This is a genomic window from Streptomyces sp. NPDC023723, from assembly GCF_040639815.1.
Taxonomy (GTDB): Bacteria; Actinomycetota; Actinomycetes; order Streptomycetales; family Streptomycetaceae; genus Streptomyces.
On record NZ_JBFAAP010000018.1, the window covers coordinates 1 to 56,262 of the forward strand.

Sequence of the window (56,262 nt, forward strand, 5' to 3'; positions counted from 1 at the left end):
ACCCCACCGCTCACCCCCCGGCCGCCGGCGGGACGGGTACCGCCCCGCCCGCGGGCGTCGGCGGCGGACGACCCGGGCGAGCCGCGGACCGGCCACCCGCCGGACCCCGCCGGCCGGCGCGCCGGCGGCCCACCCGACGCCGCCTCCCACCCCTCCGGCGCGGCCCCTCGCCGGTCCGGCGCCGTCCAGGACGCGCGGCCCCCCGCCGACCCCGGCACGCCGCCCCCGCCGCAGCCCTCCGCCCGCTTCCCGGACACCCCGCCGACAGTGGGCCGCGACCCGCGTGACACCGGCTTCCCGGCGCGGCGTCCGTACGACAGCGCGGCCGGCACGACGCGCCGCCCGCACGACAACGGCGCCGGCGCCACGCGGCCCCCGCAGGACCGCCCGGCGCAGGACCGCCCGGCCCCTCGCGCACCGGAGCCGCACGTCTCCGTGCCCGGTGGGACCCCGCCGCCACCGCGGCCCCCCGCCGCCGCCCCCGGCGGGACCCCGCCGGGCACCGCCCAGCCGCTGCCCGCCGAGGTGCCGCCGGGAACACCGCCGCGCCCGGCCGTACCGCCGGCCCGGCCCGCCGCCCCCGCCGAGGGAGAGGCGGAGACGACCCGGCGGCTGCGGCCGATCCCGGACGGTCCGCAACCCGCGGCGCGCCCGCCGCGTCCGGCACCGCGTCCCGTACCTCAGCCCGAGGACGCCGCCGAGACCACCCGGCGCCTGCGCCCCGTCCCGCCCGTTCCGCCCGCCCCGGGACCGGCCTGGCACCCCGCCGCCCCCGGCGGCACCGCCCGGCCCTTCGTGACGCTCGGCGAGCCCGAGGGGTACGACGACGAGCGGGCCCGGCCCCGTCCGCTCGGGCGGCGGCCGCGGTCCCAGCTGGTCGCCGCGGCCGTCTCCCTGGTGCTCGGCGCGGGCCTGCTGACCGGCGCCGTCACCGGCAGCTGGCTCGCGGACGACGCCGCGGACGGCGGTCGCCAGGACGCCTACACCACCGCCGGCGACCTGTGGCACAGCGTGCCGGTCGACGACCTGTTCCCGCCCACCGTGCAGGGCCAGGGCGCCGGCCCCGGCGGCGCCGACCGCACCTGGACCCGGGTCGCCGTCGCCCCCGACAGCGGCTGCGGGCACGCCTTCGACCCGCTGCTGCGCAAGGCCCTCGCCCCCGTCGGCTGCACCCGCCTGCTGCGCGCCACCTACACCGACGCCACCCGCAGCCACGTCACCACCGTCGGCCTGCTGTTCACCAAGGCCGACGCCGTCGCGATGACCTCGCTGGCCGCCCGGTTCGACCAGGAGGGCCTGGACCGGCGTACCGACCTGATGCCGCTGCCGTACGCCGCGAAGGACACCGTCGCGGCCGGCTTCGGCGCGGCCCAGCGGGCCTCCTGGACGGTCTCCGTCCTCACCGACGCCCCGGTCGTGGTCTACGCCGTGGCCGGCTGGGCCGACGGCCGCGAGGTCGACGACCCGCAGCCCGCCGCGGCGGCCATGCAGACCGGCGCCACCACGGCCCCCGCGCAGGCGGGCCTCGGCCACGAGGCGAAGGGCCTCGCCGACCGCGTCGAACGCCGCCTGCGCAAGAACGCCGAACCGGCCCCGGAGCAGCCCTCGTGACCCACCCGTCCCCGCGCCGCCGCACCGCGGCCCTCGGCGTGCTCCTCGCCGCCGCCCTCACCCTCGTGCCCGCCACCGCCGCGCACGCCGACGGCATACGGGCCAAGCAGTGGGCCCTGGACGCCCTCCACCTCGACCAGGTCTGGCAGAGCACCAAGGGCGCCGGCATCACCGTCGCGGTCCTCGACACCGGCGTGGAGGCCGACCACCCCGACCTGGCCGGCAACGTCCTGGCCGGCACCGACCTCGTCGGCTTCGGCGCCGGGGACGGCGACCGCGCCTGGGCCCGGCACGGCACCGCCATGGCCGGCATCATCGCCGGCCACGGACACGGCAGCGGCGGCGCGGACGGCGTCATGGGCGTCGCCCCCGCGGCGAAGATCCTGCCCGTCCGGGTCATCCTGGAGGACGGCGACCCGGCCCGCGCCAAGGCCCGCAAAACCCGTGGCGGCGCCCTCGCCGAGGGCATCCGCTGGGCCGCCGACCACGGCGCCGACGTCATCAACCTTTCGCTCGGCGACGACTCCTCCTCCGCCCATCCCGAGCCCGCCGAGGACGAGGCCATCCAGTACGCCCTGAAGAAGAACGTGGTCGTCGTCGCCTCGGCCGGCAACGGCGGCGAGAAGGGCGACCACATCTCCTACCCGGCCGCCTACCCGGGCGTGATCGCCGCGACCGCCGTCGACCGCTACGGCACCCGCGCCTCCTTCTCCACCCGCCGCTGGTACGCCACGGTCAGCGCCCCCGGCGTCGACGTGATCATCGCCGACCCGGACCACCAGTACTACGAGGGCTGGGGCACCAGCGCCGCCGCCGCCTTCGTCTCCGGCTCCGTCGCCCTGCTCCGGGCCGCCCGCCCCGGCCTCACCCCGGCGCAGATCAAGAGCCTGCTGGAGGACACCGCCGACAACGCCCCCGCCGACGGACGCGACGACTCGCGCGGCTACGGCTTCATCGACCCGGCCGCCGCGATCGAGGCGGCCGGCCGGCTGAAGGCGCAGAGCCTGAAGCCGGCGGCGTACGGCGAGAAGTACTTCGGTGCCGGACCCGACGACGAGGACCCGGCCGGCTCCGCCTCAGCCTGGGTGGCCCCGCTCGCGGGCGGCGCCGGCGGTGTGCTGCTGGTCGCGGCGGTGGTGCTGTGGCGCGGCCGCCGCACCCGCTACGACGACTTCTGAGCCGGGGTCGGCTCGGCGGAGGACGTGGCGCCGCCGTCGTAGAACACCGACACCGCCGCCTGCGCCGCCCCTTCGACCAGCGAGATCCCCGCCGCCTGCGAGGCATTGCCCTGCGACAGCGCGGCCACCAGCAGTTCGTGGCCGTCGACCGTCACCCGCCCGACGCTGTTGATCACCCACAGCCCGGTCGCACTGCGCGGCAGCCAGCCGTTCTTCAGCTCGGCCGACGAACCCGCCGCCGACACCCCCCAGTCCTGGCCGTCCGCTATCTGCCCCATCAGCCCCTGGAGATACGTCCGGGACGCCGACGTCAGCTCCCCATCACTCCCGAACACCTGCTGGAGCAGGACCAGTTGGTCGGCCGCCGTGGTGGTGGTCAGCCCCCACAGCTCGCCGTCGCCGCCCGCGGTGTCCGTGAGTCCGAACCGCTCGTTCGCGGCGTCCAGCCCGTCGGCCCCGCCGATCGTCCGCCACAGCGCCGTCGCGGAGGCGTTGTCACTGTTCTCGATCATGGCGGTGGCGTACGCGCGCTCCGCCGAGGTGAGCGACCGCCCCGCGTCCTGGGCCTGGAGCAGCAGCGTCGCCAGGATGTCGACCTTGACGATGCTCGCGGTGGGGAAGGCGTCGTCGCCGTACACGGCGCGCTCACCGGTCTCCGGGTCCAGCACCGCCACCGACATCTGTGTGCCGTCCGCCACCGAAACCGCCGCCACGGCCTTCGCCAGCAGCGCGTCCCGGTCCACCGCGGGCTCCGCCGAAGGTGCCACCGATGCCTCCCCGTCCGTCGGCTCCGGAGCCGCCGTCGACTCCGCGGCGAGCGACGATACGGCGGCCGTGTCCGCGTGCGCGTTCAGGTACACCGCCCCCGCCGCCGTACCGCCGCCGGCGACGGCGCAGGCGAGGACCGCGTACAGCAGCCGGGATCTGAAGGAGGCCATGCCCGCGATGCTCGCCGCGGCGGCTGAGGGGTCCGTATGACGGACGTTAAATGTGCGTCATAGATTCCTGAGAAGTCCATGAGGGGTGTGCCGGGGGCGTTTCCCGGCCCCCGATAGGGTCGGGGACCGTGGCGAACAAGAACATTCCCGACCCCGGCTTCTCCGACGACGACGGCTCCGCCGACCCCGGGCTGACCGCGGCGCTGGCCGGCTGGGCCGCGGACCGCACCGCTGTGGCGCCGGTCCTCCGGGCGCTCAAGGGCGCCCGGCTGCTGGTCCCGGTGGTGGCCGTGCTCGGCGAGGTCGAGGAGGACAGCCAAGAGGGGGGCGAAGCTCCTTGGAAGGGTGGTGGCGGGCGACGGGCGGGCGGGCTGCGCCGCGAGAAGACCAGCGACATGGCCGTCCCCACGCTCAAGGCCGGCGGCCGGACCGCGCTGCCCGCCTTCACCTGCACCGACTCGCTCGCCCGCTGGGACCCGGCGGCCCGCCCGGTCGCCGTCCCGCTGCACCAGGCGCTCCAGGCCGCCGCGCACGAGAAGGCGGACACCGTCGTGCTCGACCTGGCCGGACCCGTGCCGTTCGAACTGACCGGGCCCGCGCTGCTGGCCCTCGCGGAGGGCCGCACCAGCACCGATCCGCTCGCCGACCCCGCCGTCGTCGCGGCGGTCCGGGGTGCGGTGGCCGCCGAGTCCGCCGTGCTCAGCGCCCACCTGGGGCCGGGGGCGGCCGACGGCACCCTCGCCCTGGTCCTCGACCCGGCCGCCGCCCCCGCCGAGGCGGCCAGGGCCGTCGCCGGACGCCTGGCGGCCGACGAGACACTGCGGGCCCGCCTGGTGCGCGGCCTCGACCTGGCACTGCTGCCGGCCGGGGCGACGCCGCCGGGCGAGCCCTTGTACGTCCGTACGGCGCCGGGTCAGCCGTAGACCGCGCCGGTGTACTTCTCGCCCGGGCCCTGGCCCGGGTCGTCGGGCACCAGGGACGCCTCGCGGAACGCCAGCTGGAGCGACTTCAGGCCGTCGCGCAGCGGCGCGGCGTGGAACGAGCTGATCTCCGTCGCGCTCGCGTCCAGCAGCCCGGCCAGCGCGTGCACCAGCTTGCGGGCCTCGTCCAGGTCCTTGTGCGCGTCGCCGTCCTCCGTCAGGCCGAGCTTCACGGCCGCGGCGCTCATCAGGTTCACGGCGACCGTCACGATCACCTCGACCGCCGGGACCTCGGCGATGTCGCGGGTCATGGCGTCGAAGTCGGGTGCCGTCGGAGTTCCAGCAGGCGTCTCACTCATGCCGCACACGATAGGCGCAGCGCGGCGGCGGCCTGCCACGCGGTCTCGGTTGGCACGTCCCGCGCCGAAGCTGCTAACCTTGTGTAACGACCGGTCGGAGACGTGTGCCTCAGGGCGCCGCGACCGACTGCAAGTGGAGGCCATCGAACTCCCACCTGACCGTCCCCCGGGACGGCGGGTCACCGGTCAGGCGGTCCCGTCCCACGACGGAAGACCAGCCCGAAAGCGCGCCCCGCGATCATCGCGACGGTGCTCCGGTAGCAGTTCGAGGAGCCCCGCCTGTGATCGTCCGGGGCATTTTTCATGTCTTGGCGCGGTTAGGTCTATCGAACACAGACGTAACGCGGCTGTCCGCCAGACGGTCGCGTGGTGCTACCGAGGAGGATCCATCAGCGCCGAGCCCCGCATCAACGACCGGATTCGCGTTCCCGAGGTGCGACTTGTCGGTCCCAGCGGCGAGCAGGTCGGGATTGTCCCGCTTGCCAAGGCCCTGGAGCTTGCGCAGGAGTACGACCTCGACCTCGTCGAGGTCGCGGCGAACGCCCGTCCGCCCGTGTGCAAGCTCATGGACTACGGGAAGTTCAAGTACGAGTCGGCCATGAAGGCCCGTGAGGCGCGCAAGAACCAGGCGCACACGGTCATCAAGGAGATGAAGCTCCGGCCGAAGATCGACCCGCACGACTATGACACCAAGAAGGGTCACGTCGTCCGGTTCCTCAAGCAGGGCGACAAGGTCAAGATCACGATCATGTTCCGCGGTCGCGAGCAGTCCCGGCCGGAGCTCGGCTACCGACTGCTCCAGCGGCTCGCGGAGGACGTGGCCGACCTCGGGTTCATCGAGTCGAACCCGAAGCAGGACGGCCGCAACATGATCATGGTCCTCGGTCCGCACAAGAAGAAGACCGAGGCGATGGCCGAGGCCCGCCAGGCACAGGAAGCCCGCAAGGCGGAAGCGAAGGCCAACCCCGGCCGTTCGATGAACGCCGCGGACCCCGACGCCGCCAACGCGGAGGCCCAGGCCGAGGCATCCGCCGAGGCGTGACCTCCCGGGACGCGAGTCCCAGGACGTAACCGACATACGAGCGACGCTCCACCGTGCCCGGTTTCCACGACCGGGCATCGGAGCGCCACCCACGAGGAGATAACGGCGCTATGCCGAAGAACAAGTCGCACAGCGGTGCCAGCAAGCGCTTCAAGGTCACCGGCTCCGGCAAGGTGCTCCGCGAGCGCGCCGGCAAGCGCCACCTGCTCGAGCACAAGTCGTCGCGCCTGACGCGCCGCCTCACCGGCAACGCCGAGATGGCCCCGGGCGACGCCAAGAAGATCAAGAAGCTTCTCGGCAAGTGACGTACGGGCGCCACTGAGCGTCGTACGTCTGGACCGGGACCCCATCGATACCGGGCCGTGTGCCGACCACCACGGCCCCGCTACAAGGAGTAAAAAGTGGCACGCGTCAAGCGGGCAGTCAACGCCCACAAGAAGCGCCGGGCGATCCTCGAGCAGGCCTCCGGCTACCGCGGTCAGCGTTCGCGCCTGTACCGCAAGGCCAAGGAGCAGGTCACCCACTCGCTGGTCTACAACTACAACGACCGCAAGAAGCGCAAGGGTGACTTCCGCCAGCTGTGGATCCAGCGCATCAACGCCGCTGCCCGCGCCAACGGCATCACGTACAACCGCTTCATCCAGGGCCTGAAGGCCGCCAACGTCGAGGTGGACCGCAAGATCCTCGCCGAGCTGGCGGTCAACGACGCGGGTGCCTTCGCGGCGCTCGTCGAGGTGGCGCAGAAGGCGCTGCCGGCGGACGTCAACGCGCCCAAGGCCGCGTGACGCTGCGCTGGCTTTGAGCCGGCGTGAGTGCAGGGGCCCGCAGGCTTCGGCTTGCGGGCCCTGTCGTTTGTGTCCGCGGGTGCGTCGTGGCTGGTCGCGCAGTTCCCCGCGCCCCTAGGGTGTCTCGCCGAAGGTAAGTCGACATGGTTGCTGCTCCTGAGCTGATTTCTCCCCGCTCGTCCCGTGTCTCGGCCGCGCGGCGGCTGGCCAAGCGGAACTTTCGGTCGAAGGAGCGGCTGTTTCTGGCCGAGGGGCCGCAGGCGGTGCGGGAGGCGGCCGGGTTCGGGCAGACGCTCACCGAGCTGTTCGCCACCGTCGAGGCCGCCGAGCGGTATGCCGACATCGTCGGGCGGGCGCGGGCCGCCGGGGCCCGGGTGCACCTCGCCGACGAGCAGGTGATCGCCGACATCTCCACCACCGTCACCCCGCAGGGCCTGGTCGGGGTCTGCCGGTTCGTGGACACGCCGTTCGACGCCGTCCTCGCCGCCCGGCCGAAGCTGATCGCCGTCCTCGCCCACGTCCGCGACCCCGGCAACGCCGGCACCGTGCTGCGCTGCGCCGACGCGGCCGGTGCCGAGGCCGTCGTCCTCACCGACGCCTCGGTCGACCTGTACAACCCGAAGGCGGTACGGGCCTCCGTCGGCTCGCTCTTCCACCTGCCGGTCGCCGTCGGCGTCCCCGTCGAGCGGGCCGTGGCCGGGCTGCGGGAGACCGGGGTGCGGGTGCTCGCCGCCGACGGGGCGGGGGACGACGACCTCGACGCCGAGCTGGACGCCGGCAGCATGGGCGGGCCCACCGCCTGGGTGTTCGGCAACGAGGCCTGGGGGCTGCCGGCCGAGACCCGCGCCCTCACGGACGCCGTGGTACGGGTCCCGATCCACGGGAGGGCCGAGAGTCTGAACCTCGCGACCGCCGCCGCCGTATGTCTCTACGCGTCGGCGCGTGCACAGCGTGCCGCCGGAGGGTGCCGTTCCGTCACCGAGAGCTAGTAGGGTGACCCACTCGGGACCCCGGCGTGGCGGAGAGGTGGGGTACGGGGATGGGTGTCGGCACGAGCAGTGCACCGGGAGCACGTCAGACCGGGTGCCCGCCCGCGTCCCGGCCCGGTGAGCCCGCCGGCGCACCCGTGGAACCCGGTCTCGACCCCGACGAACTGCCCGACGGCCTCGTCGTCGCCGACGAGCACGGACGGGTGATCCGGTTCAACGCCGCCGCCGAGCGCATCACCGCCCGCCGCGCCGCCGAAGCCCTCGGCGAGAGCCTGGAGAAGGCCCTCCCGCTGGAAGACCTCGAAGGCCGCCGCTGGTGGCAGCTGACCGACCCGTACGGCGGCCTCGCCATCCGCAACCGCCAGCCCGAGCGCAACCTGCTGCTGCCGGGCGGCCGGGAGGTCCTGGTCTGCGCCCGGTACGTCCGGGTCCGCCCCACCGGCCCGGTCAGCCGCGTCGTCGTCACCCTGCGCGACACCGAGGCCCGCCGCCGCACCGAGCGCAGCCACGCCGAGCTGATCGCCACCGTCGCCCACGAACTGCGCTCCCCGCTCACCTCCGTCAAGGGCTTCACCGCGACCCTGCTGGCCAAGTGGGAGCGGTTCACCGACGACCAGAAGCGGCTGATGCTGGAGACCGTCGACGCCGACGCCGACCGGGTCACCCGGCTCATCGCCGAACTGCTCGACATCTCCCGCATCGACTCCGGACGCCTTGAGCTGCGCCGCCAGCCCGTCGACATCGGCGCCGCCGTCGGCCGGCACATCCAGGCGTACGTCGCCGCCGGGCAGAGCGCCGACCGGTTCCTGCTCCGGCTCGCGCAGCCGCTGCCCGACCTGTGGGCCGACCCCGACAAGGTCGACCAGGTGCTCAGCAACCTCATCGAAAATGCCGTGCGGCACGGCGAGGGAACCGTCACCATTGACATCACGCCCGCGCCGTCCCCCCGCGAAGGGGAGGACACCGGTACGTCGGTCACGGTGAGCGACGAGGGGCCCGGCATCCCGGAGGAGTCCATGAACCGCGTCTTCACCCGCTTCTGGCGGGGCAGCAAGCGCGGCGGCACCGGCCTCGGGCTCTACATCGTCAAGGGCATCGTGGAGGCCCACGGCGGCACCATCACCGTCGGCCGCGGCCCGCGCGGCGGCGCCGAGTTCCGATTTACGTTGCCCGTGAGCACTCCGGCCTACCTGGCCTGAGCGGCCCGCGGGCACCTTCGCGCATCACCACCCCGTTAGACTCGGCCTTTGGCACCTTCGTGTCCCAAAACCGTGACGTTCTGTCCACGAGTCGTTGACGGGGACCGCCAGCAGGGGCACTCCCAGCGACAGCTGGGGGACAATCGGAAGCACGGGAAGAGATGTCGGCACCGAATAAGTCGTACGACCCGGTCGAGGTCGAGGCGTTGAAACCGGAAGAGATCGAGCGCATGCGGGACGAGGCGCTCGCCGCCTTCGCCGCCGCGGGCTCCCTCGACGCGCTCCAGGAGGCGAAGGTCGCCCACACCGGCGGCACCTCGCCGCTGGCGCTGGCCAACCGGGAGATCGGCGCCCTGCCCCCGCACGCCAAGGCCGCCGCCGGAAAGCTGGTCGGCCAGGCCCGCGGTGCCGTGAACAAGGGCCTCGCCGCCCGCCAGGCCGAACTGGAGGCCGAGCGGGACACCCGGGTCCTGGTCGAGGAGGCGGTGGACGTCACACTGCCCCACGACCGGGTACCGGCCGGCGCCCGGCACCCGCTCACCACGCTCTCCGAGCGCATCGAGGACATCTTCACGGCGATGGGCTACGAGGTCGCCGAGGGCCCCGAGGCCGAGGCCGAGTGGTTCAACTTCGACGCGCTGAACATCGGCCCGGACCACCCGGCCCGCGGCGAGGCCGACACCTTCTTCGTGCGGGGTCCCGAGGGCGGCACGGAGTCCGGTGTCGTACTGCGCACCCACACCTCGCCCGTGCAGATCCGTTCCCTGCTCGGCCGCGGCACCCCGGTCTACGTGATCTGCCCCGGCCGCGTCTACCGCACCGACGAGCTGGACGCCACCCACACCCCGGTCTTCCACCAGGTCGAGCTGCTCGCCGTGGACGAGGGCCTGACCATGGCGGACCTCAAGGGCACCCTGGACCACATGGTCCAGTCGCTGTTCGGCGCGGAGATGAAGACCCGGCTGCGGCCCAACTTCTTCCCCTTCACCGAGCCGAGCGCCGAGATGGACATGCTCTGCTACGTGTGCAAGGGCGCCTCCGTCGGCAACCCCGACCGGCCCTGCCGCACCTGCTCCAGCGAGGGCTGGATCGAGCTGGGCGGCTGCGGCATGGTCAACCCCCGGGTGCTGACCGCCTGCGGCGTGGACCCGCAGAAGTACAGCGGCTTCGCCTTCGGGTTCGGCATCGAGCGCCTGGCGATGTTCCGCCACAACGTCGAAGACATGCGAGACATGGTCGAGGGTGACGTCCGTTTCACCCGGCCGTTCGGGATGGAGATCTGATGCGGGTCCCGCTTTCCTGGCTGCGGGAGTACGTCGACCTGCCGGCCACCGAGACCGGCCGCGACGTGCAGGCCAAGCTGATTTCGGCCGGCCTCGAGGTGGAGACCGTCGACCACCTCGGCGCCGACCTCAAGGGCCCGCTCGTCGTCGGCCAGGTGCTGACCATCGAGGAGCTGGAGGGCTTCAAGAAGCCGATCCGCTTCTGCACCGTCGACGTCGGCCAGGCCAACGGCACCGGTGAGCCGCAGGAGATCGTCTGCGGCGCCCGGAACTTCGCGGTCGGCGACAAGGTCGTCGTGGTGCTGCCCGGCGCCACCCTGCCCGGCGGCTTCTCGATCGCCGCCCGCAAGACCTACGGCAAGGTCTCGCACGGCATGATCTGCTCCGGCGACGAGCTGGGCATGGGCGACGACGGCAGCCACGGCATCATCGTGCTGCCGCCGGAGACCGAGGCCGGCCGCGACGCCGTCGAGCTGCTCGAACTGGTCGACGAGGTCCTCGACATCGCCGTCACCGCCAACCGCGGCGACTGCCTGTCCATCCGCGGCGTGGCCCGCGAGACCGCCATCGCCTACGGGCTGCCGCTGCGCGACCCGGCCCTGCTCGACGTACCCGGGCCGAACGCCTACGGCTACCCGGTGAAGATCGCCGACCCCACCGGCTGCGACCGCTTCACCGCCCGCACGGTGACCGGCCTCAGCCCCGAGGCGCGCTCCCCGATCTGGCTCCAGCGCCGGCTCCAGAAGGTCGGCATGCGCCCGATCTCGCTCGCCGTCGACGTCACCAACTACGTGATGATGGAACTGGGCCAGCCGCTGCACGCCTACGACCGGTCCCTGGTCCAGGGCACCATCGGCGTCCGCCGGGCCGGCGAGGGCGAGAAGATCGTCACGCTCGACGGCACCGAGCGGGTGCTGCACGCCGAGGACCTGGTCATCACCGACGACCGGGGCCCGATCGGCCTGGCCGGCGTCATGGGCGGCGCCAACACCGAGATCGCCGACGACGCGAACGCCACGACCGATGTGGTGATCGAGGCCGCCCACTTCGACGCGGTCTCCATCGCGCGCACCGCCCGCCGGCACAAGCTCTCCTCCGAGGCGTCCCGCCGCTTCGAGCGCGGTGTCGACCCCCAGGCCGCCGCCGCTGCCGCACAGCGCACCGTCGACCTGCTGGTGCTGCTCGCCGGCGGCACTGCCGAGGCCGGCGTCACCGAGATCAGCGCCCCGCACGCGCCGCGCACCATCACCGTCCCGGCCGACCACCCGGACAAGGTCGCGGGCGTCCCCTACGGCCGCGAGACCGTCGTACGCCGCCTCCAGGAGGTCGGCTGCGACGTCTACGGCCAGGACGAACTGCTGGTGACCGTGCCGTCCTGGCGGCCCGACCTCACCGACCCCAACGACCTGGCCGAAGAGGTCATCCGGCTGGAGGGCTACGAGAACCTGCCCGCCACGCTGCCCAAGCCGCCCTCCGGGCGCGGCCTGACCCCCCGGCAGCGGCTGCACCGCCGGGTCGGCCGGGCGCTGGCCGGCGCGGGCTATGTCGAGGCGCTGAGCTACCCCTTCCTCGCCGAGAAGGTCTTCGACCAGCTCGGCCTGGCCGACGACGACCCGGCCCGCCGCGTCGTCAAGCTGGTCAACCCGCTCAGCGACGAGGAGCCCGCGCTGCGCACCACGCTGCTGCCGGGCCTGCTCGGCGCGCTGCGCCGCAACGACGGCCGGGGCAGCCACGACCTCGCGCTGTACGAGACCGGCCTGGTCTTCCTGCCGCGCGACGACCAGCGGGCCGCCGTCCGGCTCCCGGTCGACCGGCGCCCCAGCGACGAGGACCTGGCCGCGCTGAACGCCGCGCTGCCGGACCAGCCGCGGCACGTCGCCGTCGTCCTCGCGGGCGCCCGCGAGCAGGCCGGCTGGTGGGGCAAGGGCCGTCCGGCCGACTGGGCCGACGCGGTCGAGGCCGCCCGGACCGTCGCCCGCGAGGCGGGTGCCGAACTCGTCGTCCGCAAGGGCCAGTACGGGCCCTGGCACCCGGGCCGCTGCGCCGAGCTGGTGGTGGACGTGGACGGCACCGAGCGGGTCGTCGGGCACGCCGGCGAGCTGCACCCGCGAGTGCTGAAGTCGCTGGGGCTGCCCGCGCGTACCTGTGCGATGGAGCTGGACCTCGACGTCCTGGAGCGGGTCGGCGACGACACGCCCCGGGCGCCGGGGATCTCCACCTTCCCGGTCGCCACCCAGGACGTCGCCCTCGTCGTCGACGCGTTCGTGCCGGCGGCCGAGGTCGAGGCGGCGCTGCGGGACGGCGCGGGTGAACTGCTGGAGTCCATCCGGCTGTTCGACGTGTACGACAACGCGGAGCAGCTCGGCGAGGGGCGGAAGTCGCTGGCGTACGCGCTGCGGTTCCGGGCGGCGGACCGGACGCTGACGGTCGACGAGGCGTCGGCGGCCCGGGACGCGGCGGTGGCCCTCGCGGGCGACCGGGTGGGGGCGGTGCTGCGCGGCTGAGCGCCGGGCGCCCCTTCGGGGGCACTTTTCCTCCCGTCACTCATATGGGTGACGATCCCGGATGACATGGCCCTTCTCGGTCATGCCGTCGACAGAATCGGACCGGTCCCTCGGGGCCGGTCCGCGCTGTCTGGGCCTGACTGGGGGGCCACGGCATGATCCGTATCAAGGCTGGGCTGCCCCGCAGGGTGCTCACGCTGGGGCTGCCCACCACGTGGGGGGCCGGCGCCGTCACGTACAAGCTGGCCTGTCCGCTCGCCCAGCAGGACGGGCTGGGCGCCCGGCTCGTCTCCAGTGCCGTGTTCTTCGCCGTCGGCACCGGCATCGTCCTGCAGGTGCGGCGCACCCTGCTGCGCGAGTTGCGGCAGGCCCGCCGGATCGCGCGGGCCTGCCAGAGCGCGCTGCTGCGCCCGCTGCCGCCGAGCGTCGGCGGACTCGACGTCGCCGCCGCCCAGCTCTCCGCCGACCGGGGCGCCGTCATCGGCGGTGACCTGTACGAGGTGGTCGGCACCGAGCACGGGGTGCGGGTGGTGATGGGGGACGCCCGGGGGCACGGTCTGGCCGCGGTGGGAACGGCCGCCGCCGTGCTGGGCAGTTTCCGCGAGGCGGCGTACGACGGGGGCGACCTCGGCGACGTGCTGCGCCGTCTGGACCGCGCCCTCGCCCGGCAGCTGTGCGAGCGGGCCGACGACGGCACGGCGGGCGAGGAGTTCGTCACCGTGCTGCTGCTGGAGATCGGGCCGGACGGCGCGGTGCGGGCGCTGAACTGCGGCCACCCATGGCCGTATCTGATCACCGGCACCGAGGTCGAGCCGCTGGCCCGGGCCGATCCGCTGCCGCCGCTCGGTCTCTTCCCGCTCCCCGACGAACTGCCGGTACAACGGTACGGGCGGCTGGCGCCGGGCCAGGCGCTGCTGCTGTACACGGACGGCGCCGAGGACGCCCGGGACGGCCGCGGCCGGTTCTTCCCGCTGCGCCAGACGCTGGCCGGGGCGGTGCGGGAGCAGCCGCTGTGCCCCCGGGCGGTACTGCGCCGGGTGCTCACCGCGCTGCTGCGCCACACCCACGGCGGCCCGTCCGACGACGTGGCCCTGCTGATGCTGCACCACGACCGCGCCCGCTGCCACGACGACGTACCCCTGACCCGGCATGGCGCCGACTCGCTCTCCTGAGCCGGCGCCCGCCGCCCGCCCCGCCACGGAATGTCGGGCAGACGGCCGGGCGGACGGCGCGGCAACGGGCCGCCGCACTGTACGAGGGGGAGCCGGCGGCCCGACCGGCCTCTGTTACGAGGCAATTCAGTCAAGCCGGTTGACACGCTGCGCGACAGCGCGCACACGGTACGGAATCGCGCACTCGTTTCACACCCCGTGTGAAGACACACCCACTAATCTCTACGGCACCGAGCCTTCCGGGGGCATCCCATGCAGCCCAACACTCTGCTCGACGCGATCCTGGACGAGGCGGGAATCTCGCACGCCGGCCTGGCCGCGCACGTCAACCAGGCCGGACGGGGCCGAGGACTCGCCCTCCGCTACGAACACACCGCCGTCGCGCGGTGGCTGAAGGGGCAGCGCCCGCGCGGCCAGGTGCCCGACCTGATCTGCGAGGTGCTGGCCGGCCGGCTGCGCCGGCCGGTCACCCTCGACGACATCGGCCTCGGCGTGCCCGGCGAGCCGGCCGCCCCGCACGCCGGCTCGCTGTCCGGGTTCGTCGAGCGCGCCACCGCGCTGTGGCGCTCCGACCAGCAGCAGCGCCCGCACCTGCTCGGTGCGCCCGCGCTCACCGGCACCCCCGCGGTGATGCCGGTGTGGGAGTGGGAGAACCCGCCCGAGGACGTCGACGTCTCGCGCGGCGGCCGGCATCCGGTCACCCCCGCCGACCTGGACATGCTCCGCTCGGCCCGGGCGCACTACGAGCAGATGTACCGCAAGGCCGGCGGGGTGGCGACCAGGGCCCGGATCGTCGGCTTCCTCAACGCCGAGGCGGCCCCGCTGCTGCGCGGCAGCTACACCGACGCCACCGGCCGCCAACTGCACCGCGCCACCGGCGGCCTGGTCGCGGTGGCCGGCATCTGCGCCTACGACTCCGACGCGCACGGCCTGGCGCAGCGCTACTTCCACCAGGCGCTGCGGCTCGCCAAGGCCAGCGGTGACCGGGGCCTCGGCGCCTATGTCATCGCGCTCCTGGTCAACCAGGCGCTGTACCTGCGGGAGTACCGCCAGGCCGTCGCCTTCGCCGAGGCCGCGCTGCGCACCGCCGGCCGGCACATCACCCCGGCGCTCGCCTCCGACCTGTACGCGATGCAGGCCAAGGCGTACGCGCACCTCGGCGACGGCACCAGCGCGCTGTCCTGCATCCGGCGGGCCGAGCAGGCCGCCGACCGCATCCGGCGCGGCCACGAGCCCGACGAGACCGGCTATGTGCAGCCCGGGCTGGTCAATGTGCAGGTGGCCGAGGCGCTGCTCAGCCTCGGTGAGGTGGCGGCCGCCGCCGAGCACGCCGCGGCGGCCGTCGACACCCCCGCGCACGACCGGGGCCGGGTGCACCGGCTGGCCATGCTCAGCACCATCGAACTGCGGCAGGGCCACGCGGACAAGGCCGTGGTGACGGCGGTGCAGATGACCGAGCAGGCCCGGGGCATGGAGTCCCAGCGGCTGCGGGACAGACTTCGGGCGGTCCGTGAGCACCTGGTGCGCAGCGGCTGCGCGGGCACCAGCGAGGCGGCCGAACTCATCGCCGGGGCACTGCGCGTACCGCTGTGATCCCCTGAGCCGCCACCACGCGCCTGCTGCGGACAGCTCCGGCTGCGATATTGCCACCTACTCAACGAAAGGTGGCATAACCGTGCAGTGGGCGAAACATTACGAGCAGATTGTGTACTCGAATCGCTGGTTCAGCGTCAATCTCGCCGACGTCGAACTCCCGGACGGCAGGCACCTCGACCACTTCCTCATCCGGATGCGTCCGGTGGCCGTGGCCACGGTGGTCAACGAGGCCAACGAGGTGCTGCTGCTGTGGCGGCACCGCTTCATCACCGACAGCTGGGGCTGGGAACTGGCGGCCGGTGTGGTCGAGGACGGCGAGGACCTCGTGGTCGCGGCGGCCCGGGAGCTGGAGGAGGAGACCGGCTGGCGGCCGGGACCCCTCAGGCACCTGATGAGCGTGGAGCCGTCCAACGGCCTCACCGACGCCCGGCACCACATCTACTGGGCCGACGAGGGCGAGTACGTCGGGCACCCGGTGGACGACTTCGAGTCCGACCGCAGGGAATGGGTGTCCCTCAAACTCGTCCCCGACATGGTCGCGCGCGGGGAGGTGCCGGCCGCCAACATGGCGGCCGCGTTATTACTGCTGCACCACCTCAGGCTCGGGCAGGACGCCATGCCCTGACCCCCCCTGTGGCTCCGCTCCTTCGGCCGTCAGCGGCCGAACGCCTGCCACACCGCCACGATGAGCGCGCCCACGGCCGTGATCGCCGCGATCGAGGGCAGCGGCCAGCGGGCATGTTCCAGGGAGGTGATGCGGGTGTTCAGTTCGTCCAGCGTCTTGGCGGTCTCCTCGGTGCGATGGTTGAGCAGCGTCAGTCCGCCCTCGACGCGGGCGTAGGCGACGTCGAGCCGGCGCCGGACATCGGCCAGTTCGCCGTTCACGACGGTCTGCTCGGGATCGACGGTCACGAATCCGCTCCCTTTCCGTAATCGGATGAGCGCGCAGTACAGCCCTTGCATGCGCATGAAGAGTCAACTCGCCTGGTGGACGCAGGGGGAGAGTGTGCGGGGGGCATATGCGAGCCCGGCGCGCACACGGAGTGTGAAAGCGGTGGGCCCGGCACCCCTGACGGGTGCCGGGCCCACGTGCGAAGGAACGGGGGTCAGGCGTAGGTGTAGAAGCCCGAGCCGCTCTTGCGGCCGAGCCGCCCCGCGTCGACCATCCGCTGGAGCAGCGGGGGAGCGGCGTACAGCGGTTCCTTGTACTCCTCGTACATCGAGTACGCGACCGAGGCGACCGTGTCGAGGCCGATCAGGTCGGTCAGCCGCAGCGGGCCCATCGGGTGGGCGCAGCCCAGCTCCATGCCGTTGTCGATGTCCTCGCGGCTGGCGATGCCCGACTCGAACATCCGGATCGCGGACAGCAGGTACGGGATCAGCAGCGCGTTGACCACGAACCCGGAGCGGTCCTGGGCCCGGATCGAGTGCTTGCCGAGCACCTTCTCGGTGAACAGCTGGGCCCGGCTGAGGGTGCCCTCGGAAGTGGTCAGCGCCGGGATCAGCTCGACGAGCTGCTGCACCGGGGCCGGGTTGAAGAAGTGGATGCCGATCACGTGGTCGGGACGCGAGGTGGCGACCGCCAGACGGACCAGCGGGATGGAGGAGGTGTTGGAGGCGAGGATCGCGTCCGGGCGGGTCACGACCTGGTCGAGGACCTGGAAGATCTCCGTCTTGACCTGCTCGTTCTCAACGACGGCCTCGATCACCAGATCGCGGTCGGCGAACTCGCCGAGGTCGGTGGTGAAGCCGAGCCGGGCCTGGGCGGCCGCACGCTCGTCCTCGGTGATCTTCCCCCGCTCGGCGGCCTTGTCCAGCGAGTTGAACAGCCGGGTGCGGCCTATCTCCAGGGCCTCTCCGGTGGTCTCGGCGACCATCACCTCCAGGCCGGCGCGGGCGCACACCTCGGCGATGCCCGCACCCATCTGACCGCAGCCGACCACGCCGACGCGCGCGATATCTCCCGAGAAGACGGTCACATCGTCCCTTTCGCTGTCCTACGGCACCGGCAGCCCGCCGGGGGCTCCGGCGTCTGCTCCGATCGTGCACGTTACCCTCGCCATGACGTCGATCGGTCCTCCGGGTCGGGCATGCTGTGCCCCTGGGACGATCCGTGACCGAGCGGATCCGGAGCGTTTTGGGGTCTTCATGAGTCTTCCCATGCGCCGGCTGTCACGCCGGGCATTCGCGGTGGCCGCCGTGTCGGCGCTCGCGATGGCACCGCGGGCCTCGTCGGCACCGGGCAGCCGGGGCGCCGGTACGGCGGCCGGCGTGGCCGGGGCCGGTGGCGGCGCCGCCGGCAGCACCACGATGCGCGGCATGTGGCTGGCGACCGTGGCCAACCGGGACTGGCCGTCGCGGCCGGGGCTGCCCGCCGCCGACCAGCGCCGGGACCTGGTCAAGTACCTCGACACGGCGGTGAAGTACGGCCTGAACACGGTCTTCTTCCAGGTGCGTCCCGCCGCCGACGCGCTGTGGCCGTCCGCGCACGAGCCGTGGTCGGAGTGTCTGACCGGGGTGCAGGGCCGCGACCCCGGCTGGGACCCGCTGGGCACCGCCGTGACGGAGGCGCACGCGCGCGGCCTGGAACTGCACGCCTGGTTCAACCCCTACCGGGTCGCCAACCACACCGACCGGTCCAGGCTGGCCGCCGCCCACCCCGCCCGCAAGCACCCCGGCTGGGTGGTGCCGTACGGCGGGAAGCTCTACTACAACCCCGGGCTGCCCGAGGTGCGCGCCTTCGTGCAGGAGGCGATGTTCGACGCGGTGCGCAAGTACCCGGTGGACGGCGTCCACTTCGACGACTACTTCTACCCGTACCCGGTGGCCGGGCAGAGCTTCGACGACGCGGGCGCCTACGGCACCTTCGGCGGCGGCTTCGAGAGCAGGGCCGCGTGGCGGCGGGACAACATCGACCGGCTGGTGCGGGAGACGGCGGCCCGGGTCAAGGAGGTGCGCCCGGCCGCCCGGTTCGGGGTCAGCCCCTTCGGGGTGTGGCGCAACGCCACCACCGACTCGCGCGGCTCGCAGACCCAGGGCGGCGTCCAGACCTACGACGACCTGTACGCCGACACCCGCAAGTGGGTCCAGCAGGGCTGGATCGACTACATCGTGCCGCAGCTGTACTGGCACATCGGCATGGCCGCCGCCGACTACGCCGAGCTGCTGTCCTGGTGGTCGAGGGTGGCCGAGGGCAGCCGCACCGAGCTGTACATCGGCGAGGCGCTGTACAAGGCCGGCGACACGGCCCAGCCCGCCGCCTGGCAGAAGACGAACGAGCTGTCCCGGCACCTGACGCTGGCCCAGGACCATCCGCAGGTGCGCGGGCACGTCTTCTTCGGCGCCCGGGACGTCGCGGCCAACCCGATCGGCGCGATGGCGCGGGTGGCCGCCGACCACTACGGCAAGACGGCCCGCGCCACCCGCTGACCGCCACTACGGGCAGCCGCGGCCCCGGGCCGGGGTTTCTACAGCTGGGTCTCCGGGTGCCGGATCTCGGTGTCCGGGCCGGGTGAGCACACGGCCTCGTGCCCGTCCTCGAACCGGACCCGGTACGGGGGGCTGCCCGCCCGGCCCAGCACCTCGACGATCTCGGCCTTCTTGTCCTGCTGTCCGACCACCCTGCCGTGCTGCACAAGCTGGTCACCAACGGTCGCACGCATCGGCGGGACCTCCTCACCGTCGCGGAGCAGCGGTCCGTGCTGTCGAGTCTACGGCGACCGGGCCCGGGCCGGGACCCGGCCGCAGGCCGGTCAGCCGCGGGCCCGCTGGGTGACCGCGATGCACACCAGCACCGCGACGGCCGTGACCGGCGCGGCCACCGGCAGGTGCTCGCCGAGCAGCAGCACCGACCAGACCAGCGTCAGCAGCGGCTGGGCCAGCTGCAACTGGCTGGCCTTGGGAATGCCGATGGCGGCCATGCCCCGGTACCAGACGACCAGCCCGAGGAACTGCGAGCCCACCGCGACCCACAGCAGCCCGGTCACACTGTGCGCGGTCAGGTGCACCGGCTCCAGGGCCAGCGCCACCGCCGTGACCGGCACCGTCAGCGGCAGGCACAGCACCAGCGCCCAGCCGATCACGTGCCAGCCCGGCATCACCCGGGCCAGCCGGCCGCCCTCGGTGTACCCGGCCGCGCACACCAGCAGCGCCGCGAACAGGTAGGCGTCGGCCGCCGTCAGCGCCCCGCCGCTCTGCTGCACGGTGAAGGCGACCACCGCCGCCGCGCCCGCCAGCGCCGCCGTCCAGAACGTGCGCGAGGGGCGGGTGCCCATCCGCAGCGCGGACAGCAGGGCGGTGGTCAGCGGCAGCAGGCCGACGACGACGGCGGCGTGCGCGGTGGTCGAGGTCTGGAGCGCGAGCGTGGTCAGCAGCGGGAAGCCGAGCACCACGCCCGCGCCGACCACCGCGAGACCGGCCCGGTGCCGCCGGTCCGGCAGCGGTACCCGCAGGAGCAGCAGGCAACTGCCCGCGATCACGGCCGCCAGGACACTGCGCACCGCGACCAGGGACCAGGGACCGAAGCCCTCCAGGCCCCAGGCGGTGGCCGGGAAGGTGAGGGAGAAGGCGACGACGCCGAGCGCGGCCTGCAAGGTGCCCGCTCGCGCGGAGTCCTTGGCCGGACTCCCGACCGCTATCGCCGCGCCATCGATAGCGCTACTCTGTGCTCTCATGCATGAGCGTAGCAGTGTGGAAGAACTGGCGAATCTGCTGCGCCAGGACCTGAACCGCTACTCACCTGGTGGAAAGCTGCCGTCGAGCCGGGCCCTGGTCGACCGGTTCCGGGTGAGCCCGGTGACCGTCTCCCGGGCGCTGGCGCGGCTCGCCGCCGAGGGACTGGTGGTGACCCGGCCCGGCGCCGGCGCCTTCCGGGCCGAGCCGCGCACCCCGGCGCCGGCCGCCGGGGACACCTCCTGGCAGGAGGTCGCGCTCAGCGCGGACGCGTCCACCGACCTGGTACCGCGCTCGGTGGACGCGTCCGGCGTGCTGGCGTCGCTGACCGCGCCGCCGCCCGGTGTCATCGAGTTCAACGGCGGCTATCTGCACCCCTCGCTCCAGCCGGAACGGGCACTGGCCGCCGCGCTGTCCCGGGCCGGCCGGCGGCCCGGCGCCTGGGGCCGGCCACCGATGGAGGGGCTGTGGGAACTGCGCGAGTGGTTCGCGCGCGCCATCGGCGGACCCGGCGGAAGTGTCACCGCCGCCGGGATACTCGTCACCGCCGGCGGCCAGTCCGCGCTGACCACGGCGCTGCGCGCGCTCGCCCCGCCCGGCGCGCCGGTCCTCGTCGAGTCGCCCACCTACCCCGGCATGCTGGCCATCGCCCGCTCCGCCGGACTGCGCCCGGTCCCGGTCCCGGTGGACGCCGGCGGAGTCCGCCCGGCGCTGCTCGCCGACGCCTTCAAGGCCAGCGGCGCCCGGGTCCTCGTCTGCCAGCCGCTGTTCCAGAACCCGACCGGCGCGGTGCTCGCCGCCGACCGGCGCGCCGAGGTGCTGCGCATCGCCCGGCAGGCCGGCGCGTTCGTCGTCGAGGACGACTTCGTCCGGCGGCTGGTGCACGAGGACGCCGGGCCGCTGCCGCCGCCGCTGGCCGCCGACGACCCGGACGGCGTGGTCGTGCACGTCTGCTCGCTGACCAAGGCGGCCTCGCCCAGCTTCCGGGTGAGCGCGCTGGCCGCCCGCGGCCCCGTCCTGGAGCGGCTGCGCGCCATCCAGGTCGTCGACAGCTTCTTCGTCCCGCGCCCGCTCCAGGAAGCGGCGCTGGAACTGGTCGGCTCGCCCGCCTGGACCCGCCATCTGCGGGCGGTCTCGGCCGAGTTGCGCACCCGCCGGGACACCATGACCACGGCCCTGCGCCGGCACCTGCCCGAACTCGCCCTGCCGCACGTCCCGTCCGGCGGCTACCACCTCTGGCTCCGCCTCCCCGACGGCATGTCGGAGGCCGCGCTGACCACCGCCGCCCTGCGCGCGGGCGTCGCGGTCACTCCCGGCCGCCCGTACTTCAGCGCCGAGCCGTCGGCCGGGCACATCCGGCTGAGCTTCGCGGCGGTGGCCGGACCGGGCGAGCTCACGGAAGGGGTACGGCGCCTGCGCGCGGCCTGCGACGAGGTGCGCTGACCTCAGGGCCGCCGGACCAGCGCGCAGCTGAAGTCGGCGGTGTTCAGGAGTTCCGGTGTCATGCGGATGCCCGTGACCCGATGGGCCAGCGCGAAGACGGCCTCGGTGTGCCCGGTGGCCTCGTCGTCCTCGTCGCTGTCCAGGACGAAGCCCGACTCCCGCATCTCGGTGAGCAGCCCGTCGGGACGGCTGCCGTCGCGGTCGTCCGGGAAGAGCGGCTCGAAGTGCACCTGTATGCGGCCGTCCTCGAGCCAGTAGAAGTGGTCGACCGCGTTGATGTTGCGGAAGTGGGCGACCACGGTGCGAGAGCGCGAGACGGGGAGCATCACCGAAGGCGTCACGCCCACATAGCCGTTGATCTCCGCCATCAGCGTCCAGTCGCCGAGGGGCGCGGCGGCGACCAGCAGCCGTGTGCCGCCGTGCTCCTGCCACGCGTCGAAGGAGGGCCGCTCCAGGCCCGGCACACCGGTCACCCGCCGGGTGGCCGCGGCGCCCAGTTCCGCGAGCAGGGTCTCCGGGGTGATGTCCCGGACCAGCGTGAGGCAGTACGCCTCCGTCAGGAACGCGTACTCGTCCTCGAGCCAGGCGTAGTCGGCCGCGGTGGTCATAGCAGTCATGACGGCAGCATGGCAGCCACCACTGACAACACCCCGCGGCGAACACTCCCGCGACGAACGCCCAGCCGAAAACCGGTCGACGCGTCCGCCCACGGATTGCCACCCTCCTGCCATGACCGACACGCCGCCCCTTCCCGAGGGCTACGAGATCTCCACCGACCCCGCCCGCCTCGACGCCGACCGCGTGCACCACTGGCTGGCCACCGACACCTACTGGGCCACCGGACGCCCCCGCGACAAGCACGACCGGGCGATCGCCGGGTCACTCAACTTCGGGGTGTACGAGGCGGTGACGGGCGAGCAGGTGGCGTACGCCCGGGTGGTCACCGACCGGGCGACCTTCGCGTACCTGTGCGACGTGTACGTGGGCCCGTCGGCACGCGGCAAAGGCATCGGTACGGCGCTGGCCGCAGCGGTCCGCGAGCACCTGCGGCCGTACGGGCTGCGGCGGATCATCCTCGCCACCCGGGACGCGCACGGCGTGTACGCCAAGCTCGGCTTCGCGCCGCTGGAGCGGCCCGCGGAGTGGATGCTGCTCGCCTACGGCCAATGAGCCGCCGGTGCGCCCCCAGTGAGCCGTCGGTGAGCCCCGGCACACCCAGGGTGAACTCCGGCGCACCCACGGTGAACCCCGGGTAACACCCCTTGCCGCGGGCACTTTCCGGGATGACGATCGGCGCATGTCGCTTCGCGTCACGTTCGTCGCGGCGGCCGGCGCCGCGTCCCCGTTCGTGGAGCGGTTCGGCGACGACCAGCCGCTGGACCGGGACGGCTGGCAGCAGGTGCAGCGGGCCGCCGCCGGCCTGCTGCCGCTCGCGGCGTGCGAACTGCGCTACTGCTCGCCGGCTCCCCGCAGCCGGACCACCGGCGACGGACTCGGCTACGCCCCGCTCGTCCAACTCGCGCTGCGGGACTGCGACATGGGCCGCTGGCACGGGCTGACCCTGGGCGAGGCGATGGCCCGGGAGCCGCAGGCGGTGGACGCCTGGCTGACCGACGCCCGGGCCGCCCCGCACGGCGGGGAGTCGCTGCTCGGCTTCATCGGCCGGGTCGGCGGCTGGCTCGACACCCGGCCCGCCCAGGACGGCGACCGCGTCGTCGCGGTGGCCGAGCCGTCCGTGATCCGCGCCGCCCTGGTGTACGCCCTGGGCGCGCCGCCCGCGACGTACTGGAACCTCGACGTGCAGCCACTGGCGACGACCGCCCTCACCGGGAGCGCGGGCCGCTGGGCGCTGCGGTTCGACGGGGGACTCTAGACGTCCGCCCGCTCGTAGTCCGTGGTCAGCAGCAGGTCCTTGGCCGGGCCGCCCACCCGCCACACCGTGCGCCAGTGGTCCCGGTCCCGGACGGTGAACTCGCCGCGGTACAGGTCGGCCGCGCAGGGATGGTCGGCGACGTACCGGCCGGTGGTCAGGTCCAGGTCGTGGAAGGGGCGGCCGTCGGCGAAGCGCACGTCCGCCGTGCCCGGTGCGGCGCCCGGCAGGAACCGCAGCGTCCGCTCGGCCGGCCGGGTCACGCCCTGCCAGGTGAACCCGCCCGACTCCAGGTGCAGCAGACCGTCGCCGTCCGCCGCCGGCCGGAAGACCGTGGTGCCCTCGAACCGCCCCGCGTCACCGCCCGCGAGATCCCGCACCGACCGCCGCACCCGCCAACTCCCGGCCAGATGGGCCAGTACATCGGGTACTGGCCAGAACTCGCCCATCACTCCGCTCCCTCCGCCCCGCCCGCCCTTGCGCGACCCATTGACGCTCCAGGGTCCCCTCCCTATCTTGCCGTTCGAAGTCCTGGTCAAAGTCCGATATTTCGAACAAGACTGGACCCGGTCCAGTCGGAGCCGCGGAGTATCCATGTCACGATCCCTGTCGCGCCCGCGCCGCCGCCGTCTCAGACTCGGTCTGACGGCGACGGCCCTGCTGATCGCCACCGTCCTGATCCCGGTCCCCGCGCACGCCGAGGCGGTCACCGACTACGCGATCACCGTCGACCCCTCGGCCGCGGGCGCCGCGATCGACGACACGATGTACGGCGTCTTCTTCGAGGACATCAACCGCGCGGCCGACGGCGGTCTCTACGCCGAACTGGTGCAGAACCGGTCCTTCGAGTACTCCACCGCAGACAACGCCTCCTACACCCCGCTGACCTCGTGGGCGGCGGACGGCACCGCCGAGGTCGTGGACGACGGCGGGCGGCTCAACGAGCGCAACCGCAACTACCTGAGGCTAAGCGCCGGTTCGTCCGTCAGCAACGCCGGCTACAACACCGGCGTCCGCGTCGAGCGGGGCGAGAAGTACGACTTCTCGGTGTGGGCCCGCGCCGGGTCCGGCACCACCCTCACCGTCGGCCTCGCGGACGCCGCGGGCGCCCTCGCGAGGGCCCGCCAGGTCGCCGCGAAGGGCGGCTGGCGCAAGTACACCGCCACCTTCACCGCGACCCGTACCAGCGACCGCGGCCGGCTCGCGGTCGCCTCCTCCGCGTCCGCCGCCCTCGACATGGTCTCGCTCTTCCCGCGCGACACCTACCGGAACGAGCCCAACGGCCTGCGCGAGGACCTCGCCGAGAAGATCGAGGCCCTGAACCCCGGCTTCGTCCGCTTCCCCGGCGGCTGCCTGGTCAACACCGGCTCGATGGCGGACTACAGCGCGGCCTCCGGCTACCAGCGCAAGCGCGCCTACCAGTGGAAGGACACCGTCGGCCCGGTCGAGGGACGCGCCACCAACGCCAACTTCTGGGGCTACAACCAGAGCTACGGCCTCGGCTACTACGAGTACTTCCGCTTCGCCGAGGACATCGGCGCCATGCCGCTGCCGGTCGTCCCCGCCCTGGTCACCGGCTGCGGCCAGAACCAGGCCGTCGACGACGAGGCGCTGCTGAAGCGGCACATCCAGGACACCCTGGACCTCATCGAGTTCGCCAACGGCCCGGCCACCTCCGCCTGGGGCAGGCTCCGCGCCGAAATGGGCCACCGGGCGCCCTTCGGGCTGACCCACCTCGCGGTCGGCAACGAGGAGAACCTGCCCGAGGCGTACTACGCCCGGTTCGAGCGGTTCCGCGCCGCCATCGAGGCGAAGTACCCGGACGTCACCGTCATCTCCAACTCCGGGCCCGACGACTCCGGCACCACCTTCGACACCGCCTGGAGACTCAACCGCGAGGGCGGCGTCGACCTGGTCGACGAGCACTACTACAACAGCCCGCGGTGGTTCCTCCAGAACAACGACCGCTACGACAGCTACGACCGCAGCGGCCCCAAGGTCTTCCTCGGCGAGTACGCCTCCCAGGGCAACGCCTGGCGGAACGCCCTCTCCGAGGCCGCCTACATGACCGGCCTGGAACGCAACGCGGACATCGTGAAACTCGCCTCCTACGCCCCGCTGCTCGCCAACGAGGACTACGTGCAGTGGCGCCCGGACCTGATCTGGTTCAACAACCGGGCGTCCTGGAACTCGGCCAACTACGAGGTCCAGCGGCTCTTCATGAACAACACCGGCGACCGCGTCGTCCCCTCGGCGGCCACCACGACCCCCGACGTCAGCGGCCCCATCACCGGCGCGGTCGGGCTGTCGACATGGGCGACCAGCGCCGCGTACGACGACGTGTCGGTCACCTCGGCGGACGGTGCGACCCTGCTGAGCGACGACTTCTCCGGTGACCCGTCGCAGTGGACCGGTTCCGGCACCGGAAGCTGGAGCGTCCAGGACGGCCAGTACGTGCAGAGCGACGAGGCCGCCGAGAACACCCTGGTCACGGCGGGCGACCCGGCCTGGCAGAACTACGACCTGCGGGTGCGGGCCACCAAGAAGTCCGGCAAGGAGGGCTTCCTGGTCGCCTTCGGCGTCAAGGACACCGGCAACTACTACTGGTGGAACCTGGGCGGCTGGAACAACACCCAGTCCGCCGTCGAGCAGGCCGTCGACGGCGGCAAGTCCACGCTGATCAGCAAGGCCGGATCGGTGGAGACCGGCCGGGCGTACGACATCCACATCAAGGTCCGGGGCCGCCAGGTCACCCTCTACCTCGACGGCGCGGAATGGGGCTCCTTCACCGACGACAAGCCGGCCGAGCCGTTCCGCCACGTCGTCACCGAGGACGAGCGGACCGGCGACCTGATCGTCAAGGTCGTCAACGCCCAGGACGCCGCCGCCCGCACCGCGGTCGACCTCGGCGGCGCCAAGGTCGCCGCCCGGGCCCGGGTCACCACCCTGGCCGCCGGCCAGGACGCGGTGAACACCGAGACGGACGCCCCGGTCACGCCGGTGACGTCGACCTTCGCCGGGGCCGCGGCGAAGTTCACGTACACCTTCCCGGCCAACTCGGTCACCTTCCTGCGGATCAGGCAGCGGTGACCTGCCTCTCCTCCAGGTGGTACGGACGGTACGGCGTTGCATAAACGTGCAGCGAAACGTATAGTCATGCCATCTGGAGGAGGGTGTTCCCATGGTGGTACGTGCGGCGGTGGCCGGAGCGAGCGGATACGCGGGCGGAGAGCTGCTGCGGCTGCTCCTGGCCCATCCGGAGATCGAGATCGGCGCCCTGACCGGCAACTCCAACGCCGGACAGCGCCTCGGCGCGCTCCAGCCGCACCTGCTGCCGCTGGCCGGCCGGGTGCTGGAGCCGACGACGCCCGAGGTGCTCGCCGGACACGACGTGGTCTTCCTCGCACTGCCGCACGGGCAGTCCGCCGCCGTCGCCGAGCAGCTCGGCCCGGACGTGCTCGTGGTCGACATGGGCGCCGACTTCCGGCTGAAGGACGCCGCCGACTGGGTGGCGTTCTACGGCTCCCCGCACGCCGGCACCTGGCCCTACGGCCTGCCCGAACTGCCGGGTGCCCGCGCGGCGCTGGAGGGGTCCAAGCGCATCGCGGTACCCGGTTGCTACCCGACGGCCGTCTCCCTCGCCCTGTTCCCGGCGTACACGGCCGCGCTCGCCGAGCCCGAGGCGGTGATCGTCGCCTCCTCCGGCACCTCCGGCGCCGGCAAGGCGCCCAAGCCGCACCTGCTGGGCAGCGAGGTCATGGGCTCGATGTCGCCGTACGGGGTCGGCGGCGTGCACCGGCACACCCCGGAGATGATCCAGAACCTGAGCGCCGCGGCCGGCGAGCGGGTCTCCGTCTCCTTCACGCCGACGCTGGCGCCGATGCCGCGCGGCATCCTCGCCACGTGCAGCGCCAAGGCGAAGCCCGGGGTGAGCGCGGAGTCCGTCCGCGCCGCCTACGAGAAGGCGTACGCCGACGAGCCCTTCGTCCACCTGCTGCCCGCGGGACAGTGGCCCGCGACCGCGTCCGTCCACGGTTCGAACGCCGTTCAGGTGCAGGTCGCGTACGACGCCGCCGCGGGCCGCATCATCGCGATCAGCGCCATCGACAACCTGGCCAAGGGCACCGCGGGCGGTGCCGTCCAGAGCATGAACCTCGCCCTGGGTCTCGACGAGACCACGGGACTGACGACGATCGGAGTCGCGCCGTGAGTGTGACGGCAGCCAAGGGATTCACGGCGGCGGGCATCTCCGCCGGGATCAAGGAGAACGGCAACCCGGACCTGGCCCTCGTGGTCAACACCGGCCCGCGCCGCGCCGCCGCGGGTGTCTTCACCGCCAACCGCGTCAAGGCCGCCCCGGTCCTGTGGTCCGAGCAGGTGCTGAAGACCGGCGAGCTGACCGCCGTCGTCCTCAACTCCGGGGGCGCCAACGCCTGCACCGGACCCAAGGGCTTCCAGGACACGCACGCCACCGCCGAGAAGGCGGCCGAGGTGCTCGGCGGGATCGGCGCCGGCGAGGTGGCCGTCTGCTCCACCGGTCTGATCGGCGTGCTGCTCCCGATGGACAAGCTGCTGCCGGGCGTCGAGAGCGCCGCCGCCCAGCTCTCCGAGCACGGCGGCGAGAAGGCCGCCATCGCCATCAAGACCACCGACACCGTGCACAAGACGTCGGTCGTCACGCGCGACGGCTGGACCGTCGGCGGCATGGCCAAGGGCGCCGGCATGCTCGCCCCGGGCCTGGCCACCATGCTCGTGGTCCTCACCACCGACGCCGACCTGGACGCCGGGACCCTCGACGGGGCGCTGCGCGACGCCACCCGGGTCACCTTCGACCGGGTCGACTCCGACGGCTGCATGTCCACCAACGACACCGTGCTGCTGCTCGCCTCCGGCGCCAGCGGCATCACCCCGGAGTACGCCGCCTTCGCCGAGGCGGTACGGACCGTCTGCGACGACCTCGGGCAGCAGCTCATCCGGGACGCCGAGGGCGCCAGCAAGGACATCAAGGTCGAGGTCGTGAACGCCGCGACCGAGGACGACGCGGTCGAGGTGGGCCGCTCCATCGCCCGCAACAACCTCCTCAAGTGCGCCATCCACGGCGAGGACCCCAACTGGGGCCGGGTGCTCTCCGCGATCGGCACCACCAGCGCCGCCTTCGAGCCGGACGCGCTGAACGTCGCCATCAACGGTGTCTGGGTCTGCAAGGACGGCGGCGTCGGCGAGGACCGCGACACGGTCGACATGCGCTACCGCGAGGTGCACATCGTCGCCGACCTCGCGGCCGGCACCGAGACCGCCACCATCTGGACCAACGACCTCACCGCCGACTACGTCCACGAGAACAGCGCCTACTCGTCATGAGCACTCCCACGCGCAAGCACACCGCGCTCCCCAAGGCCCAGATCCTCATCGAGGCGCTGCCCTGGCTGGTCCGGCACGCCGGCAAGACGGTCGTCATCAAGTTCGGCGGCAACGCCATGATCGACGAGAACCTCAAGGCCGCCTTCGCCCAGGACGTCGTCTTCCTGCGGCACGCCGGCCTCAGGCCCGTCGTCGTGCACGGCGGCGGCCCGCAGATCAGCGCCGCCCTCGACCGGCACGGCATCGTCAGCGAGTTCAAGGCGGGCCTCAGGGTCACCACCGAGGACGCCATGGACGTCGTACGGATGGTGCTGGCCGGGCAGGTGCAGCGGGAACTGGTCGGGCTGCTCAACCGGCACGGCCCGCTCGCCGTCGGCCTCACCGGCGAGGACGCGCACACCATGACGGCCACCAAGCACCAGCCCCGGATCGACGGCGAGCTGATCGACATCGGCCGGGTCGGTGAGATCACCGAGATCGACACCGGCGCGATCGAGGCACTGCTCGCCGACGGCCGCATCCCGGTCGTCTCGTCGATCGCCCGTTCCCAGGACGACCACCATGTCTACAACGTCAATGCTGATACGGCGGCTGCGGCACTCGCTGCGGCGCTGGGCGCCGAGACCCTCATGGTCCTCACCGACGTGGAGGGCCTCTACGAGAACTGGCCGGACTCCGACGAGGTGATCAGCCGCCTCACCGCCTCCCAGCTGGAGAAACTGCTCCCCGAGCTGTCCAGCGGCATGGTGCCGAAGATGGAGGGCTGTCTGCACGCCGTCCGGGGCGGCGTCACCACCGCCCGCGTCATCGACGGCCGGGTCCAGCACTCGATCCTGCTGGAGATCTTCACCGACGAGGGCATCGGCACGATGGTCGTGCCGGACGAGACCGAGGGGGACCAGGCGTGACCGCCAACCAGGACCTGACCACGCGGTGGCAGGGCGCGCTCATGAACAACTACGGCACCCCCCGGCTGCCCTTGGTGCGCGGCGCCGGTGAGCGGCTGTGGGACGCCGACGGCAACGAGTACCTGGACTTCGTCGGCGGCATCGCGGTCAACGCGCTCGGCCACGCCCACCCGGCCGTCGTCGAAGCCGTCAGCGACCAGATCGCCTCGCTGGGCCACGTCTCCAACCTGTTCATGGCCGAGCCGCCCATCGCGCTCGCCGAACGGCTGCTGGAGCACTTCGGCCGGGACGGCAAGGTCTACTTCTGCAACTCCGGCGCCGAGGCCAACGAGGGCGCGTTCAAGATCGGCCGACTGACCGGGCGGTCGCACATGGTGGCCACCGAGGGCGGCTTCCACGGCCGCACCATGGGCGCGCTGGCCCTGACCGGCCAGCCCGGCAAGCAGGAACCTTTCCGTCCGCTGCCCGGCGACGTCACGCACGTCCCGTACGGCGACGCGCAGGCGCTGGCCGCGGCGGTCACCGAGGACACCGCCCTCGTCGTCATCGAGCCGGTCCAGGGCGAGAACGGCGTGGTGGTGCCCCCGGCCGGCTATCTCAAGGCGGCCCGCGCGATCACCGCCGCGACCGGCGCGCTGCTGGTCCTGGACGAGGTGCAGACCGGCGTCGGCCGCACCGGGCACTGGTTCGAGTACCAGGCGCACGAGGGCGTGCTGCCCGACGTCGTCACCCTCGCCAAGGGCCTCGGCGGCGGCCTGCCGCTGGGCGCGACCGTCGCCTTCGGCCGCGCGGCCGACCTGCTCCAGCCCGGCCAGCACGGCACCACCTTCGGCGGCAACCCCGTCGCCTGCGCCGCCGGACTCGCCGTCCTGGACACCATCGCGGCGGACGGGCTGCTGGAGAACGTCAAGCGGCAGAGCGAGCAGCTGCGCGGCGGCGTCGAGGCGCTCGGCCACCCGCTGGTCGACCATGTCCGGGGCGCGGGCCTGCTGCTGGGTATCGTGCTCACCGAGCCGCTGGCGCCGCAGGTGCAGCAGGCGGCTCAGGACGCCGGAATCCTGGTGAACGCGCCCGCACCCGATGTCGTACGGCTGATGCCGCCGCTGAACCTCGGCGACGACGCGGTGGACGCGTTCCTCGGGGCGCTGCCCGGCATCCTGGACGCGGCGGGCGGGAACGGACGAACGGATGGACGATCCGGAGAATGAGACGACGATGAGTCAGGCGCAGGACCACGAGAGCGCGGGGGCCGCGGGGCCCGCCGTGCCGCAGACCCGCACCGCCCGCCACCGCCGGATCGTGGACATCCTCAACCGGCAGCCGGTGCGGTCGCAGAGCCAGCTCGCGAAGCTGCTCGCCGACGACGGGCTGACCGTCACGCAGGCGACGCTCTCCCGGGACCTGGACGAGCTGAACGCGGTCAAGATCCGCAACACCGACGGCGACCTGATCTACGCGGTGCCCAGCGAGGGGGGTTTCCGGACCCCCCGGGCGCCGCTGGGCGGGTCGGCCAAGGAGGAGCGGATGCGGCGGCTGTCGGCGGAGCTGCTGATCTCCGCGGAGGCGTCCGCGAATCTCGTGGTGCTGCGGACCCCGCCGGGGGCGGCGCAGTTCCTCGCCTCGGCGATCGACCAGGCGGAGCTGCACGACATCCTCGGGACGATCGCCGGGGACGACACGGTGATGCTGATCAGCCGGAATCCCACGGGTGGGCAGGCGCTCGCCGACCATTTGCTGCGGTTGGCGCAGAACGGGCACTGAGGGCTCGTTCGCCGGGTGCGGGCGGGTGGTTGGCTCCACTCACCCGAGTCGGGCAGCGAGACCCGCCGTGCATCTCACCTCGTCGCCCGCCGTGATCAGGAGCGCCTCCACGCCCTCCAGGGACTCCAGCCACTCCAGTCCCTCCCGCGACCCCATCGCGAAGGCCGCGGTCGCCCAGCAGTCGGCCCAGGTCAGGCTGGGGGCCACCACCGTGACCGACACCAGGTCCGTCACCGCCGAGCGGCCGGTGCGGGGGTCGACGACGTGCGCGCCCCGCTCGGCCGACCCGGAGGTGGCGACGGCCAGCTCGGCCGCCCCCGCGGCGGACAGGACGGCGGCCAGCGCGCCCGGCCGCAGCGGGTCCGACACGCCGACCCGCCACGGCCGGTCGGCCCCGGGCGTCCCCAGCAACTGCACGTCCCCGCCGCCGTTGACGCTCACCCCGTCCGGACCCGCCGCCGCGATCCGCCGCGCGGCCCGCTCCACGGCCCAGCCCTTCACGATCCCGGTGGGGTCGAGCCGGCCCTCGAACGACGTGCTGAACCAGCCCTCGCTCACCCGTTCCGCCTCGGCCGCCAGCGCCAGCACCTGAGCCACCTCCGGCACACACTGCTCCGTGGTCAGCTCACCGCGGGCCAGCCGCGAGAGCTGGCTGTCGTCGCGGAAGGTGCTGAACACCTCATCGGCCCGGTGCAGGCCGGCCACCGCCTCGTTCAGCGCGGCCCGCACGGCAGCCGGTTCCCCGCCGCGGACGTCGAAGGAGAAGACGGTGCCCATCGCCTCCTCCACCCGACGCACCGCGGCGGGAGCCTCGGCCGGCTCAGCCACCGGCCCGGTCCAGCGCCGACTGGAGGGACTGCTTGTATCCGGTGCTGGTGTAGGTGGCGCCGGAGACGGTGTCGATGTCGGCGGTGCCGGTGGTGACGGTGGCCCGGTTGAGCTGGGGTACGGCGTCGGCGGTGACCTGGTCGCTGCGGCCGCCCTTGGGGGCCTGGACGGCTTCCGCCTTGGTGATCCTGCCGTCGGTCAGCGTCAGGCGGACCTGGACCGGGCCGTACTGGGTCTGCGCGGCGGCGCCGGTGACGGTGCGGGGCTGCTGCTGGCCGGTGCCGCCGCCCGCCTTGTCGAGGGCCGACTGGAGGGACTGCTTGTATCCGGTGCTGGTGTAGGTGGCGCCGGAGACGGTGTCGATGTCGGCGGTGCCGGTGGTGACGGTGGCCCGGTTGAGCTGGGGTACGGCGTCGGCGGTGACCTGGTCGCTGCGGCCGCCCTTGGGGGCCTGGACGGCCTCTGCCTTGGTGATCCTGCCGTCGGTCAGCGTCAGGCGGACCTGGACCGGGCCGTACTGGGTGCGGACCGCGTCACCGAGGACCGTGCCGGCGGCGGCGTCCTGGCCGGTCTGCTCCGTACCCCGCTGCCCGGCCCGCTGTCCGGCCTGCGGTGACTGGGCCGCGGCGGGGGCGCCCGGGTCGGACGCCGGTTTGAGCGACAGCAGCAGCACCACGCCGGTCACGGTCGCGGCGCCCGCGAGCACGGCGCGCCGGACGGGATGGCTCTTCCTCATCTGCCGAATCTCCTCAGCTCGTGACGGTCGCTTCGTGACGGCCGCTTCATGACGGCCGCTTCGTGGCGATCGCTCACATCTCGAACGACTCGTGGTGGATCCGGCGGGCCGGCACCCCGGCGCCGCGCAGCGCCTCGTAGACCGACTGCGCGAAACCGGGCGGCCCGCACAGGAAGACGTCGTGCCGGTCGACGTCCGGGATCTTGCGGGCCAGCGACTCCGCCGAGATGTCGGGGCGCACCCCGTCAGGGCCGTTCACCGCGTACATCAGCCGGGCGCCGCGCGCGTCGGCGATCGCGGCCAGCTCGTCCCACAGCGCCAGGTCCTGGGTGCTGTTGGCCCGGTAGAGGAGCGTGATGTCACCGGCGGCCCCGGGCAGCGTCTCGAACAGTGCCCGCATCGGCGTGATCCCGACCCCGCCCGCCACCAGCAGCACCTTGCCCCGGCTGCGCCGCTGCGCGGTCAGCGCCCCGTACGGGCCCTCCGCCCACACCCGGGTGCCCGGCGCCAGCTCCCGCAGCCGGGCGCTGTGGTCACCGATCGCCTTCACCGTGATCCGCAGCATGTCCGGCCGCGGGGCGGCGGACAGGGAGTACGGGTGGGAGCTGAACCGCATGCCCGGGGCCAGGAAGCGCCACCGGAAGAACTGCCCGGCCTGCGCGCCCATCCGGTGCAGCTTGCGCCCCCTGATCAGCACCGACACGATCCCGGGCGTCTCCTCGACGACCGCCTCGACCCGCATCCGGTGCCGCAGGTTCAGCCGCAGCGGGGTGACGATCCGGTACCAGAGCACCAGCGCCGTCACCGACCCGTACAGGGCGTACCAGACGGTCCGCGCGAGGGGCGCCACGACGAAGTCGTTCCCGGCGGTCAGCTGGTGCCAGAAGGTCAGGAACACCGCCGCGTAGGTCAGCAGGTGCACGTGGTACCAGAAGTCGTACGGGACGCGGCGGCGCACCGGGCCCGCCGAGAGCAGGCCGATCAGCACCAGCAGGCCGGTGCCGACCGCCGCCTTGCCGAGGTCGGGGAGGCCGGTCACCGACTCCACCGTCTGTGTGATGAGGCCGCCGAGGCTCCGGCCGGACTGGAGCGCGTAGCCCCACATGATCAGGAAGACGTGCGCGAGGACCAGGCAGAGGGTGTAGCGGCCGGTCATCGCGTGCCAGCGGGCCACCCGGTCCGAGCCCACCCGCCGTTCCAGCGCGGGCACCCGGGCCATCTGGAGCACGACGAGGGCCATCAGATACCCGGCGAGCAGACCGGTGATGCGGCCCGCGCCGAGCACCCGGCCGGTGTCGTCGGAGATGGCGGGCGTGTTGCGCCACCACAGCCACAACACGCCCGCCGCGCCCGCCCACACGGCGAGCAGCAGGGGGACGGCCGGGGAACGGCGCGGACGGATGCGGCGCATCGTCTGGCGGCGGGCGGCACGTCCGCCGGCGAGCGTGGTGGTCACGGTTCCTCCGTGGGGGACAAGACCCTTGGCCCACAGGTACGTGCCGGGCCCGCCGACTGTTCACGGCCGGAGCGAATCGGGTCGCCGCTGTCCTACCCCTGGGCCGGACAGGAGGAGACGGGCGTCACCGAGGTCACGGTCGGGCCGGGCAGCACGACCCGCTCGGTGGCGCCGCCGTCCGTTGCCCCGACACCGAGGACGACCGTGTCGGGCCCCGAGGGCAGGAGGGCCCCGCAGCGCTCCCCGGTGGTCGTGCCGACCCGGACCAGATGATCGGGGGCGGATTCGGTCGTCGACCAGGCCACGGCGACCGCGGCGGCGGCGAGCAGGATTCCGGCACAGCAGCAGAAGGCGGCCCGGCGCAACGCCCCGGCCAGCCGGTCCAGCTCACGGACGGTCCAGCGGCGCAGCGCCTGCCCGCCCAGCAGCTGGGACCGGTCGCCCATCCGCCCGTGGGCCGCCCTGGTGGCCAGCACCGAGCCGGCCACCAGGAGCAGGAACGCCAGCGCCAGCAGCCCGGAGGCGACGACGCGCGCGGTCGCCGGCAGCCCGGCCAGGTCGTCCCGGCCCTTGAGGACGACCAGCACGGAGAGCAGCGCGGCCAGGCCGGTGAGTCCGGAGCGCCATCCCTCCGCCTGTCTCCGCAACTCGCCGAGCTGCGTGAACTCCAGTTCGTCGGCGAGCTGGTCCCACCGGCGGTCGGACTCCAGGTTCATCAGGTGCCGCTCCCGTCGCTCCGGTCGACCTCGCCGAGCGTCCAGCTCGCGCCGCACCCGACCCGGCCCGGGTACGTCTCGGCGGGCCGGTTCGGGTGCGGATGCCCGCACGCGCAGAAGTACCGCTCCGCCCGCAGCACCTCCTCGTCCGTCTCCGGCCGGGGCGCGCCGCGGCGCAGCCAGCCGGGCAGTCCCTTGGCGCCCGTGCCGGGCAGGGCCCGCCGGAACTCCCGCGCCGTCCTGCCGCGGCACTGCGGGCAGTGGCCCTCGACGACGACACCGAGTCCGTCGTCCGTGTCGCGCCAGGTGAAGCGGGTCGTCGCGCATCCCTTGTCGACGTCGGCGTAGACGGTGTCGAAGTCGTGGCCGTGAGCGGGACCGTCGGACATCGTCCTTACTCCTTCTCCAGTCGCAGGTCGAACATGGCGGCGTACAGCCGCAGCCGGCCGCGGACCCACTCCTCGCTCTCGCCGGTGGCCTCGGCGGCGAGCGTGACATGCCGGGCGTCGACACAGCCCCGCACGGCGGGCAGCCGGCCGTCGAAGTGCCTGCTCAGCAGGGCGAGGTCCGGCCACCGGGGAACGATGCCGGGCACGGCGGGCAGCGTGGTCGGGGCGGGCCACAGCGGGAGGTAGGGCGCGATGCGCCGCACGGTGTCGGGCAGCGGCTCGCCCAGTTGGCCCGCGAGGCTGACCAGGTCGAGCGGTGCCAGTGGACCGTCCGGCGGACTCACCCGGTGGTCCGGGTTCAGCGCCGCCAGGTCGTACTGGGTGGGCGGCGAGGCGGGCAGGGCTTTGGCTAGGGTCGGAGAGAGGTCCGGGACCAGGGCGCCGAGGGCGCGGAAAGCCGTGAGCCGGATGTAGGCCGTGACCGGGGCGATCCCCAGTTTCTTGGCGAACTTGGCCAGCAGGAACGGCGTGACCGGCTGCCAGACACTCGGCAGGTACTCACCGTCGACCTCGGGCTGGACCGTGAGGGTGTCGCACTCCTCGGTGGTCGGACGGTGCTCGGCCAGTTCCTCGGGCAGCGCGGGCACCGGCAGCCCGAACCGGGGCGCTTCCCGGTGCGCGATGCGCCAGACCTCGCGCAGGCTGTCGTGCAGGAATCCGGCGGACTGGAAGAGCGAGGCCGTGGTCAGCCGGTCCGTGGGAACGTTCTCCGCGGGCTCGGAGGCCTCTTTTCCGGACAGTACGTAGCGGGTGGGCAGCGGGAACGTCGGCCAGGCCGTGATGAGAGCAGTGTCGGGGACGGAAACGCCGGCGGCCCGGAGCTGTGCCACCGCCTCCAGGAACGTCCTGGTGTCGGCCGGCTCCGCGGGCGCCGCCCGCCCCAGGGCCTCGAGTGTCACACCGTCCTCCAGCCGGCCGCCCGTGCCGCTGAGCTGCCCGATGAGCTGGACGAGCCGACCGGTGGGCAGCAGCGGCGCGGACGCGGCGTCCTCGGGGTGGTGCCGTTCGTGCGGCAGACCCAGCCGGGCGGCGGCCCGCGCGGTCAGCTCCTCGGCCGCGCCGAGGGTGATCCCCCGCCCGGCCGCCAGGTCGAACGTCGCCGCCCAGGGAAGCACTCCCGGACCGTCACCGTCGGGCGGGAGATGCCGGTCGAGGACGGCGCGGACATCGCGGTCGAGTTCCTGCCAGGCGGTGACCTGCTCGACGGGAGGGACTTCCCAGCCCAGCCACGCGAAGCGGGCGCACGTCGTGAGGATCTCCTCGAACGGCAGCCCCAGGCGCCGGGCGGCGGACAGGACGTGGTGCGGTGTCGTCACCCGGGCATCACGGCCGGCGACCAGCAACCGGTCCAGGTCCTCGGCCGTGACCACGTACTCCTCGTGGTGCGCCGGGATCTCGGGCCAGGGATCGGCCCGGCCCGGCACGCCGTAGGGCACGCACCGTCGCACGACCGTCCCCAGCGGCAGGGCGAGTTGCACGGAGACCAGGACCACCCGGAGCAGGTCGTCCGGATCCGCCGCCGCGTCCTCGTCCTCGTCCCGCTCCTGGAACTGGGTCATCGCCTCAATGACCGCGCGGTCGTCCAGGTCCGGGACACGGTCCGGGACCGTCCTGGTGACGGCGGGCGGGCCCTGCCGCGGATGGGCGACGCGCATCCCGCGGCGGCGTCTGAGCACCTCGTCCATCCCCAGACCGGCCTCCGCGGCGAAGAAGGCGATGTCCCACCATCTGGGGCCGAGAGTGGAGATGTCGGCGTCTCCGGGCCGGGCGACCGGATGACCTTCGAGACTCAGCGGCCGGGCAACGGGTGCCCGGCCGGGCGGGAGGCCGAGCGCGGCGACCCGCCACGGCTTGACCCTGGCGACGGGCGAGTCGTCGGACATGAAGTGCTCGGCTTCGTCGGCCACCCGCTGGGTGGCCTGGTCGTGATGGAACCAGCCCTGCCGGTCCAGGTCGTGCACCGACGACGCGGCCCGGGGGACCTTCAGCCCCGTGCCGCGCCACTCGCCGTGCAGCACGACGGCGGTGGCCAGTTCCTCCTTCTCCAGCCGCCACAGCCACGCCATGTTCAGCTCCGGCCACCCGGCCAGCGCCGCCGCCCCCGCGCGCCAGGTCTCCGCCACGTACGCCCGGTCGTAGTCCTGGAGCTCGTTGCGGTTCACGCTGAGCCGCCCGGCGTGCGCGCCGGTCAGGTTGACCACGTAGCCGAACCGCTCGTGGTCCGTGGTGAGGCCGTCGCACAGTACGGCGCCGCGGTCCGGCACCCACCACAGGACGTTCGGCACCGCCTCGAGAGCGGCGGTGACGACTCCGGTCTCCGGGTGGTGCAGCTCCCGGGGAGCCCAGGTGTGGGTCAGCCCGGAGGCGTCGGACACCCGGAGGCGGAACTCGCTGACCAGGACGAGGGAACGCAGCGTCTTCACGCACGACAGCCGGTCGGCGACCGGTCCCTCGCGCAGATAGAGCCGGATGCGGGTGCCGCCGCGCGGCAGACCGCCCTCCGATCCGTCGTGCCGCTTGATCCGGAACAGGCCGCCGCTGCTGGAGATGTCCACCTGGAGCGCGTGCTCGTCGGGGAACCCCTCCGCGTTCACCTGACGGGTCACGATGGTCATCTCGTCGGCGAGCATGAAGTAGCTGAAGACCCCGATCCCGAACCGGCTGTTGGGGTAGAGCCGCAGTTCCGGATCGTGGCGCAGCCAGCGGGACTGCTCGCGGCGGAACGCCTTCGACTGCTCGAAACGGCTGCCGGCCCGGGTGAACGTGTACTTCAGCTGCTCGTCGCTCATGCCGACGCCGTTGTCCTGGCACTCGACGTACCGGCCGCGGGCGTCCTCGCCCTGGCTGATGGTGATGCTGCCGCTCCAGGAGGCCGGCGCGGAGCCCGCCTTGCTGGTGAGGTACTGCCAGCGCATGGCGCGGTAGCGGCACGCGTCCATGGCGTTCTGGTACAGCTCCCGCAGCGCCAGTTGCGGTTCGCCGCCGTAGAGCTGCTCGCCCATCAGGAGCTCACGGACCTCGGTCTGCGCCAGATGGAAGCGCAGCGGCGGTGTCTCGTACAGCGGCACGTTGCCGTCGCGGGGCACCCGCACGTGCCGCGCCGTCACCTTCTTCGGGACCGCCGCCAGCAGGCCCGATTCGGGCGCCGGCAGTTGGTCGGCCAGGGCGGCGAGGTGCTCCGCCACCTTGTGCGTCTGCTCCGCCACCTCGGTCAGTGCCGCGTACAGGGCGGGGTGCGGACAGGGCACGTCCAGGTGGAGGGCGTCGCGGTCGCGCTCCCAGCTCAGCTGGCGGGCGATGCCGATCACCTGGTGCGGTTCCACCGAGTCGCTCACCGCCAGGTGCTCGGCCACGATCTCCGGAAACACCCGTACGTCCACGGCGAGCGCGCCCGCCAGCCGCAGCAGCGCCGCGAGCGGCTGGATGCGCAGGGTCTGGTGGTCGCCGTCGAGCAGCACCTTGGCCGGGGCGGCGGGCACGTCCTGCGGATGCGGCAGCACCCCGACGGCGGCGGCCGCGGCGCAGAGCACCGCGGACAGCTCGTGCGCCCGCGCGTCCGCCGGTTCCCGCCCGATCAGCAGCGCGGCCAGTTCGGCGGCCCGAGCGGTGGGCACCGGCTCGCTGTCCGTCTCGAACCGCTCGGCGATCCACCGGTGCACCAGCCACATCGTCACCGACGTCGCGTCCTGGGTGTGCCGCGCGTCCCGGGCGTTGAGCGGGTTGCGGGCCCGGGCCCGGCACTCCGCCACCTTGCGGGCCATGCGGCCGTACTGCTCGACGATCTGCTCGTAGTGCCTGCGGTCCTCGTTCGGCCGCTGCTGCCGGGTGAGGGTGAAGGGGTCGGCCTCGGCCGCGCGGCTCAGCCGGTCCGCCCAGGCGGCCTCGTGCAGGAAGGGAGCGGCCACGAGCACGGCCGCCTCGATGGCCGAGAGGGTGTCCGTGTCCGGCAGCAGCCGGGGGAGCCGGCCGGCCAGCAGCCGGACGGGGAACAGGTCGTCGATCCAGGGGTCCGGCGCCGGCAGCCGGCGGCGGGCCGTGTGCAGGGTGTCGGCACAGCGCGTGACCCAGGTCTCCAACGACTCGCGCAGCCGGGAGACGCCGGCCCGCTGCCCCTCCTCGACGCGGTCCCACAGCGGGCAGCCGCGGACGGCGTCGCGCCAGGCGTCGAGGAGTTCCTGCCCCTCGCAGACCTCCGCGGTCCGGGTCTCGGCCTCCCGGTTGACTCCGTAGCGCTTCATCGCCAGCTGCCGTGCGCCATGGCGTTCGGCCTCCGCCAGCGCGGCCAGCCGGGCCGTCTCGAACACGTCGTCGACGGTGCGCGCGGAGGTCATCGCGTCGAAGGCGTCGACGAGTCCGGCGGTGAAGAAGCTGCCCTGGGAGGCGAAACCGCTGAGCTGCCCGGGGGAGCAGCCCGTCATCACCACGTATCCGCCGTGCGGCGGACCGTTGTCGATGCCGTTGCCGAACGGCACCCCGTTGTCGGGCAGCTCGGCCCGGCAGGCGTCGATCAGCCAGAGCACCGTCGCGGCCCGGCAGTTCTTGAGCAGCGGGCTGATCCGCGCCGACAGCAGGGAGTCGCTGTAGGGCTCCTCCCAGAGCCCGTCCTCCGGCGGGGTGACGTCCCACGGGACCAGGAAGTCCTCGTCGCCCACCCGGATGCCGTGGCCGGTGAAGTACAGCAGCAGGGTGCCGTCCTCGGGGACGGCGCGGGCCACCTCGCTGATGGTGGTCCGGATCCGGGACCGGCCGGCTTCCGCGTTGTGCAGGGTCCGCACGTCGTAGTGGGAGGCGCGGAGCACCGTCTCCATCCGGGCCAGGTCGGCCGCGACCGCCGCGTCGAGCGAGTCCGCGCCCGGTGGTGTCGCTGGCGTGTCCCCGACCCCGATCAGCAGTGCCGTGCGTGCCGGACGCCCCATGTCCGCCCCCTCTCCCGGGCCGACATCATGGCATCACCGAAGGACAGCGAGGGGCCGAACGCGACGCCTGAGCCGCCCTCAGTACCGGACGAGCGCCGTCCCCCCGCCCGTGTCCGAGGTGCCGATCGCGAGGTGCGGCCGGGCCGCCGGGTCGGCCCAGGTGAGGATGGCGCGCATGGCGTCGGCCGGCACCGACACGCACCCGGCCGTCGCGCCCTCCCCGTTCACGTGCAGGAAGATGCCCGCGCCGCGCCCCCGCACCGGACGGTCGTAGTTGAAGCCGACGACCAGGGCGTGGGCGTACTGCTTGCCGTAGCTGATCAGGTGCTCGGCCTCGCTGGCGGCGCAGTCGGCGGGGCGCGGCTCGGTCCAGCGGTTGTAGGCGCGGGAGCCGTTGTCCTGGCACCACCAGGAGTCCGCGCGCACCGGGCGGTAGCGGTACGCCGTTCCGGGCGGCGGCGCCGCGATGCCGAAGGCGTAGGGGAGGCGGTACAGGCCGGTGGGGGTGGTGTCGGTGCCCTGTTTCCGCCGGTCGCCCGCCACCAGGCCGTTCGCGCCGAAGCGGGCGGGCGCGGAGCCGGCTGCCACCCAGTCGTCGCCCTTCCGGTCCCACCAGGTGACCGTGCCGGTGGTGGCGGCGGTGTCCGGGGCGACGGCGGTGATCAGCTGGGTGCCGCCGCCGGTGTCCGCCATCCGGTCCGGCAGCGGGCCGGGCGGCGCGGCGAAGGCCGGCAGCAGGAGGGCGGCGAGGGCGAGGGCGACGGCACCGGGGCGCATGAGTCAGACCGTAGAGGGCGGCAGCGGCAACGGCAGCCCGGGAAGGCCGTCCAGGCTGGTCGCGACGTGCTCCTTCTTGGTGAAGTAGGTGTTGAGCGAGGCGTCGTCCTCCCGGGCGAACCGCTTGGCGTGCAGATCGCGGTCCTGCTCGTACGCCATGAAGGGGACGGCGTATCCGCAGGTGTCGCGGATCAGTTCGGCCGTCACGACGATGATCGCGCGCAGCCCGTGCGCGGCCGGGTCGATGTCCGGGAAGCGGACCAGCAGTCCGGGGAAGCGGGGGTCGTCGCGGAAGACGGGTTCGCCGCGGCCGTGCACCCGGACGATGTTCGGCGGTCCCTGGAAGGCGCACCACATGAGCGTGATCCGGCCGTTCTCCCTGAGGTGGGCGACGGTCTCGGCGTTGGAGCCGGCGAAGTCCAGGTAGGCCACGGTGTGCTCGTCGAGCACCGCGAAGGAGCCGGTGAGGCCCTTGGGAGAGAGGTTGACCGTGCCGTCCGCGCCGAGCGGGGCGGTGGCGGTGAAGAAGAGGGGCTGGGACTCGATGAAGGTGCGGAGTCTTCCGTCTATGCGCTCATAAGTCTTTCCCATGCCTAACGATTATGCGGGCTCGCGCGCCCCCTGTCCGGGGATTTACGCAGGCACCGGGGCCGTCCCGGCCGGCGCGAGACGGGACGGCCCTGGCGCTCATGAGTACGCGAGCGCCCCCTTTCGCGTTCACCCGCCCCTCAGATTGACGATTCATGCAAGGAGACGCATAATCATGCATAACAGCGACCGACCCTCCCTAGGAGCGACGCAAGTGAGCAGCAACAGCGGTGACGTACGGCTCTGGGGCGGCCGTTTCGCGGACGGTCCCGCCGAGGCCCTGGCGAAGCTGTCCGCGTCCGTCCACTTCGACTGGCGGCTCGCGCCCTACGACATCGCCGGTTCGCGCGCCCACGCGCGCGTGCTGCACAAGGCGGGCCTGCTCACCGAGGACGAGCTGACCCGCATGATCGCCGGGCTCGACCGGCTCGAGGCGGACGTGGCCGCCGGGACGTTCGTCGGCACCATCGCCGACGAGGACGTGCACACCGCGCTGGAGCGCGGCCTGCTGGAGCGGCTCGGTCCCGACCTGGGCGGCAAGCTGCGGGCCGGCCGGTCCCGCAACGACCAGGTGGCGACGCTGTTCCGGATGTACCTGCGCGACCACGCCCGCACCGTCGGCTCGCTGATCGCCGACCTCCAGGACGCGCTGATCGGCCTCGCCGAGGCCCACCCGGACGTGGCCATGCCCGGCCGCACCCACCTCCAGCACGCCCAGCCGGTGCTCTTCGCCCACCACGTCCTCGCCCACGTCCAGGCGCTGTCCCGGGACGCCGAGCGGCTGCGCCAGTGGGACGAGCGGACCGCCGTGTCGCCGTACGGCTCCGGCGCGCTGGCCGGTTCCTCCCTCGGCCTGGACCCGGAGGCGGTCGCCGCCGATCTCGGCTTCGAGCACGGCAGCGCCGCCAACTCCATCGACGGCACGGCCGCCCGGGACTTCGTCGCCGAGTTCGCCTTCATCACCGCGATGATCGGCGTCAACGTCTCCCGGATCGCCGAGGAGATCATCATCTGGAACACGAAGGAGTTCTCCTTCGTCACCCTGCACGACGCGTTCTCCACCGGCTCGTCGATCATGCCGCAGAAGAAGAACCCGGACATCGCCGAGCTGGCCCGCGGCAAGTCCGGCCGCCTGATCGGCAACCTGACCGGTCTGATGGCCACCCTCAAGGCGCTCCCGCTCGCGTACAACCGCGACCTCCAGGAGGACAAGGAGCCGGTCTTCGACTCCATCGACCAGCTGGAGATCCTGCTGCCCGCCTTCACCGGCATGATGGCCACCCTGACCGTGCACCGCGAGCGGATGGCGGAACTGGCCCCGGCCGGCTTCTCGCTGGCCACCGACATCGCCGAGTGGCTGGTCCGGCAGGGCGTCCCGTTCCGCGTCGCGCACGAGGTCGCGGGCGAGTGCGTCAAGGCGGCGGAGGCCGAGGGCAAGGAGCTCGACGAGCTGACCGACGAACAGTTCGCCAAGATCTCCCCGCACCTCACCCCCGAGGTCCGCACCGTCCTCAACGTCCAGGGCGCCCTGGCCTCCCGCAACGGCAGGGGCGGCACGGCCCCGAGCGCGGTCGCGGTCCAGCTGGCGGAAGTGAAGAAGAACGTGGAGCGGCAGCACGTGTGGGCAACGGCTCGGCAGTAGGCGTACAGGGGCGCGGGGAACTGCGCGACAAGCCACGCACTGCCCGCACCCGCCCATACACCTGTCGGACCGAGCTCTGAGGCGCAGGTCATCGCGGGTTACGTTGGTCGAAAACCTGAGGCCGACCGAACGGACCCGCGATGCCCCTCCCCCTCCCCGAAAAAGCCCTCGGCTTCGGCCTGGCCGCGGTGGCCCGCCCCGGCTACATCAACCTCGGCCGGGACGAGGACCTCGGAGCGGACCGCAGCGTCGAAACGCTGCGCCACCGCACTCACACCCTCCTCGACACCGCGTACGCGACCGGCGTCCGCTACTTCGACGCCGCCCGCTCCTACGGCCGCTCCGAGGAGTTCCTCGCCGACTGGCTGACCGCCCGGCCGGAGATCGACGACGTCACCGTCGGCAGCAAGTGGGGCTACACCTACACGGCCGGCTGGTCCACCGACGCCGAGCGGCACGAGGTCAAGGACCACTCCCTCGCCACCTACGAGCGTCAGCGCGCCGAGACCGACGCGCTGCTCGGCGACCGGCTCGACCTCTACCAGATCCACTCGGTGACCCCGGACAGCCCGGCCCTCACCGACCAGGACCTGCACGCCCGGCTCGCGGAGCTGGCCGCGACGGGCGTCGCCGTCGGCTTCTCCACCTCCGGCCCCGCCCAGGCCGACGCCATCCGCGCCGCGCTCGCCGTCACCGTCGACGGCACGCCCCTCTTCCGTACCGTGCAGTCGACGTACAACGCGCTGGAGACCTCCGCGGGCCCGGCGCTCGCCGAGGCGCACGACGCCGGGCTGTCGGTGATCGTCAAGGAGGGCATGGCCAACGGCCGGCTCGCCGGTCCGCACGCGCCGGACGCGCTGCGGACCGTCGCCGAGCAGACCGGCCTCAGCAGCGACGCGGTGGCCCTCGCGTTCGTCCTGCGGCAGCCCTGGGCCCGCGTCGTCCTCTCCGGCGCCGCGACCGTCCCTCAGCTCGCCGCCAACCTGACCGCCGCGCCGGCCGTCCTCGACGACGAGCAGACGGCCCGCCTGGCCGTCCTCGCCGAGGACCCCCGCGTCTATTGGCAGCGGCGCGGACAGCTCCCCTGGCACTGAGCACTGAGCACTGACCACTGAGCACCGTGAGACATCAGCGTCTCATATGGGTTACAGTCGTCTCATGGCTGTCGACCGTGATCATGTGCTGCGCACCGCCGCGGCCCTGCTGACCCGGAAGTCCACCGCCACCATGGACGAGGTGGCCCGGGCGGCCGGGATCAGCCGGGCCACGCTGCACCGCCAGTTCGCCGGCCGCGACGCCCTGGTACGGGCGCTGGAAGCGCTGGGCATCGCCGAGTGCGAGGCCGCCCTGGACGCCGCCCGCGTCGACCAGGGACCGGCCGCCGACGCCGTACGCCGGCTGGTCGGCGCGATGGAACCCTCCGCCGCGCTGCTCGCCTTCCTCTACACCGAGAACCAGCTGTTCGAGGGCGACCAGGTCCACGAGGGCTGGACCCGGCTCGACAGCCGGCTGGCCGCCCTGTTCCGGCGCGGCCAGGAGAGCGGCGAGTTCCGCCTGGACCTGCCCCCGGTCTGGCTCACCGAGGCGTTCTACGGCCTGCTGGCCTCCGGCGCCTGGGCGGTTCTGGAAGGCCGCGTGGCCCGCAACGACTGCACCCGCCTGATCGTCGAGCTGCTGCTCGGCGGCGCACTGCGAAGCGAGAGATCATGACCAGCACCCTGCGGCCGGCCGACACGGACCGGGCGGTGACGCGCCCCGGCCGCTGGCTGGCGCTCGCCGTCCTGGTCCTGGCCGTGCTGCTGGTGGCCGTGGACGCCACCGTCCTCGGCCTGGCCACCCCGTACATCAGCGAGGACCTCGCGCCCTCCGGCACCCAGTTGCTGTGGATCGGCGACGTGTACTCGTTCGTCATCGCCGGTCTGCTGGTCACCATGGGCAGCCTCGGCGACCGGATCGGCCGCAAACGGATCCTGCTGCTCGGCGCCACCGCGTTCGGCGCGCTGTCCGTGCTCAACGCCTACGCGCACACGCCCGAGGTGATGATCCTCGCCCGGGCGCTGCTCGGTGTCGCGGGCGCCACCCTGATGCCGGCCACCCTGGCCCTGATCCGCAACCTCTTCCACGACCCGCGCGAGCGCAGCCTCGCCGTCGGCGTCTGGGGCGCCGCCGCCTCCGCCGGCGCCGCGGTCGGCCCGATGCTGGGCGGCTTCCTGCTCGAACACTTCTGGTGGGGCTCGGTCTTCCTGATCAACCTGCCGGTGATGGCCGTCCTGGTGGTCGTCGGCGTCAAGCTGCTGCCGGAGTCCAAGAACCCGGATCCGGGCCCGTTCGACCTGCTCAGCGTCGTCCTGTCGCTGGTCGGCATGATCGGCGCGGTGTACGCGGTCAAGGAGGCCGCCGCGCACGGGTTCGGCTGGGTCACGCTCGGCGCGGGGCTGCTGGGCGCCGCCGCGCTGTACGGGTTCGTCCGGCGCCAGCTCACCCTGCCGGTGCCGCTGCTCGACATGCGGCTGTTCCGCAGCCGGGGCTTCAGCGGCGCGGTGCTGGCCGACCTGCTGACCGTGCTGGGCCTGTCGGGGCTGGTGTTCTTCCTCTCCCAGTACCTGCAACTGGTGCAGGGCAGGCGGCCGTTCGAGGCCGGGCTGGCCGAACTGCCCGCCGCGCTCGGCGCGGTGGCGGCCGGTCTGGTCGCCGGGCGGGTGGCCCGCCGCTGCTCGGTACGGGCCGTCGTCTCCGGCGGACTGGCCGCCGTCGGTCTGGCGCTCGCCGCGCTCACCGTCATCGGCCAGTCCACCGGCTACCCGCTGCTCGGCACCGCCCTGCTGGTGGTCGGCCTGGGCGCCGGCTTCTCCTTCACCGTCACCGCCGACGTGATCCTCTCCAGCGTGCCCCGGGACCAGGCGGGCACCGCCTCCGCGGTCTCCGAGACGGCGTACGAACTCGGCGCCGCGCTCGGCATCGCCCTGCTCGGCTCCATCGTGACCGGCGTCTACCGGGACTTCACCGGCCCGGCCGGTACGCCGCCCGAGGCGCGCGAGTCACTGGGCGGGGCCGTGGAGTCCGCCGCCCAGCTGCCCGGCGACACCGGTGCGGCCCTGCTGGACGCCGCCCGGCAGTCCTTCGTCGACGGACTCGCGCTGGCCGCGGGCATCGGGGCGGCCGTCCTGCTGGCGGCGGCCGTGGCGGCCTGGTTCCTGCTGCGCGGCCAGGAACTGGCGGACGGCGCGGGCGAGGCGGAGTAGCCGAGCGCTTCAGCCGGCCCGGCCCCGCCGCGCCCCTTCCGGCGCGGTGATGCTCCAGGAGCCGCGCGACCGGACGTAGAGGAAGCCGGCTTTCCGCGGGGCGGTGGCCGACGCCGTGAACGCTCCGTTCCCCAGGTGCAGCGGCGTCCCGGGCCGGAAGTCCGGGTGCAGCGCGTGGAGCGAGAAGTCGGTCCCGTCGTGCTGGGTGATCCGCAGGGGCGCCCGGCCGCCGGGGTGACGCAGGACGAAGGAGCCGGTCGCTTCCAGCCGGCCGTCCCAGAGCGGGACCTCCTCCGGCGGATGCAACCAGACCCGCCACTTTCCCCTGGTCTGCATCTGGAGGCGTATCGCGTCCCGGCCGTCGGCCTCGACCGGAACGATCGCCCGGGTCAGTCGGGAGCCGTGCGTGAGGACGAGCCTGGGCCGTCCGTCGCCGCCGGCCGGGCTGGTCAGCTCGACCCAGGAGTCCGCGGGCCGCTCCAGGTGGACCACCAGCAGGGCGGGCTCCCGCGGGTCGACGCGGGTCAGTTGCACCCCCTTGCTGCCGCGGCTCTCCCAGCGCTGCCGCGCACCAGTGCGCGCGGGCCATGTCTCGTAGGGATCGGGAGACGTGGGAGACGTGGGAGACGTGGGAGATGTGGGAGACGCGGGCGACGGACGCGCGGAGGCCGGGCGGTGCTCCTTGCGTCCGTCCGCGCCCGGGCGGGCGGCGGCGGCCCGGCGCGAAGCCGGTTCGGGCCGGGGGACGGGCCACTGATCCCGCGGCCCGGTCGCGATCGGCGGCATCCCCTCCGCCAGGCGTACGGCATCGGCCGCGCACACGGCGATCATCCGCGCGGCCCCCTCGGCGGGCGCCCAGCGGACCTCCTCGGTGGACTGCCCGTGACGGGGGTCGAAGAAGCACAACGGACGCCGCCGCGGGCGGGGCCGCCCCGCGACCACGGCGTCCACGCAGGCCAGCGCGTGCCGCCCCGCGTCGAGGGCGCGCAGCACATCGGCGGCGCCCTGAAGGCCGCGGTCGCCGACGAAACTCTCCTTGGCCTGGTCGTACGCGTCCAGTGCCCGTTGGTAGTCGGCGAGCAGGCCGGGATCGTCCCGATGGTGGCCCGGCGTGAAGGAATGCCCGGCGAGCAGCTCGCCGAACGCCGTGATCTCCGCGTCGACCCGGGCCGGCTCGGCCTCGCTCCGGCGCCCCCGCCACAAACCGGTGAGCGCCCCTATTATCCCGTCAGCCACGCGGGGGATCCTAAGCGCTGGGCCGGGCCGGACGCCGCACTCGCCACCTGCCACCTGCCACCTGCCACCTGCCGGCCAGGCTCCCGTGCGGCCCTCGTACGGCAGGTGACCCGGCTCGCCGGCCGGCTAGGCCGCCTTCTGCACCTTCGTCGCGTACATGTCCACGTACTCCTGCCCGGACAGCCGCATCACCTCGGTCATCACCGAGTCCGTCACCGCCCGCAGCACATAGCGGTCGCGGTCCATCCCCTCGTACCGGGAGAACTCCATCGGCTCGCCGAAGCGGACCGTGACCCGGCCGGGGCGCGGGATGCCCCGGCCGCCCGGCTGGAGCTTGTCGGTGCCGATCATCGCGAACGGCACGACCGGCGCGCCGGTCATCAGCGTGAGCCGGGCGATACCGGTCCGGCCCCGGTACAGACGGCCGTCGGGGGAGCGGGTGCCCTCCGGGTAGATGCCGAAGATCCGGCCCTCCTCCAGTACCCGGCGCCCGGTCATCAGCGCCGCCACCCCGCCGCTCGCGCCGTCCCGGTCCACCGGGATCATGCCGACGCCGGTGAAGAACCAGGCCATCAGCCGGCCCTTGAAGCCCTTGCCGGTGACGTACTCGTCCTTGCCGATGAAGAAGACCTGCCGCCTGGTGACGATGGGCAGCACGATGGAGTCGATGAACGTCAGATGGTTGCCGGCCAGGATCACCGGGCCGTCGCCCGGGATGTTCTCCGCGCCTTCCACCCGTGGGCGGAACATCAGGCGCATGATCGGACCGAGCACTGCCTTGATGAGCGCGAAGCGGGACAACGGGCCCTCCGGTGTCAGTGTGGCGTGGATGTCGGGGAATGCGGTACCAGTCTGTGCAGGTGAGGACATTACTCGCGGCCCCCGGGGTCGTGCACGTCGGGTTCACCAGGGTCTTACGCGTTGTTGACACGTGTTCACCTGGTGGGGCGCGCCGCCGCCCGCCGGAAACCCGGCCGCAACGATGTGACGCGGCTCGCGCCGCCCGCCGTTCCTCACCGACCGGCCGGGTACCCGCTGCGCCCACGCGAAAGCCGACGGGACGTCACCCATCGGGCCCCGCAAGCCGCTCGGGCACCCTCGGATCTCCTGGGCCCCACGCGACATCCCACGTCACCCCCGCATTCCGCCCGAGGTCTCCCGTTGGTCATGTACGTGACCCTACGATCGGCCCGCATCCGACCGGACGACGACCGGACGACGACCGGACGACGATCAGACGACCAAGGGGCGCTCATGGGAACGCAGGAGTCGAACGACCGGCCGAACGGCCACCGCGACGGCACCGGACGGCGGGCGCTGCTCGGCGCCGCGGTGCTCGGCGCGGGCGGCGCGGTACTGGGCCTGTCCGGCACCGCGAACGCCACCGGGTCCGGCGGCGGGAACGGCGGCGGGAACGGCAAGGGCGGCGGCGTGGCGAACCTGCCCGTGCCGACGATCGTCGGACACCGCGGGGCCAGCGGCTACCGGCCCGAGCACACGCTCGGCTCCTATCAGCTCGCCCTCGACATGGGCGCCGACATCGTCGAGGCCGGCGACCTCGTGCCCACCAAGGACGGTCACCTCGTCTGCCGGCACGAGCCGGAGATCGGCGGCACCACGGACGTCGCCGACCACCCCGAGTTCGCCGGCCGCAAGACCACCAAGGTCCTGGACGGCGTCTCCACCACCGGCTGGTTCACCGAGGACTTCACCCTCGCCGAGCTGAAGACGCTGCGCGCCACCGAGCGCATCCCGGCCAACCGCCCGCACAACACCCTCTACGACGGCCGCTGGGAGATCCCCACCTTCGAAGAGGTACTGCGCTGGCAGGACCAGCAGACCCGCGCGACGGGCAAGCAGGTCTGGATCTACCCCGAGCTGAAGCACCCCACCTACTTCCGCAAGCTGGGCCTGCCCACCGAGGAACGCCTCGCCAAGCTGCTGCGCGCCCACGGCAAGGACAAGAAGAACTCGCCGGTCATCGTGCAGTCCTTCGAGCCCACCAGCATCCAGCGGATGAACAAGCTGGTCGGCAACCCGCTCGCCGTACTGCTGTCCGGAACCGGCTCCCGCCCCTACGACTTCGTCGCCACCGGCGACCCGCGCACCACGGACGACCTGATCACGCCCGCGGGCCTGGCGGAGATCGCCTCCTACGCCCAGGGCATCGGCCCCACCCTGGACCTGATCATCCCGCGCGACGCGGCCGGCCGGCTCACCGAACCGACCACCCTGGTGCGCGACGCCCACCGCGCGGGCCTGATCCTGCACCCCTACACGATGCGCAACGAGAACCCCTTCCTCCCGGCCGACTTCCGCAAGGGCACCGACGCCGACGCCTACGGGGACGCCTTCGGCGCCTTCCAGGCGTACTTCGCCACCGGCATCGACGGCGTCTTCACCGACAACCCGGACACCGGCCTGCTGGCCCGCGAGGACTTCAACCGCGGCTGACGCGTCAACAGCCAACAGCGCGCCACCGGTTGGAGTGACATCCGGCCGCCCGGGCAACCGCCGCCCGGGCGCCGGTCGTATCTCCGCATATGACGCATGACCTGCTCACCCTCCTGGGCCCGCTGCTCACCGCCGAGGCCACCGCCGAGGCATATGCGTCCGGAGCCGAGCCCGGCGACCTCGAGCAGGCGGTCTGGCTGCGCCTCCTGGAACGCCTGGACGCCGGCGACCCGCCCCGCGACCCGCACCGCTGGCTGCGCAGCGCGGTGCGCACCGAGGTCCGCCGCACCCGCCGTACCGCACGCGCCGAACGCCCGTACGGCACCGAGCCCACCGACGCCGCCGACCGCGACCCGGAGGAACACGCCCTGGCCGCCGCCCGGCGCCGGGCCCTGCGCGCCGCCGTGCACCGGCTGCCCGGCCGCTGCCCCCGGCTGATGGAGGCGCTGCTGTCCCCGAAAGACCTGACATACCGCGAGATCGCGGGGGAGTTGGGTATCTCACAGGGCAGCCTTGGACCGGAACGTTCCCGATGTCTGGGATGTCTGCGCCGATTGCTGACGCCGGAGGTTGCGGGCGACTGACGACGGGGATAGGAGTGAGGAACAACAGGCGATCAGGTGAGCGGGAGGCATGCGCACATGGGCATGAGCGTGACCATCTCGGCGGCGTCCGAGCAGGACGCCGAGCAGATCTTCCGGCTTCAGTACCTCTGCTTCCAGAGCGAGGCGGCGCTGTACGGCAACTACCGCATCGACCCGCTCGTCCAGAGTCTCGACTCGGTGCGCGAGGAGGTCGCCAAGGACTGCGTCTTCGTGGCCCGGCTCGGCGACGAGGTGGTCGGCTCGGTGCGCGGCCGGGTGACCGACGACGGCGCCGCCGCCATCGGCAAACTCTGCGTGCACCCCCGGCTCCAGGGCCACGGCATCGGCGCCCGGCTGCTGAAGGCGGCCGAGGCGGCCCTCACCGAACAGCGCGGCACCACCCGCTTCCGCCTGCACACCGGCCACCGCAGCGAGAGCAACCTGCGGCTGTACCGGCGGGTCGGCTACGAGACGGTCGGCACCGCCGAGGGCACGGACGGCGTCCCGATGATCGTCCTGGAGAAGCACGCCGGGGCGTACGCGACCACGGCATGACGCGGGCGCCGGGCGCCCGCGCGGAGCTTCACGCGGCGCGCGCCCGGCGCAGCCAGTACAGGGCCGACAGCGGCAGCAGCACCGGGATGAAGACGTAGCCCATCCCGTAGTCCGACCACACCGTCGAGTCCGGGAACGCGGACTGCTCCAGCAGCGTCCAGGTGCCCACGATCAGCACCCCCGCCAGCTCCGCCGCGCAGCAGACCCGCGCCGCCCGGCGAGCCGTCTCCCCGCCCCGTACCAGGGTGTACGTGATGAAGCCGTAGACCAGGCCGGCCAGCGCGGACAGCGTGTACGCCAGCGGCGCCCGGTCGAAGTCGGTGGCGATCTGGTAGACGGACCGCGACACCGCGCCGACCACCATCACGCCGTACAGCCAGACCAGCAGGATGCCGGGCCCGGCGATCAGCCGTGTCCGCTCCGGCTTCTCCTCGGCCGTCGCCATCTCAGCCTCCCCAGATGTCATAGAGCCGCACCTGAAGGACGGCCAGGACGATTCCGCCGGCGGCCACCGTCACCGAGCCCCAGCGGGTCCGCTCGGCCAGTGACATGAACGCCGCCGCCGGGACGCACGCGAAGGCGCCGATCAGATAGGCCACGAAGATCACTGTGCCCTGCTCCGGCTGCTCGCCCCGGGCCAGTTGCACGATCCCGGTCACCAGCTGCGCCAGCGCCAGCACCGACACCACGGCCATACCGATGAAGTGCCAGTCCTTGGTCGGCTGGTCACGGTAGGCGGCCCAGCCGCACCAGGCGGCGAGCAGCAGCGCGGCGACGCCGGTCACCAGCGTCAGGACGTCAAGCATGGCAGTGACCTTATTACGGGGTAAAGGGCCCGATGCCGCCGCCCCCGGCGGGCGCCGTAGGGTCGACGGCATGAAGATCCGTGCCCAGGCCCTCCTGTTCGACAACGACGGAACCCTGCTCTCCTCCCTGGAGTCCGTGCGGCGCTGCTGGACGCGGTGGGCCGGCGAGTACGGGATCACCGCCGAGCGCTTCGGGCAGGTCGAGCTGCACGGCCGCACCGCCGCCGAGGTCGCCGCCGACCTGCTGCCCGCCGACGTCGTCCCCGGGGCCGTCGCCCGGATCGAGGACCTGGAGGTCGAGGACGTACCGGGCGGCGGTGTGCACCTGCTGCCCGGCACCCGCGGCTTCCTCGACGCGCTCCCGGCCGACCGCTGGGCCGTCGTGACCTCCGCCACCCGGCGGCTGGCCGAGGCCCGGCTCGCCGCCGTCGGCATCCTGCCCAAGACCCTGATAGCCGCCGACGACATCACCCGCGGCAAGCCCGACCCCGAGCCCTACCTGCTCGGCGCCCGCGCCCTCGGCGTCGACCCGGCCGCCTGCGTCGTCTTCGAGGACGCCCCGGCCGGACTCCGCTCCGGCCGCGCGGCAGGCATGCGGACCGTGGCGTTGGCCACAACCCACCGGGCCGCCGAACTCGACGCCGACCTGGTGGTCGAGGACCTGTCGGCCTTGTCGGTACTGGTCACCGACGGGGGAGTGGAGATCTCCGTACGGGACTGACGCGCGGGCCGCGCGGCCACCGGCGTTCCGTCGCTGTCCACTATGCGGACAGCGGCATCCGGGCCGAACGTATACATCTGCTTTACTGATCCCATGACCACGACGAGCGACCGCATTCCTGCGACCGAGGCGACGATGACGCCCGGTGCTCGTTGTACGGGTCGAATGCGCGCCTGCTAGAGGGCCCCCGCACCACCCGAGCCTCGCGCCCCGAAGCGAGAGCCGGCTCCGGTCCGCCGCAGGCGGCCGAGCCCCGGCCGCGCGCACCCGGCTCCCGCCGGTCCACCGCCATCACGAGCACCGTGCCGCGGCCGCGTCCCCGAACCGCATGCACCCGTGCCCGGGCCCACCCGCGCCCGCGCACTCGACAGTGACGGAAACCCACGTGATCACCACCTCCGGCCTCACCAAGGTCTACCGCTCAGGCGGTCGCGAGGTCACCGCCCTCGACGGCGTCGATCTGCATGTCCGCGAAGGCGAGGTCTACGGCGTCATCGGCCAGTCCGGCGCCGGCAAGTCCTCGCTGATCCGCTGCGTCAACCTCCTGGAGCGTCCCACCTCCGGCACGGTCACCGTGGCCGGCCAGGACCTCACCGCGCTGGCCGGCCGCGGCCCCCGCGCGAGCCGGGAGCTGCGGCGGGCGCGCAGCCGTATCGGCATGGTCTTCCAGCACTTCAACCTGCTCTCCACCCGGACCGTGCGGGACAACGTCGAACTGCCGCTGGAGATCCTCGGCAAGTCGGGGAAGGAACGTTCCGCCAAGGCGCTGGAACTGCTCGACCTGGTCGGCCTCGCCGACCAGGCCAAGGCATACCCCGCCCAGCTCTCCGGCGGCCAGAAGCAGCGCGTCGGCATCGCCCGCGCGCTGGCCGGCGACCCCCAAGTGCTGCTCTCCGACGAGGCCACCAGCGCCCTCGACCCGGAGACCACCCGGTCCATCCTCCAGTTGCTGCGCGACCTCAACCGGCAGCTCGGCCTGACCGTCCTGCTGATCACGCACGAGATGGACGTCGTCAAGAGCGTCTGCGACTCGGCCGCCCTGATGGAGGCCGGCCGGATCGTCGAGTCCGGCACGGTGAGCGACCTGCTCGCCACCCCCGGCTCCGAGCTGGCCGCCGCGCTCTTCCCGGTGAGCGGCACCCGCACCGCCGAGGACCGCACCGTCGTCGACGTCACCTTCCACGGCGCGGCCGCCACCCAGCCGGTCATCTCCCAGCTCTCCCGCACCTACAACATCGACATATCGATCCTGGGCGCGGCCATCGACACCGTCGGCGGCCGCCAGGTCGGCCGGATGCGCATCGAACTGCCCGGCCGCTACGAGGACAACGTGGTGCCGGTCGGCTTCCTGCGCGAGCAGGGCCTCCAGATCGACGTGGTGGACGGCGCCGAGCTGGTCCAGGAAGGTGCGCGATGACCTGGTCCGAGATGCAGCCCCTGCTGGCGCAGGCCGGTCAGGAGACACTGATCATGGTCGGCTGGTCGACCCTGATCGCGGTCGTGGCCGGCCTGCCCATCGGCGTCCTGCTGGTCCTCACCGACCGCGGCGGCCTGCTCCAGAACACCCCGGTGAACAAGGTCCTCGGGCAGATCGTGAACATCGCCCGCTCGATGCCGTTCATCATCCTGATGGTCGCCCTGATGAGCTTCACCCGCTGGGTCACCGGGACCACCATCGGCTCCACCGCCGCGATCGTGCCGCTGGCCATCGGCGGCATCCCGTTCTTCGCGCGGCTGGTCGAGACGGCCGTGCGCGAGGTCGACGGCGGACTGGTCGAGGCCGTGCAGGCGATGGGCGGCAGCACGTGGACCATCGTCCGCAAGGTGCTGGTCCCCGAGGCGCTGCCCTCCCTGATCGCCTCCACCACGACCACGGTCATCGCTCTGATCGGTTACTCCGCGATGGCCGGCACGGTCGGCGGCGGCGGCCTCGGCGACCTCGCGGTCCGCTACGGCTACCAGCGCTTCGAGACCGGCCTGATGTGGATCACCGTGGCGGTGCTCGCCGTCGCCATCTCCGTCATCCAGTTCGCCGGCGACGGGGCCGCCCGCGCCCTGCACCGGCGCGGCGGCCGCTCCGGACCCGGCCCGAAGCTGAGGCTGCTGAAGGCCAAGGAGCCCGCCGCCGCCGACATCAGCAAGGTCGTCTGACCGGGCCCGACCAAGGCGCCCGCCCCCCGAACGTCCCTTACCCGGGACCGCTGCACCCTGAAGGAAAGGCACTTTTCGTGCGTAACACCGCAAAGATCACCACCGCCGTCCTCGCCGCCGGAGCCCTCACCCTCGGGCTCAGCGCCTGCGGCTCGGACAACGACTCCGCCTCGGACACCTCCGGCCCGCTGGTCGTCGCCGCGACGCCGGTCCCGCACGCCGAGATCCTGAACTACGTCAAGGACAACCTGGCGAAGAAGGCCGGCCTCGACCTGGAGGTCAAGGAGTTCACCGACTACGTCACGCCGAACACGGCGACGGAGGACGGCTCGGTGGGCGCCAACTACTTCCAGACCGAGCCGTACCTGGAGGACTTCAACAAGAAGAACGGCACCCACCTGAAGTCCGTCGCCTCCGTCCACCTGGAGCCGCTCGGCCTGTACTCCAACAAGGCCGACAAGGCGAGCGACCTCAAGAACGGCGCCACCATCGCCGTCCCCAACGACACCGTCACCGAGGCCCGCGCCCTCCAGCTGCTGGCCGACAACGGACTGCTCACCCTGAAGGACGGCGCCGGCACCTCCGCCACCACCGCCGACATCACCAAGAACCCCAAGAACCTCAAGTTCAAGGAGCTGGAGGCGGCCCAGACCCCGCGCTCCCTGAACGACGTGGACGCCGCTGTCATCAACGGCAACTACGCGCTCGAGGCCGACCTCAAGCCGTCCAAGGACGCCCTGGTCCTGGAGTCCGCCGAGAACAACCCCAACGTCAACCTCCTGGTGGTCAAGGAGGGCAACGAGGACGACCCGCGG

Annotated in this window: 54 protein-coding genes (1 of these 54 only partly in view); 34 read left to right on the forward strand and 20 right to left on the reverse strand. The window is 73.0% G+C overall.

The features are described from left to right. Both AB0G32_RS20120 and mycP read left to right on the forward strand, forming a co-directional pair. On the forward strand, positions 1-1,611 hold a 1,611-nt coding region (locus AB0G32_RS20120), incomplete at its 5' end, for a hypothetical protein (protein ID WP_361164606.1). Then, positions 1,608-2,789: a type VII secretion-associated serine protease mycosin gene (mycP, locus tag AB0G32_RS20125; RefSeq protein ID WP_361164609.1), complete on the forward strand. Its 1,182-nt coding sequence runs from the start codon at positions 1,608-1,610 to the stop codon at positions 2,787-2,789. The genes AB0G32_RS20120 and mycP, both read left to right, overlap by 4 nt. On the opposite strand, the gene AB0G32_RS20130 is transcribed toward mycP, so the two are convergent. Next, positions 2,774-3,727: a serine hydrolase gene (locus AB0G32_RS20130; protein ID WP_361164612.1), complete on the reverse strand. Its 954-nt coding sequence runs from the start codon at positions 3,725-3,727 to the stop codon at positions 2,774-2,776. The two genes, mycP and AB0G32_RS20130, sit on opposite strands and share 16 nt — an antisense overlap. 128 nt (positions 3,728-3,855) lie before the next feature. Between AB0G32_RS20130 and AB0G32_RS20135 the strand changes: the two genes are divergently transcribed. Then, positions 3,856-4,650 carry an SseB family protein gene (locus AB0G32_RS20135; protein WP_361164615.1) on the forward strand — a complete coding sequence of 265 codons (795 nt, stop codon included), beginning with the start codon at positions 3,856-3,858 and terminating at the stop codon, positions 4,648-4,650. Here AB0G32_RS20135 and AB0G32_RS20140 read toward each other — a convergent pair. Next, positions 4,641-5,006, reverse strand: a complete 366-nt coding sequence (locus AB0G32_RS20140; RefSeq protein ID WP_361164618.1) for a DUF1844 domain-containing protein — start codon at positions 5,004-5,006, stop codon at positions 4,641-4,643. The genes AB0G32_RS20135 and AB0G32_RS20140 overlap by 10 nt on opposite strands. 388 nt (positions 5,007-5,394) lie before the next feature. Here AB0G32_RS20140 and infC point away from each other — a divergent pair, with 388 nt between their 5' ends. The 10 genes from infC (at position 5,395) to AB0G32_RS20190 (ending at position 16,201) form a co-directional block, all read left to right on the forward strand. After that, positions 5,395-6,048 carry a translation initiation factor IF-3 gene (gene infC / locus AB0G32_RS20145; RefSeq protein WP_361164932.1) on the forward strand — a complete coding sequence of 218 codons (654 nt, stop codon included), beginning with the start codon at positions 5,395-5,397 and terminating at the stop codon, positions 6,046-6,048. A gap of 110 nt (positions 6,049-6,158) precedes the next feature. Next, complete coding sequence (rpmI, locus tag AB0G32_RS20150) at positions 6,159-6,353, forward strand: 50S ribosomal protein L35 (RefSeq protein ID WP_007829094.1); 195 nt, start codon at positions 6,159-6,161, stop codon at positions 6,351-6,353. A gap of 96 nt (positions 6,354-6,449) precedes the next feature. Continuing rightward, on the forward strand, positions 6,450-6,833 hold the full coding sequence (gene rplT, locus AB0G32_RS20155) for a 50S ribosomal protein L20 (protein ID WP_055492778.1): 384 nt from the start codon (positions 6,450-6,452) through the stop codon (positions 6,831-6,833). 143 nt (positions 6,834-6,976) lie between these two features. Continuing rightward, positions 6,977-7,822: an RNA methyltransferase gene (locus tag AB0G32_RS20160; protein ID WP_361164621.1), complete on the forward strand. Its 846-nt coding sequence runs from the start codon at positions 6,977-6,979 to the stop codon at positions 7,820-7,822. A gap of 50 nt (positions 7,823-7,872) precedes the next feature. Further along, positions 7,873-9,021: an ATP-binding protein gene (locus AB0G32_RS20165; protein WP_361164624.1), complete on the forward strand. Its 1,149-nt coding sequence runs from the start codon at positions 7,873-7,875 to the stop codon at positions 9,019-9,021. Between the two features lie 161 nt (positions 9,022-9,182). Next, positions 9,183-10,304 carry a phenylalanine--tRNA ligase subunit alpha gene (gene pheS / locus AB0G32_RS20170; protein WP_361164627.1) on the forward strand — a complete coding sequence of 374 codons (1,122 nt, stop codon included), beginning with the start codon at positions 9,183-9,185 and terminating at the stop codon, positions 10,302-10,304. Further along, a complete protein-coding gene (gene pheT, locus AB0G32_RS20175) occupies positions 10,304-12,808 on the forward strand; it encodes a phenylalanine--tRNA ligase subunit beta (RefSeq protein ID WP_361164630.1) in 2,505 nt (834 codons plus the stop codon). Before pheS ends, pheT begins: the two co-directional genes overlap by 1 nt. Positions 12,809-12,963: 155 nt before the next feature. Beyond that, entirely contained in the window at positions 12,964-13,980 is a 1,017-nt protein-coding gene (locus AB0G32_RS20180) for a PP2C family protein-serine/threonine phosphatase (RefSeq protein ID WP_361164633.1), read from the forward strand. Between the two features lie 252 nt (positions 13,981-14,232). Beyond that, positions 14,233-15,573 (forward strand): transcriptional regulator, encoded by a 1,341-nt coding sequence (locus tag AB0G32_RS20185; protein ID WP_361164635.1) that lies wholly within the window; start codon positions 14,233-14,235, stop codon positions 15,571-15,573. 82 nt (positions 15,574-15,655) lie between these two features. Next, complete coding sequence (locus tag AB0G32_RS20190; RefSeq protein WP_361164638.1) at positions 15,656-16,201, forward strand: NUDIX hydrolase; 546 nt, start codon at positions 15,656-15,658, stop codon at positions 16,199-16,201. Between the two features lie 29 nt (positions 16,202-16,230). Here AB0G32_RS20190 and AB0G32_RS20195 read toward each other — a convergent pair whose 3' ends face one another. Further along, entirely contained in the window at positions 16,231-16,488 is a 258-nt protein-coding gene (locus tag AB0G32_RS20195) for a hypothetical protein (RefSeq protein ID WP_361164641.1), read from the reverse strand. Between the two features lie 194 nt (positions 16,489-16,682). Beyond that, positions 16,683-17,555, reverse strand: a complete 873-nt coding sequence (locus AB0G32_RS20200) for a 3-hydroxybutyryl-CoA dehydrogenase (RefSeq protein WP_361164644.1) — start codon at positions 17,553-17,555, stop codon at positions 16,683-16,685. 181 nt (positions 17,556-17,736) lie between these two features. On the opposite strand from AB0G32_RS20200, the gene AB0G32_RS20205 reads away from it, so the two are divergent. Continuing rightward, positions 17,737-19,005: a family 10 glycosylhydrolase gene (locus AB0G32_RS20205; protein WP_361164648.1), complete on the forward strand. Its 1,269-nt coding sequence runs from the start codon at positions 17,737-17,739 to the stop codon at positions 19,003-19,005. A 38-nt stretch (positions 19,006-19,043) separates the two neighbouring features. On the opposite strand, the gene AB0G32_RS20210 is transcribed toward AB0G32_RS20205, so the two are convergent. Together AB0G32_RS20210 and AB0G32_RS20215 are read right to left on the reverse strand one after the other, a co-directional pair. Continuing rightward, positions 19,044-19,238 carry a DUF1918 domain-containing protein gene (locus AB0G32_RS20210; protein WP_361164651.1) on the reverse strand — a complete coding sequence of 65 codons (195 nt, stop codon included), beginning with the start codon at positions 19,236-19,238 and terminating at the stop codon, positions 19,044-19,046. A gap of 90 nt (positions 19,239-19,328) precedes the next feature. After that, entirely contained in the window at positions 19,329-20,249 is a 921-nt protein-coding gene (locus AB0G32_RS20215; RefSeq protein ID WP_361164654.1) for a DMT family transporter, read from the reverse strand. Here AB0G32_RS20215 and AB0G32_RS20220 point away from each other — a divergent pair. Continuing rightward, the gene (locus tag AB0G32_RS20220) at positions 20,248-21,690 is read left to right on the forward strand and encodes a PLP-dependent aminotransferase family protein (protein ID WP_361164657.1); all 1,443 of its coding nucleotides are present in this window, start codon (positions 20,248-20,250) and stop codon (positions 21,688-21,690) included. The genes AB0G32_RS20215 and AB0G32_RS20220 overlap by 2 nt on opposite strands. A 2-nt stretch (positions 21,691-21,692) precedes the next feature. Here AB0G32_RS20220 and AB0G32_RS20225 read toward each other — a convergent pair whose 3' ends face one another. Continuing rightward, positions 21,693-22,307 (reverse strand): DUF6461 domain-containing protein, encoded by a 615-nt coding sequence (locus tag AB0G32_RS20225; protein WP_361164660.1) that lies wholly within the window; start codon positions 22,305-22,307, stop codon positions 21,693-21,695. A 112-nt stretch (positions 22,308-22,419) separates the two neighbouring features. On the opposite strand from AB0G32_RS20225, the gene AB0G32_RS20230 reads away from it, so the two are divergent. Further along, complete coding sequence (locus AB0G32_RS20230; protein ID WP_361164663.1) at positions 22,420-22,860, forward strand: GNAT family N-acetyltransferase; 441 nt, start codon at positions 22,420-22,422, stop codon at positions 22,858-22,860. A 127-nt stretch (positions 22,861-22,987) separates the two neighbouring features. Beyond that, a complete protein-coding gene (locus AB0G32_RS20235) occupies positions 22,988-23,563 on the forward strand; it encodes a histidine phosphatase family protein (protein WP_361164666.1) in 576 nt (191 codons plus the stop codon). Here the strand turns inward: AB0G32_RS20235 and AB0G32_RS20240 are convergent. Beyond that, positions 23,560-24,009: a DUF6314 family protein gene (locus AB0G32_RS20240; RefSeq protein ID WP_361164669.1), complete on the reverse strand. Its 450-nt coding sequence runs from the start codon at positions 24,007-24,009 to the stop codon at positions 23,560-23,562. The genes AB0G32_RS20235 and AB0G32_RS20240 overlap by 4 nt on opposite strands. A gap of 145 nt (positions 24,010-24,154) precedes the next feature. On the opposite strand from AB0G32_RS20240, the gene AB0G32_RS20245 reads away from it, so the two are divergent. The 6 genes from AB0G32_RS20245 (at position 24,155) to AB0G32_RS20270 (ending at position 31,590) form a co-directional block, all read left to right on the forward strand. After that, positions 24,155-26,650 carry an alpha-L-arabinofuranosidase C-terminal domain-containing protein gene (locus AB0G32_RS20245; RefSeq protein WP_361164672.1) on the forward strand — a complete coding sequence of 832 codons (2,496 nt, stop codon included), beginning with the start codon at positions 24,155-24,157 and terminating at the stop codon, positions 26,648-26,650. A 91-nt stretch (positions 26,651-26,741) separates the two neighbouring features. Then, a complete protein-coding gene (gene argC, locus AB0G32_RS20250; RefSeq protein WP_361164675.1) occupies positions 26,742-27,770 on the forward strand; it encodes an N-acetyl-gamma-glutamyl-phosphate reductase in 1,029 nt (342 codons plus the stop codon). After that, positions 27,767-28,921 (forward strand): bifunctional glutamate N-acetyltransferase/amino-acid acetyltransferase ArgJ, encoded by a 1,155-nt coding sequence (argJ, locus tag AB0G32_RS20255; RefSeq protein WP_361164678.1) that lies wholly within the window; start codon positions 27,767-27,769, stop codon positions 28,919-28,921. The genes argC and argJ overlap by 4 nt, the downstream gene beginning before the upstream one ends. Next, complete coding sequence (gene argB / locus AB0G32_RS20260) at positions 28,918-29,829, forward strand: acetylglutamate kinase (protein ID WP_361164681.1); 912 nt, start codon at positions 28,918-28,920, stop codon at positions 29,827-29,829. The genes argJ and argB overlap by 4 nt, the downstream gene beginning before the upstream one ends. Further along, on the forward strand, positions 29,826-31,037 hold the full coding sequence (locus AB0G32_RS20265; RefSeq protein ID WP_361164684.1) for an acetylornithine transaminase: 1,212 nt from the start codon (positions 29,826-29,828) through the stop codon (positions 31,035-31,037). Before argB ends, AB0G32_RS20265 begins: the two co-directional genes overlap by 4 nt. Before the next feature lie 7 nt (positions 31,038-31,044). Then, entirely contained in the window at positions 31,045-31,590 is a 546-nt protein-coding gene (locus AB0G32_RS20270; RefSeq protein WP_189418791.1) for an arginine repressor, read from the forward strand. 39 nt (positions 31,591-31,629) lie between these two features. On the opposite strand, the gene AB0G32_RS20275 is transcribed toward AB0G32_RS20270, so the two are convergent. The 8 genes from AB0G32_RS20275 to AB0G32_RS20310 form a co-directional block, all read right to left on the reverse strand. Then, positions 31,630-32,367 (reverse strand): FAD:protein FMN transferase, encoded by a 738-nt coding sequence (locus AB0G32_RS20275; RefSeq protein ID WP_361164935.1) that lies wholly within the window; start codon positions 32,365-32,367, stop codon positions 31,630-31,632. Positions 32,368-32,410: 43 nt separating this feature from the next. Next, positions 32,411-33,154, reverse strand: a complete 744-nt coding sequence (locus tag AB0G32_RS20280) for an FMN-binding protein (RefSeq protein ID WP_361164687.1) — start codon at positions 33,152-33,154, stop codon at positions 32,411-32,413. Between the two features lie 73 nt (positions 33,155-33,227). After that, positions 33,228-34,610, reverse strand: a complete 1,383-nt coding sequence (locus AB0G32_RS20285) for a ferredoxin reductase family protein (RefSeq protein WP_361164690.1) — start codon at positions 34,608-34,610, stop codon at positions 33,228-33,230. A 92-nt stretch (positions 34,611-34,702) separates the two neighbouring features. Then, positions 34,703-35,326 carry a hypothetical protein gene (locus tag AB0G32_RS20290; protein ID WP_361164693.1) on the reverse strand — a complete coding sequence of 208 codons (624 nt, stop codon included), beginning with the start codon at positions 35,324-35,326 and terminating at the stop codon, positions 34,703-34,705. Continuing rightward, entirely contained in the window at positions 35,326-35,715 is a 390-nt protein-coding gene (locus tag AB0G32_RS20295) for a hypothetical protein (protein ID WP_361164696.1), read from the reverse strand. The genes AB0G32_RS20290 and AB0G32_RS20295 overlap by 1 nt, the downstream gene beginning before the upstream one ends. Positions 35,716-35,720: 5 nt before the next feature. After that, positions 35,721-40,691 (reverse strand): caspase family protein, encoded by a 4,971-nt coding sequence (locus tag AB0G32_RS20300; protein WP_361164699.1) that lies wholly within the window; start codon positions 40,689-40,691, stop codon positions 35,721-35,723. 78 nt (positions 40,692-40,769) lie between these two features. Next, positions 40,770-41,468: a L,D-transpeptidase family protein gene (locus AB0G32_RS20305; protein ID WP_361164702.1), complete on the reverse strand. Its 699-nt coding sequence runs from the start codon at positions 41,466-41,468 to the stop codon at positions 40,770-40,772. Between the two features lie 3 nt (positions 41,469-41,471). Beyond that, positions 41,472-42,059 (reverse strand): pyridoxamine 5'-phosphate oxidase family protein, encoded by a 588-nt coding sequence (locus AB0G32_RS20310; RefSeq protein WP_361164705.1) that lies wholly within the window; start codon positions 42,057-42,059, stop codon positions 41,472-41,474. A 211-nt stretch (positions 42,060-42,270) separates the two neighbouring features. Here AB0G32_RS20310 and argH point away from each other — a divergent pair, with 211 nt between their 5' ends. The 4 genes from argH to AB0G32_RS20330 all read left to right on the forward strand — a co-directional run bounded on the left by argH (position 42,271) and on the right by AB0G32_RS20330 (position 46,940). Beyond that, positions 42,271-43,698, forward strand: coding sequence for an argininosuccinate lyase (gene argH, locus AB0G32_RS20315; RefSeq protein WP_361164708.1), 1,428 nt, complete (start codon positions 42,271-42,273; stop codon positions 43,696-43,698). A 140-nt stretch (positions 43,699-43,838) separates the two neighbouring features. Next, entirely contained in the window at positions 43,839-44,792 is a 954-nt protein-coding gene (locus AB0G32_RS20320) for an aldo/keto reductase (protein ID WP_361164711.1), read from the forward strand. 64 nt (positions 44,793-44,856) lie between these two features. Then, the gene (locus tag AB0G32_RS20325) at positions 44,857-45,408 is read left to right on the forward strand and encodes a helix-turn-helix domain-containing protein (protein WP_361164715.1); all 552 of its coding nucleotides are present in this window, start codon (positions 44,857-44,859) and stop codon (positions 45,406-45,408) included. Then, positions 45,405-46,940, forward strand: a complete 1,536-nt coding sequence (locus AB0G32_RS20330) for an MFS transporter (protein WP_361164718.1) — start codon at positions 45,405-45,407, stop codon at positions 46,938-46,940. The genes AB0G32_RS20325 and AB0G32_RS20330 overlap by 4 nt, the downstream gene beginning before the upstream one ends. 9 nt (positions 46,941-46,949) lie before the next feature. On the opposite strand, the gene AB0G32_RS20335 is transcribed toward AB0G32_RS20330, so the two are convergent. Together AB0G32_RS20335 and AB0G32_RS20340 are read right to left on the reverse strand one after the other, a co-directional pair. Further along, entirely contained in the window at positions 46,950-48,176 is a 1,227-nt protein-coding gene (locus AB0G32_RS20335; protein ID WP_361164721.1) for a hypothetical protein, read from the reverse strand. 126 nt (positions 48,177-48,302) lie between these two features. After that, positions 48,303-48,926 (reverse strand): lysophospholipid acyltransferase family protein, encoded by a 624-nt coding sequence (locus tag AB0G32_RS20340; protein ID WP_361164724.1) that lies wholly within the window; start codon positions 48,924-48,926, stop codon positions 48,303-48,305. A 504-nt stretch (positions 48,927-49,430) separates the two neighbouring features. Between AB0G32_RS20340 and AB0G32_RS20345 the strand changes: the two genes are divergently transcribed. The 3 genes from AB0G32_RS20345 (at position 49,431) to AB0G32_RS20355 (ending at position 51,769) form a co-directional block, all read left to right on the forward strand. Continuing rightward, a complete protein-coding gene (locus AB0G32_RS20345) occupies positions 49,431-50,630 on the forward strand; it encodes a glycerophosphodiester phosphodiesterase (protein ID WP_361164727.1) in 1,200 nt (399 codons plus the stop codon). An 89-nt stretch (positions 50,631-50,719) separates the two neighbouring features. Continuing rightward, on the forward strand, positions 50,720-51,214 hold the full coding sequence (locus tag AB0G32_RS20350; RefSeq protein WP_361164730.1) for a sigma-70 family RNA polymerase sigma factor: 495 nt from the start codon (positions 50,720-50,722) through the stop codon (positions 51,212-51,214). Positions 51,215-51,271: 57 nt separating this feature from the next. Next, positions 51,272-51,769: a GNAT family N-acetyltransferase gene (locus AB0G32_RS20355; protein ID WP_361164733.1), complete on the forward strand. Its 498-nt coding sequence runs from the start codon at positions 51,272-51,274 to the stop codon at positions 51,767-51,769. Between the two features lie 28 nt (positions 51,770-51,797). Here the strand turns inward: AB0G32_RS20355 and AB0G32_RS20360 are convergent, their stop codons facing one another. Both AB0G32_RS20360 and AB0G32_RS20365 read right to left on the reverse strand, forming a co-directional pair. Further along, positions 51,798-52,214, reverse strand: a complete 417-nt coding sequence (locus AB0G32_RS20360; RefSeq protein WP_361164736.1) for a hypothetical protein — start codon at positions 52,212-52,214, stop codon at positions 51,798-51,800. A gap of 1 nt (position 52,215) precedes the next feature. Next, positions 52,216-52,575 (reverse strand): hypothetical protein, encoded by a 360-nt coding sequence (locus tag AB0G32_RS20365; RefSeq protein WP_361164739.1) that lies wholly within the window; start codon positions 52,573-52,575, stop codon positions 52,216-52,218. 70 nt (positions 52,576-52,645) lie between these two features. Between AB0G32_RS20365 and AB0G32_RS20370 the strand changes: the two genes are divergently transcribed. The 4 genes from AB0G32_RS20370 to AB0G32_RS20385 all read left to right on the forward strand — a co-directional run. Further along, on the forward strand, positions 52,646-53,296 hold the full coding sequence (locus AB0G32_RS20370) for an HAD family hydrolase (RefSeq protein ID WP_361164742.1): 651 nt from the start codon (positions 52,646-52,648) through the stop codon (positions 53,294-53,296). Positions 53,297-53,681: 385 nt separating this feature from the next. Beyond that, positions 53,682-54,713 (forward strand): ATP-binding cassette domain-containing protein, encoded by a 1,032-nt coding sequence (locus AB0G32_RS20375; protein ID WP_361164745.1) that lies wholly within the window; start codon positions 53,682-53,684, stop codon positions 54,711-54,713. Continuing rightward, a complete protein-coding gene (locus tag AB0G32_RS20380; protein ID WP_361164748.1) occupies positions 54,710-55,447 on the forward strand; it encodes a methionine ABC transporter permease in 738 nt (245 codons plus the stop codon). The genes AB0G32_RS20375 and AB0G32_RS20380 overlap by 4 nt, the downstream gene beginning before the upstream one ends. Positions 55,448-55,524: 77 nt before the next feature. Continuing rightward, on the forward strand, positions 55,525-56,262 hold the 5' portion of the coding sequence (locus tag AB0G32_RS20385) for a MetQ/NlpA family ABC transporter substrate-binding protein (RefSeq protein ID WP_361164751.1). It continues 90 nt past the right edge of the window; the window shows 738 of its 828 coding nt (coding positions 1-738); the start codon lies at positions 55,525-55,527; the stop codon falls past the right edge of the window.

Coding starts and splice junctions, on each gene's coding strand:
- AB0G32_RS20305 (WP_361164702.1), bottom strand. CDS start 41,468: ATGCGCCCCGGTGCCGTCGCCCTCGCCCTCGCCGCCCTCCTGCTGCCG.
- AB0G32_RS20330 (WP_361164718.1), top strand. CDS start 45,405: ATGACCAGCACCCTGCGGCCGGCCGACACGGACCGGGCGGTGACGCGC.
- pheS (WP_361164627.1), top strand. CDS start 9,183: ATGTCGGCACCGAATAAGTCGTACGACCCGGTCGAGGTCGAGGCGTTG.
- AB0G32_RS20355 (WP_361164733.1), top strand. CDS start 51,272: ATGGGCATGAGCGTGACCATCTCGGCGGCGTCCGAGCAGGACGCCGAG.
- AB0G32_RS20235 (WP_361164666.1), top strand. CDS start 22,988: ATGTCGCTTCGCGTCACGTTCGTCGCGGCGGCCGGCGCCGCGTCCCCG.
- AB0G32_RS20340 (WP_361164724.1), bottom strand. CDS start 48,926: ATGTTCCGCCCACGGGTGGAAGGCGCGGAGAACATCCCGGGCGACGGC.
- AB0G32_RS20280 (WP_361164687.1), bottom strand. CDS start 33,154: ATGAGGAAGAGCCATCCCGTCCGGCGCGCCGTGCTCGCGGGCGCCGCG.
- AB0G32_RS20180 (WP_361164633.1), top strand. CDS start 12,964: ATGATCCGTATCAAGGCTGGGCTGCCCCGCAGGGTGCTCACGCTGGGG.
- argC (WP_361164675.1), top strand. CDS start 26,742: ATGGTGGTACGTGCGGCGGTGGCCGGAGCGAGCGGATACGCGGGCGGA.
- AB0G32_RS20220 (WP_361164657.1), top strand. CDS start 20,248: ATGCATGAGCGTAGCAGTGTGGAAGAACTGGCGAATCTGCTGCGCCAG.
- argB (WP_361164681.1), top strand. CDS start 28,918: ATGAGCACTCCCACGCGCAAGCACACCGCGCTCCCCAAGGCCCAGATC.
- AB0G32_RS20325 (WP_361164715.1), top strand. CDS start 44,857: ATGGCTGTCGACCGTGATCATGTGCTGCGCACCGCCGCGGCCCTGCTG.
- AB0G32_RS20165 (WP_361164624.1), top strand. CDS start 7,873: ATGGGTGTCGGCACGAGCAGTGCACCGGGAGCACGTCAGACCGGGTGC.
- AB0G32_RS20270 (WP_189418791.1), top strand. CDS start 31,045: ATGAGTCAGGCGCAGGACCACGAGAGCGCGGGGGCCGCGGGGCCCGCC.
- rpmI (WP_007829094.1), top strand. CDS start 6,159: ATGCCGAAGAACAAGTCGCACAGCGGTGCCAGCAAGCGCTTCAAGGTC.
- AB0G32_RS20345 (WP_361164727.1), top strand. CDS start 49,431: ATGGGAACGCAGGAGTCGAACGACCGGCCGAACGGCCACCGCGACGGC.
- AB0G32_RS20205 (WP_361164648.1), top strand. CDS start 17,737: ATGCGCCGGCTGTCACGCCGGGCATTCGCGGTGGCCGCCGTGTCGGCG.
- AB0G32_RS20365 (WP_361164739.1), bottom strand. CDS start 52,575: ATGCTTGACGTCCTGACGCTGGTGACCGGCGTCGCCGCGCTGCTGCTC.
- AB0G32_RS20310 (WP_361164705.1), bottom strand. CDS start 42,059: ATGGGAAAGACTTATGAGCGCATAGACGGAAGACTCCGCACCTTCATC.
- AB0G32_RS20240 (WP_361164669.1), bottom strand. CDS start 24,009: ATGGGCGAGTTCTGGCCAGTACCCGATGTACTGGCCCATCTGGCCGGG.
- AB0G32_RS20130 (WP_361164612.1), bottom strand. CDS start 3,727: ATGGCCTCCTTCAGATCCCGGCTGCTGTACGCGGTCCTCGCCTGCGCC.
- AB0G32_RS20275 (WP_361164935.1), bottom strand. CDS start 32,367: ATGGGCACCGTCTTCTCCTTCGACGTCCGCGGCGGGGAACCGGCTGCC.
- AB0G32_RS20160 (WP_361164621.1), top strand. CDS start 6,977: ATGGTTGCTGCTCCTGAGCTGATTTCTCCCCGCTCGTCCCGTGTCTCG.
- AB0G32_RS20290 (WP_361164693.1), bottom strand. CDS start 35,326: ATGAACCTGGAGTCCGACCGCCGGTGGGACCAGCTCGCCGACGAACTG.
- AB0G32_RS20350 (WP_361164730.1), top strand. CDS start 50,720: ATGACGCATGACCTGCTCACCCTCCTGGGCCCGCTGCTCACCGCCGAG.
- AB0G32_RS20300 (WP_361164699.1), bottom strand. CDS start 40,691: ATGGGGCGTCCGGCACGCACGGCACTGCTGATCGGGGTCGGGGACACG.
- pheT (WP_361164630.1), top strand. CDS start 10,304: ATGCGGGTCCCGCTTTCCTGGCTGCGGGAGTACGTCGACCTGCCGGCC.
- AB0G32_RS20320 (WP_361164711.1), top strand. CDS start 43,839: ATGCCCCTCCCCCTCCCCGAAAAAGCCCTCGGCTTCGGCCTGGCCGCG.
- AB0G32_RS20380 (WP_361164748.1), top strand. CDS start 54,710: ATGACCTGGTCCGAGATGCAGCCCCTGCTGGCGCAGGCCGGTCAGGAG.
- AB0G32_RS20210 (WP_361164651.1), bottom strand. CDS start 19,238: ATGCGTGCGACCGTTGGTGACCAGCTTGTGCAGCACGGCAGGGTGGTC.
- AB0G32_RS20215 (WP_361164654.1), bottom strand. CDS start 20,249: ATGAGAGCACAGAGTAGCGCTATCGATGGCGCGGCGATAGCGGTCGGG.
- AB0G32_RS20295 (WP_361164696.1), bottom strand. CDS start 35,715: ATGTCCGACGGTCCCGCTCACGGCCACGACTTCGACACCGTCTACGCC.
- AB0G32_RS20245 (WP_361164672.1), top strand. CDS start 24,155: ATGTCACGATCCCTGTCGCGCCCGCGCCGCCGCCGTCTCAGACTCGGT.
- AB0G32_RS20140 (WP_361164618.1), bottom strand. CDS start 5,006: ATGAGTGAGACGCCTGCTGGAACTCCGACGGCACCCGACTTCGACGCC.
- AB0G32_RS20230 (WP_361164663.1), top strand. CDS start 22,420: ATGACCGACACGCCGCCCCTTCCCGAGGGCTACGAGATCTCCACCGAC.
- AB0G32_RS20225 (WP_361164660.1), bottom strand. CDS start 22,307: ATGACTGCTATGACCACCGCGGCCGACTACGCCTGGCTCGAGGACGAG.
- AB0G32_RS20360 (WP_361164736.1), bottom strand. CDS start 52,214: ATGGCGACGGCCGAGGAGAAGCCGGAGCGGACACGGCTGATCGCCGGG.
- AB0G32_RS20370 (WP_361164742.1), top strand. CDS start 52,646: ATGAAGATCCGTGCCCAGGCCCTCCTGTTCGACAACGACGGAACCCTG.
- AB0G32_RS20185 (WP_361164635.1), top strand. CDS start 14,233: ATGCAGCCCAACACTCTGCTCGACGCGATCCTGGACGAGGCGGGAATC.